The sequence below is a fragment of the Candidatus Clostridium eludens genome (genome assembly GCF_045310515.1).
GTDB classification, from domain to species: Bacteria; Bacillota; Clostridia; order Clostridiales; family Clostridiaceae; genus Clostridium_B; species Clostridium_B eludens.
Map to the genome: position 1 here is coordinate 1 of NZ_JBJHZX010000031.1, position 53,721 is coordinate 53,721.

Here is a 53,721-nt window from a genome sequence, read left to right on the forward strand (position 1 = left end):
TTCAAATCGTCTTACACTTGATATAGCTACAGAAACCATTGAAAGATTAATGAAGCAGCATAAGAATTTATTGCATCAAGATGCATTCATCCATTCCGATCAAGGAGCTCATTATACTAGTCCAAGATTTCAAAAACTTCTCAAAAAATATGAAATTGGTCAATCTATGTCTAGGCGTGGAAACTGCTGGGATAACGCACCGCAGGAATCTTTCTTTGGTCATATGAAAGATGAAGTAGATTCTAAAAATTGTGCAACCTTTGAAGCACTAGAGCTTCTAATTGATAATTATATTGATTATTACAATAATTATAGATATCAGTGGGGATTAAAAAAACTGGCTCCTGTTCAATACAGAAACCAGCTTATAATTGCCTAGCTTTTTTCAAAATGTCCTTGACATAGGGTCCATTTCAAAATCCGGCTAGGCTTTTTAGTTTTGATATTAGTGCTAGGCTGTATTTTTTGTATGAATTGCTGTTTTACCTCTATATAGGAGAATCTCTCTAATAGGAAATGAATATTTCTTAAAGTCCAGGTGAATATATAAATATGAAAATATTTATATGAGGAGTATACTATGACAAGAAAAATTATAGAAATAGTTTTTAGAAGTGTTTCTACTTATATTATTCTATTAATTTTAGGAAGAATAATTGGGAGGAAATTGATATCAAGGATAACATTTTATGATTTTATAGTTGGGGTTGCACTTGGGTCTATTGCAGTAAGAATAGCATTAGGTTCACAAGAATCGCCATTTTTAGCTACAATTTCAGTAATTGTTATTACTATATTAGTTGTTATTACAGATTATTTAAGTATTAAAAGTTTTAAATTTAGAACGTTAGTAGATGGAAAACCTGTGATATTAATAAGTAATGGAAAAGTATTAGATTATAATTTGAAAAAAATGAAAATTGCAATAAATGAGCTGATGATGCAGTTAAGAGAAAAAGACATATTTAATATAGAAGATGTAGAATTTGCAGTCATAGAAAATGATGGCGAATTAACTGTACTTCCCAAAACAAATAAGCAACCAATAACAACTGGTGATTTAAATATTTCAATAAACTATACTGGTTTGACGAGTGACATAATTATCGATGGCAAAATAATGTATGATAATTTAAAATCAACTAATCATGACGAGCAATGGGTTATAGAGCAGCTCAAGGCTCATAATATTTGTCATGTGAAGGAAGTTTTTTATGCTGGTGTAAATGCTGCAGGAATTTTATATGTTTCAACAAAAACAAAGAAATAAATTAAAGAAGAATTTAGATTATCTGGTTAAATAAAAGGTTGTTATATAAAATATTTATACTCAATTATTTCGGAATATTTTTATTTTATACATTCATAATTATACAAGCAAAAAATAATGAAAGTCTAGTAGGATCCGCTAGAGTGTTTTTTTATTTTTTGTAGAATACTAGAATGAATATAGAAATAAATATGCGAACTGAAAAGAGGTGGCTTATGTGGTTAAATGAAGTTTAGACAGCAAAAAGCCCTGGCACCTCCAAGGCTTTTATAGATTAAGGTAAGACATAATCGAGTAGATTTAATCTTGATTTAAAGCAGAGGTTAGAGAACTTATAAAAGATATTGCCAGGGTCAAATTTTGTAACATTAAAAATGTGTATTTTACCATAAAAGCTATGATATAATTACTATAAATAAAGTAAAAATAGTAATTTTTTATAAATCAAGATTGGGGAAATTTAATTATAATTTCATTGATATTAGCAAATTTCCTCACACATATATGCAGATATATACAGGAAAAAGGAGGGGTTTTATGGTAAGTAGTACATCAATTATGTTTTTGGTTGTATCTCTAATTATTTCAGTTGGGGCACCTGTAGGATTGCTAGCTTATTTTTATAAAAAGTACAAAATATCGATAAAAAGTGTATTGGTGGGCGTATTAATATTTGTGATATTTTCTCAAATTTTAGAAAAATTATTACATTACTTTGTATTAACAAAGAACCTTCAGACGGCTGTATTATTAAAAAATCCATGGTTATTTATGATTTATGGAGGACTTGCAGCAGGAATATTTGAAGAAGTAGGTAGATATGTTGGCTTTAAGTTTTTACTTAAAGGCCAAAGAGACTGGAAAGATGGAATTGCTTATGGTATAGGTCATGGGGGAATAGAGGCTATATTAATAGGTGGAGTGGGAAGTATACAGAATATAGTATATTCAAATTTAATAAACTCTGGTACATTTGAAAAAGTTCTTAGTGTCAAAGTTCCTGCTAGCATGTTAGCAACAATAAAAAATAGCTTAGTGAACACTCCATTTTATATGTTTGGGTTTATTGGTATAGAAAGAATATTGGTATTACCATTACAAATAGCTCTATCGCTGGTTGTATTATATGGAATTAAAAAAGACAAAAAAATATATCTTTTATATGCAATAATAATTCATGCAATAATTGATTTTCCAGCTGCTTTATATCAAGCAGGGAAGGTCAAAAGTATATTTTTAGTAGAGGGCGGAGTTCTAGTAATTGCTATTATATCTTTAATTTTCATTATTAAATCAAAGGGTCTGTTTAACAGAATTTCTTCTGAAAAGGCGTGTTAAGTGCCGTGTATAAATTTATATGTATTTCATATTATTCACAAATAGTTAATTAATATGTCATTAAGTTGTAACAAATACCATATATAATTAAAGATGTCCTAAGGAAATACCTTAGCGAAAATGAAAATAATGTATTTACATAGATCCCCTTGAGAAGTAATAGTAATTATAGGTCTTGTGTCTGTGGTTGCAGGGCACTCTAAATTTAAATGCAACCGCCAGAAGTTGATTAAATTAGACTCCTTAAAAAGTAAAAGTGTTAAAAATAAGTACCCCTCATTTAGGGTGCTTATTTTGTTTTTATGAAATTTACTATTAGACATGTACAAATTATTATAGTTGCACCTAATGCGTATAAAGTAATTAATATTACTTCTGAAATCAAAAATCGAGGAGGGAATGAGAAAATATTGTAGAAAATAGTTGGAATCGGTTATATAATGTATATACATATCGTTTAATTTATGTATAGGAGTGTGATGATATGCCGAAAAGAACAAATGATAACGTACGAAATAGAGTAAGCCAAGATTTCTTTTCTAATTTTTATAAAAAAGTTTTTGGTGTATATAAACCTATTGCAATGCGTCAAGCTTTAAAGATAGCGTGTATTTATTCTTTAATCGGCAGTCTATGGATACTGCTGTCTGATAAATTAGTTGAGTTTCTAATTAAGGAACCATCAATAATTTTTATAGTAAGTATTGTAAAAGGTTGGGTTTATGTATTTGTTAGTTTTGTACTACTATTTCTACTTGTACTTACTTCAATGAAGAAAATTAGTGATTCAAAAGATAAAATAAATGATGAGTTGAAAGATAGAATTATGGAGCGTACAAATCAGTTATATGATATGAATACCATATTGATGAGAGAGATTCACGAGAAAGAACGGATTCAAAATGAATTGAATAGGGAAAGGATTTTGATGGAAGCTATATTTAATAGTGTTCCCGGGATGATTTATCTATATGATGATCAAAATAAGTTGGTAAAGTGGAACAAGAAACATAATGAGATAACAGGCTTTTCCTCAGAAGAGCTTGCTGTCATGGGCCTATTGGATTGGTATCGAGGAGATAAAAAAAGCCAAAGATCAGTTTTGGAAGGAATAAAAATGACCATGAAGAATGGATATGGAGAGGCTGAAGCTGATTTACAAAGAAAAGATGGCAGTAAAATACCGATGTATTTCACTGCCAGTCCTGTAAAAATTGAGGATAAATTATATTTCGCTGGTATAGGAATTGACATCACGGAGCGAAAGCGGTTGTATGAAAGGTTACAAAAATATCAGATTCTTGCTGAAAAAGCTAATGATGCCATATTGTTTATAGATAAGCAAGGAAATATTATTGAAGTCAACGATGCTGCAACAAGAATTTATGGTTATACATATAAAGAATTTTTATCAATGAATATTTTTCAGTTGAGACATTGTGATAAATCACACCATATAATTAAACAAATGGAAATAGCAAACAAAGAAGGCATTATATTTGAAACTGTTCATTATCTAAAAAACGGTACTCCTATTAATGTTGAAGTAAGTTCCCAAGGAACTTTTTCAGGGGATAAAAGTATTCTTCTTAACATTGTGAGAGATATCACTGAACGTAAAAAAGCTGAGAAAAAAATCATTTATTTAAGTTATCATGACCAGCTAACGGGATTATATAATAGAAGATTTTTTCTAGAGGAACTAAAGCGACTAGATATGCAGGAAAATTTTCCTTTGACTATTGTTATGGGAGATGTGAACGGATTAAAGCTTATCAATGATTCCTTCGGTCATGCTATGGGAGATGAGTTCCTTAAGAAAGTATCAGAAGTGATGATAAGAGGATGCCGAACTAATGATATTATTGCTAGATTTGGGGGTGACGAATTTGTCATTCTATTACCGAAAACAGATGAATATGAAACAGAACAAATTATTAAACGTATAAAGGACATAGCTTTAAAAGAAAAGATAGACTCTATTGATATAGATATTTCTTTTGGATATGGAACTAAGAATAATGAGGAAGAAAAAACTGAAGAAATTTTGAAAAAAGCTGATGATAATATGTATAAGAGAAAAATCTTTGAAGGTCTGAGTATGAGAGAAAGAACTATAAGTACTATCATTAGTACACTGTATGAAAAAAATGAGAGAGAAGAACAGCACTCTCATAGGGTTTCATCATTATGCAAAAGTATGGGTGAAGTTCTTCATTTATCTGAGGGTGAGATTAGGGAACTTAAAACTGTTGGGTTGTTTCATGACATAGGCAAAATAGCTATAGAAAAAAATATACTTAATAAGCAGGGAAAACTAACGGAAGATGAGTGGGAGGAAATAAAACGCCATCCAGAGATAGGATATAGGATACTTGGTACTGTAAATGATATGTCACAAATAGCGCAGTATGTGTTAGCTCATCATGAGAAATGGAATGGAAGTGGATATCCTAAAGGTTTAAAGGGAGAAAAAATACCCCTTCAATCAAGAATAATTGCAATAGCCGATGCTTATGATGCTATGGTTAGTGATAGAAGTTATCGTAATGCTCTATCAGAGGAAGCTGCTATAGAAGAATTAAAAGCAAATTCAGGTATTCAATTTGCTCCCGCACTTATAAGGATATTTATTGAAAAAGTATTAAATAGACCATTCGATTAAAGGGAGCACATGTTGAGTGTGTGGTAAGAATAGATAGGGAATCTATAATGAAAATTACAAAAATTTTGAAATACCACGTAAAAACACTGTAAAATTCAAATTTGAATAATACAGTGTTTAAATAAATCATTTGCTTTTTTGATTATGACGTAATCTTTTTATAAGGCAATATATTTTAGACGCTGGGGTCCAAGTCCTTAATGAATTTAAATTCATAATTTTTATCTGAGAATACCTTTAACAATTGATGAAGGGGTGACTCTTCAGAATAAGTATAAGTAGGATACCCTGATTTGTCCTTTGCAATTTTAATATATTCAAATTCAATATTAGGATGATAGAAAAAACTAGCCAAAGTTTTTTTTGGTAATATATAAATTCTATTAATCATATTATTTATATATTTTGCACCATCTACATAATCAAGTGGAGTAGGAATGAAACTTACTGTTTTGTTTTGAATTTTTACTTTGCTTATTACTTTTTCATTCTGATAATTATATGCTTCATACATATAATTAAAATATTCACCTATGATTGTTTTTTGTAACTTTGTTGCATCATAATGAGGACTTTCAAAAAAGTGTATGGGTATGTCTAGTTTTTTAGCACAATTTATTGCTAAATTAACTCTTTTACGAACAGATTTTTCACTAGCATTAATTTTGCTATTGAACTCAATTCCATCCACACTTTCCTCTTTTCCTTGTTGGTGTGTGTATCCATGTAAACCCACCATCCCGTTTCTATCTATAAGGTAATCAAGCGTAAATATAAAATCTGTATTATACATACTGATCAGAGTAGAGGGATCATTATCAATACCGTTTGCAGGATTCATATATCTAGGAATCCAAGCAACATGAAAAGGGACATTGTCATGATATAAATAATCTGCTATAATTCGAAGTTTTTCCAATGACTCTGACGTTGCATATCTTTGACCAGCGGTAATATCCTCTAGTCTAATTAAAGCTGGCTTGCCATGTTTTTTCTCAGTCCTTTGTGATGAAATACCTAAATTATCAAATAAGGACAGTGTTTTTGTTTCAATGTTCCAATCTGTTTTCAAATTAAATAACTTAGTGAAGTCAAAAAGAGATAGGTAAAGGATATTTTCTGATGTAATAGCTTTTTTCCGTAAATTATACTCTTTATTATCTTTATAATAGGAGTTTTTTAATAGGTTAATTCGTACAGATTTATTATTCATTCTAACAACAGCATTATCTTTTGTTAACTCTGCATTACCATTTAACAAATAACATATTTCAGAAACTGGAATATATAATCTATTATTATCATTATATATAGGAAGTTGAAGGCTTAGAGGCTTCATTTTAAAATTCAATCTTATATTTTCTTTTTTCATATTTAGGCCTTTAAAAGAGCTGAATTTTTTATTAGATTGCTTTAAAATGTCGCTTATGTTATTTTGTTTCGACAGCTCTTTATTTCTTAAGATACATGCACCCAAAATGGTAATAATAATACTTGCTAACAATATCAATTTGAATTCAAGAGTACCTTTAAATTTATCCTTTGTTTTTTTTATGAACATTATTTATTCATCTCCTGATTGATTAGTAAAATATAAATGTAATATATTTATATTTTACATTTATAAAGATATAATACTCTTTATATTTATACAAATGAAATTTATCAATTGAAGACTTAACTTTGATTATTAATCTATCTTTTAAATATGTTCCTACAATCACCATAGCTGTTAAGCATAATGATGTAGTGATAGGAATGTAACAGCAGCTCTTTCACCCTTTGTCACTTTATTATCTTTACTACATATTTATATACTACTAAATAGTGATTTCACAAGTGATTTTACAAAGGAGTGAAAATATGAATTTTCATGGATTAACAGGTAAAATTATAACCCCTTCTGATAGGGAATATGATATTTTAAGACTTGAATACAACCTAGATATAAACAAATTTCCATTGGCTATCGTTTATTGTTATGATCCTACAGATGTATCGAATGCTATAAAATGGTGTAGAAGCAATCATGTAGGAATCCGCATTCGTACTGGAGGTCATAATTACGAGGGTTATTCAACAGATACAGCTGTTTTAATAATAGATACAACTTGTATGAACAAAATTTATATTGATACTAAGCAGAATACTGTAAAAATTCAGGCCGGTGCAAGGTTAGAAAGTATATACTCAGAACTTGCCAAGCAGGGCTATGGTTTTGTTGGTGGAACATGTCCTTCAGTTGGAATTTCTGGCTTGGTATTAGGTGGAGGAATTGGTTTGTCATGTAGAAATTTCGGTTTAGTAACAGACAATCTTTTGGAAATACAAATGGTAAATGAAAAAGGCATTCTAATAACAGCGAATAGATGTACTAATTCTGAACTATTCTGGGCTTGTAGAGGAGCTGGTGGTGGGAATTTTGGAGTAGTGATCAGCTATATATTTAAAGTTCGTAAAGTAGATAAAATTACTCTTATACAACTTAGGTGGGATGCAGTTTCGAGAGAGAAGTTTTTTGACTTATGGCAATATTGGCTAAGAACCGCGGATAGAAGGATTAGCTGTTTCGCCGGTTTTAATAAAGAAGGTATATATCTGAATGGATTTTTCTATGGAAGGGAATGGGAGGCTAAAGAGATCTTGAAAAGATTTTTATTGCTTCCTGATTTATTGAAAAGTTCTTCAATAAAATATGTTTCTTTTATTGATGCCGTACAAGCTATTGGTTCTTTTTATGGACCACCGAATAGGTTCAAAGCTACTGGAAGATTTGTATATGAAACTTTATCTGAAAGGAACATCAAAGAATTGGTTGAGTACGTGGATAACAGTCCAGGAAAAGACAACTGTTATATTAGATTATATTCTTTGGGTGGTGCAATAAAAGAATTACCTAGTAATTATTCAGCGTATTATTATAGAAGTGCAAAGTATATTGTCGGTATGACAGCCGATTGGGAAAAAGATGATGATGCAAAGATCTATAAAAACTGGGTTTCGGAGGTTCTTCAGTATGTTAAACCCCTAACAAATGGATCTTATGTAAACTTTCCTTATGCTGAGCTTGAATACTATGGATGTGAATACTATGGTAAAAATTATCACCATCTTAAAAAAGTAAAAACAATCTATGATCCAGATAATATATTTAAATTCCAGCAGTCAATAAAACCTGATGTACTTTGCAGATAACGTCAGTTCGACGAAACTTTATATGGAAAATCTTTTAGAATGTTAGTTTAATCAGATAATTTTAAATATGAAAAATCCCATCAAAAATGTTTTATTATAATAAGTGGAAGATAAAACAAAAGGATGGGGTTTTCATGTAAAACTTGTATATGTTAGTAAATTCCTTTTATGGAGCCCATGTTAAATTCATTAAAAAATTCTCTTTACAATCAATAAATAAAGAGTTATTATTAATTAATAGATAATATCCATATTTAAGGAGGGTGAAACTATGAGAGGAATTGCAGGGCTATTAGGTTGGATTGGTGCATGGGGATATGTTATAGCATTACTTAATTATTTTATGAAATATATAAATAAGAAATATATAAATAAATTATCAAAGGAAAAAGAGCAGTATAAAAAAGTATATAGATTTATAATGAGATACGTAGTTAAATATCATAAGGTTGCAGGAGTAGTTGCTTCAGCGGCTGTGATACTACACCTGTATTTTATGTATACTTTTATTGGAATATCAATACCAGGACTTGTAGCAGGTGCAACAATGTTGATGGTGCTTGTTTTGGGGGCATACGGTATTTTTATAAATAAAAACTTTAGGGGATCATGGGTTAAGGTACATAGGGTCTTAGCTTTTACTTTAATAGTATTGATAGGTTTTCATGTTATTTTTTCAAGAGTTTTATTAATTCGTTTATAGATAAGATTATGTTTAAAGTAGAGAGTTCTTAATAGAACTCTTTTTTATTTTCAAAATAAATGGGTGGTATCATGGGGTGGAGCTTTAGAAAATGTTATCTCATCAACAAAACTATTTTTTAACTATTAAGGTGCCTCAACTCTTTAGAATATCGTTGATTTGGCAGCTCCATTCCCACATATTTCTTTTCTACCATGCAAGAAATAATATAAGAAAAGACAAATGAATTCTACTGCTGCCATCATTATGTACAATCCACGATAGCCTATTAATGGGACAAAATAACCTAAAATGAATGGTCCAATGCCTATGCCTAAATCTTGAAAGATAAAATTAGTAGAAGTTGCTAATCCTATACGATTCTTTGGTGAAACTTTTACTGCAATTGCTTGAACACTGGAGGAAGTGGTACCATATCCAAGACCAAATAAAGCTCCAACTAATAAAAGCGAGAAACCTTTATGAGTTTGACTAAGAATAAACAAGGCTGCAGCGAACAATAATATAGCTGGATACATAACAAAATTTTCACTTTTTTTATCGAACCATCTGCCAGTAAAGGGTCTCGAAACCAAAACGAATACTGAATAAACAACAAAAAAAAGACTGCTGGTATCAACTAAATTAATTTCCTTAGCATAGGAAGTAATGAAAATAAGAATACTGGAGTAACCAAGAGCAATTATAGCAGCAATGATTGAAATTGGAATAGCTTTAATTTCAAAGAAATTGTGCAAGGAAAGACTTATCCTTTTTTCTAATTGTTCTTTTTTAAATCCTAATTTTGGAACCTTTACAAAGAATACAGCAATAAAACTAAAGGCCAGGAGAATAATACAAACAATGAAATTCATGTAAAAGCTTGCGTGTCCAGTTATAAACATTCCTAAAAAAGGTCCAATTGACGCAGCAATAGTAAGACTTAATGTATAATATCCGGTACCTTCCCCTCGACGTTCATTTGGAATAACTTTTGCCACAATTGTTCCTGTGGCTGTTGAAGCAATTCCCATTGCAGCACCATTTAAGAAACGATTAATTAAAAGAAAGCCCATACTATTTACTAAAATATATAAGCATGTAGTAATTAAAAAGAAAGTAAATCCTATATATAACATTCGTTTCCATCCCACTTGGTCGATATATCTTCCAGAAAAGATACGTGAGATGAGTATTCCTATAACAAATATGCTGGAGGCCAAACCAGCTTGACTAGGTGAAGCATGAAATTTTTCCGTTGCAAATATGGTGATAGTTACCATCAATAAATAATATGTAAAATAAAGAAAAAAGTTCGCAGTGGAAATAATCAAGAAATTCTTTGTCCACAATTCAGGCTTGTTCATTTTTATTTCTCCTTTTCATTTGTAATATTCTCCTGTATTTTGGCTAGTACTTCGAATACAATGATTTGGTCATCTTCAGGAATACCTTTCATAACACTGTATTCTAATTCTGTTATTTTTTTACGGCATACGTGATAAAGTTCTTCTCCTAATTCTGTTAACTGAATGATTTTTTCACGGCGATCTTTACTTGATACTGCTTTCACGATTAGTTTCTCTTCCAAATAGTGGACTCTTCTCGTAATGCTAGGCTTTTCTATATTATAGTATTTAGCAATGTCTACAAGAGAGGACGGTCCGTTGATTTTTAAATAAAAAATAACTTGCCATAGAGAGTGAGTAAGTTCATATTTACTTAGTAACTCGTTCAGCTTACTTACAAATGGTCGATATAATGGGAAAAAACGTTGAAATAATCCTTGCATTTTCTCTCCCCCTAAAAATATAATTACCTTTATTAACTGTTGCCCAAGGTAATTATACTCTTTTTTTATTTGATGTCAAGCAACTGAATAAAACAGTCATTACTAAAGCAGCCTTCCATATGTTTGTTGCCTTCCTATATAGTAAAGAGACGTATTTCTTATTCTATTATTTTGTGTGAGTAACACATGATGTACCAACGACTTGACCACGTGAATTTAATACATTAGATAAATTTGGTATTAAATGCCTAGTATAAGCTTTCTTATTACAATATATAATAAAATTATTAGTACATTCAGTATAACTTCCATATTGTTGTTTTGCACTAAAGTGACAGTTAATGTGAGTTAAATATTTGGCAAAGGGAGGCCAATTAATGTAGCAGTATTATTAAATGGCTTTGATGATATTTACATATTTTACTAAAATTGAAAGGATATTATACAAAGTGAGGTACAATATATTGAAGAGAAGAAGGTTTATAGAGAGAATTCTTTTTGTAGTGGTAATTGTTTTTATATTTAATATAAGTGAATATCCTGTAAAATCAATTTCAAAAGTTAATTCAAATAAAAGTATTTCTATATTAGTAGACATTAGTGAAGAGAGACTTTATTTGATAGATACAGAGAAAAATATAATTTTAAAAAAATATACTATAGCTAGTGGTAAGGTGGAAACACCTTCTCCAGTAGGTACATGGAAAGTTACTAGTATGGGGAAGTGGAGCGGAAGTTTTGGCACAAGGTGGATTGGATTAAATGTACCTTGGGGAATATTCGGAATTCATGGAACAAATAGACCCGGCTCCATTGGGGATGAAGCTTCTCATGGATGCATTAGAATGCGAAATAAAGATGTGGAAGAGTTATATGAATATGTGAACCTAGGAATGATAGTGTGCATATATGCTGGACCATATGGTCCTTTTGAGAAAGGATTACTAACTCTAAAACCTGGAGATAGAGGGGCAGATGTTTTAGAGGTGCAAAGAAAAATGAAAGAAAAAGGTTATTATCCGGGAAATTTAGATGGCATATATGGGGAGGGGATGAAGCAGTATGTAATAAAGTTTAGAAAAGATAATAAACTTACAATTAGCCATAATATAGACTCGGAGTTTTATGAAAAACTAGGAATAAAATTAGTAGATTAAAAATATCATGTCATCCTAGTAATAAGTATAATCCCTGTAATTGGTGATATGTAGCCCATAACTATTAATAATAAAAAACCTAGTGGGAAAAATAAAATGGAACCTATATAATAGACACTTTAAAAAAGACTATTTATATAGGTTCTTTTCTTGTACAATAAAGCAGAAAGGTTGTGAAAAATATGAGTAAAAACCTCTTTTCTGATGAGGAAATTGAAGTTTTATTAAAGAATAAATATGTTAAATCTATAAGTAACCGTGGGATTACATATACAGATGAATTTAAAACGTTGTTTATCACTGAGTATAGCATGGGAAAACTACCTGCTCTAATTTTCCAAGATGCTGGATTTGATATAAGTGTTATTGCACTATAGTGAATACGAAGTTGTGCATGGCCAAAGTGTGTATATACGGTTAGGGTTACTACGCCTGTATGCCTGTTGTGGCTATCTATACAGGCAGTGATTGTACCATGCCATTTAAGGCTGATAAGTACAATTCGTCCAACATGTGATTCTATAGCTTCAGGACTGACGTTTGATCGTCTAAAGTAGTCACCGTAATCGTCATAGTAATCGAAAGGACAGTAATAATTTTCCACGTGTTATTTCTCCTTGTATTTCTCGCTTCGATATTTATATTATGCTAATATGATATTTTGGGGAATTAATTAATTTAGCTTTTAATAGAATTTTTGATAGTAGCAATTGATAAAGCTGCTCTAAGCTATATTTTTATTTTTGTAAAATATTAAAAGTATACAAACTTGTATGAAAATAACTGCAATGCGTATTTATCAGAACTTTTGCAGTCTATAAAGATGAAGTTTTATACATGGATTTAGTGCTAGTATAGTTACATAGCGGACTTAAAAATACCCATTATATCTACGAAAGTTCCTTTCCTTGGATTTACAACAGAATCGATATCTTTTTCAGCATTTTTGGAAAGTAGCTCTAAATCATTTTCATTAACTCCAATGGAACTGAGATGAGTTGGAAGACCAATATCTTCGGATAGATTCTGAATACTATGCTTAATTTTATTAATAGCCTCTTGTTTATTATTTGCTTTTGCACCTATAGCTTCACTGATTTTAAGAATTCTTTCTTCTGGTATTGACACAGCATTAAACTCTAACACGTGAGGTAGTAGAATTGCATTACAAGCTCCATGAACTTGCCTATAAAATGCACCTATTTGATGAGACATGCAATGAACATATCCTAGACCTGCATTGTTAAGAACCATTCCGCCCATAACATTAGCAAACATCATTCTTTCTCTAGCCTCCAAATCATTACCATTTTCATATGCTCTCTTTAGATATTTAAATACTAGCTTTACAGCATTAATTGCCAAGGCATCTGTAACAGATGAGGCCTCAGTGGAAACGAAACCCTCCATTGAATGGGTCAAAACATCAATACCAGAACTAGCTGTTATTTCTGGAGGCATGGTTGGCATAAACCTAAGATCATTTACAGATATTACAGGCATCATTTTGGGATCTACGATGGTCATCTTTACTTTCCTACTTTCATCTGCTATAATCGCAACATTTGATACTTCAGCTCCTGAGCCAGAAGTAGTATTTATTGTTATGACTGGTAAACTAGGTTTTGTCATTTTATTATATCCCTCATAATCTGCAATAGAGCCGCCATTGGCGGCTGCAATGGCTATACCTTTTGCACAATCGTGGTTGGTTCCACCTCCGATGGATATGATAAAATGATAATCCCTTTTTAATATGTTCAATCCCTTTTTAAAGTATGTGAGAGCATCTTCTACAAATGAAATTGTACAATCTGGATGTAATATACCGTCAAATATATCATAAGAAATAAACAAGTCTTTTAATATTTTTTCAACTATTTCAACATAGCCAAGATTTATTATATTTTTATCTGTAACAATTAGGGCCTTGCTTAATTTATATGGCATTAGCTCTAGTGGTAAATCTTTAAGCGCACCTACGCCAATAAGATTTATCGTAGGTGAACGAAAGTCATGGGTATTTTGCAATATAATCCCTCCGAATCACAAACATATATTAGTTTTATTATTTCTGTTCAGTAAATTGATTATGTATAAAATATGGATTATATGAATAAAAACAAACTGGATGTAATAAGATCATGCTAATCTGGTAACTATTTAATTTCTATTAATTTATTGGATATTTATTTTTAAGTATAGTAAAATCTCTTATATTTAGTAATAGTTTAGGATTGTCGGTTATTATGCCATCCACACCCAAATTAATTAGCTTATGCATAGAAGTTTGACTATTGACTGTCCAAATGTATATTTTTTTATTAGAATTATGAATGTTTTCAATTAAAGTTTTTGTTACTAAATTTTCTTCTATACTATAAAAATTTACGTTCATTGAATACAAATTCATACAAGGATTGGTTACTATATAGCCTATAATAATATTAGGATCTAATTCTCTTATATTAGTTAAAATATTACAGTTTGAAGACTGGATGATACAGTGATTAGTAAAATTATTTTTTTTAATAATATGAATAACTTTTTTCGTTAAATCAGTAGTGTTACCGTAAGGCTTAATATGTATAATTAAATTAAGCCTTCCTCTACTATATTTTACCACTTGCTCTAGAGTGGGAATTTTTTCAACCATATAGCCAGGAAGATTTAATGCTCCTATGTTTAATTCCTTAATTTCATTATAACTTAATTGGCTAACTTTTTTATTTAATCCTGTTAGCCTTTTTAAGGTTTTATCATGCATTAATACTACTACTCCATCTTTTGTTTCTTGAACATCAATTTCAGCATAATTTACTTTATACTCCACAGAATCCTTAATTCCACCCATAGAATTTTCAGGCTGATCTATAAAGCACTTCGCTCTATGGGAAATAACCTCTAATTTTTTTGAATTCAAGATATTATTTATTTTGTTTAAATGATTCTCAAATGTAACTATGCTGGATTTTGATGATGTACACAAAATCATAGATAAAATAAGTGAAATTAACAGGCAGCTTTTATGAGTGGCTTTATTCATTTTGATTTTTCACCTCTAGTTGTTTGGGTATAGTATTATACCATTAATTTAGAATAGGAAAGAATTTAAAATTAATAGTCATTTATGTGTATAAGAAAAAAACGTATATCTTTATCTCCCCATCCTAAATCCCATGGAACGTGATATCTGTCCGTTGTATGAGAGTTAACTAGAGGATATTTGTGGCTATCAAATCCTGTTACCATTCCAAAATGATCTATATTTCCTCTTCCATTTTCATAAGCTATTAAATCTCCAAGCTGCAAACTATTAACTATTCCATTTGACATACCGGGTTGGGAAGTTGTTAATTCATTAAAGGTTCCAATTTTTATAATAGTTCCTCTACCACTATATAATAAATAATTTTTTAGACCATCTGCATTTGCCCACGCTGTAGTACCAGGGTGCCATACGTCATTGATACGCATTGAGCCGCCTTCTTTGTCTCCTAGTATCTGAGAGGCAAAGTTAGTACAATCTCCCCCTACACCATTGTAGTCATCATATTTTTTATTATATTTAAAATTGTTACCACTTCCCCAAGCTGCTCCACAATATTTATCTGCATATGCTATGGCCTTTTCTCTATTGTAGATTTTTTTATTAGGATTAGTTGTATACATAAAATTTTTTATACATAATAAGGTGTTTTTTAATAAATTAATATTACTATTTAAGTTAAAAGTATAGGATTGCAATGAATCTTCAAAACAATCGGTATACCAGTCACTCAGTATAAGCCATTTATTATTTTTCTTAATTAAACTTGCAGTATGGCGTATGCCTACCCCAAATGAATTTAATGGAGTAACCGGGGGTGTTCTGTATGCGTAATCAAATCTATAGCTTTCCTCAAGAATTAACTTTAATGCATTGCCAGAAGATACAACTTTTTTGATTCTTACAGTAGATGTGATCTTTTTGAATTCCATATCCCTTTGAGCAGACCAGTCTTTTAAATATTTAATCCTTTTTATTTCATGATCTAATGCATATCTGCCACTTGGCTTAGAAGTATCATAGTAATTACTTAATGTTGAATAATCACCAGTTGTAAGAGCAAGGCAGCGAAAATTATATATTTTTTCAATTTCTACAGCTAGTTCATCTTTATTTATGTGGCTTATAGATTGAAAAGCTGAACTTTTATGAATCGGTAAAAGTAAAAATATAATCATAAAAATTCCTATTTTTACTGACATATATTTTAATTTTAGCAATATATCCCTCCTAAAATATAGAATAATGATGTATTATTCAGTATCCCTAAAAACTTCTATAGAATATATGATTAGAGGTTTAGTACAAAATTATGTTAAGAATATATTGCCAGTCATTATATTAAGTTTTTTGCTAACAATAATTTATGTATGTTTATATAAAAGTTTAATTATTTAGAAGGTGTATAAATTGAAGATTAAAAGATATTATTTTATAGTTTGTTTAATATTTTTAAGCATTTTTTTGATAACCGATTGTATAGGTTTTCAATACAATGATAGGCTAAATGTTAGAGCGGCATCGAATACGGCTCATGATGAAAAGGTAATATATTTAACTTTTGACGATGGGCCTAGTGTAATCACAGATGAAGTTCTTGATATATTAAAAACAAATAATGTAAAGGCAACATTTTTTTTAATAGGAAATCAGATTGAAGAAAATAAATCAACTGTAAAGAGAATATATGACGAAGGGCATAGTATAGGACTTCATACCTGCAGTCATAAAATTAGGAAAATATATTCTAATCAGAATGCTTTTATAAAAGAGATGAATAATACACGAGAGGAGATAAATGGTGTCGTTGGGATAAAGCCAAATATAATAAGATTTCCTCAAGGTAGTAGAAAACATTTAAATAAAAGTATGCTGAAAAAATTGCATGAATATAATTATAAGGTATATGATTGGAATATAGTTATTTCTGATGGGATAAGAGCAAAAACTCCACCGGAAAAGCTTTTTAGGGAAGCTACAGGGGGTAAAGATAAACCCAACCCTATTATATTGCTTATGCACTGTGATTATATGCACAAAAATACATGCATAGCTCTTCCTGGAATAATAAATTATTACAAGCAAAATGGCTACGAATTTAAGATCATTACAGACGATACTCCAGAGCTATATTTCCCTATATCTAGGAAAAGAAATATGGCTGCTTTTAGAGGAATAGTATAATTTAAAAGTATATATTCTCAAATTAAGCCATAGTGAGATTCCTCCTGCGGAAGTTGGATTTGTACGGGAAATATTATTAAGAAAATGATTGAAGCTTATGAACAGGGGTTAAGATAAGATATGACAAAAGCCTGGGGTAGATAAAATTAATCTGGGCTTTATTTTCATTTAAAAGATTGAGAAATTATTTTAAAAATAGTATAATTATTTAATTCTAATTAGATTCTAATATATGTGTAGTAAAATATAAATATTAAAATGATATAGTAATAAAGTTAAAGGTTTTAGATGTTGGAATATTGAGGAGAAAGCAAATGATATTTTATAAAAAATTTAATAATACTCTATTAAGAATGAATATATTCAGCAAAGAAAATAACGTATTTCATAAAAGTTTTAAGATTGGGATATTGCTAAAAGGAATTGATGGTGTGTTAGAAATAATAGGTGGCATACTACTAGTATTTTTGAATCCTAGCAGATTAAACAAATTGGTTGCTTTATTAACACAACATGAATTATTAGAAGATCCTAAAGATTTTGCTGCAAATTTTGCTATAAGATTAGGCTTAAATTTTTCTGTTAGTAGTCAACACTTTGGCATTTTTTATTTAATATCACATGGAATAATAAAACTGTTTTTTGTTACTATGCTTTGGAAAAGAAAAATTTGGGCTTATCCTCTTACTATAGTTTCTCTTTTGTTATTTATTCTTTATCAAATATATCACTATATGATTAGTCATTCAGCATGGCTTATGGTATTGACTATTTTTGATATCATAATGATAATGCTAATATTAATAGAATACAAATTTAGAAGAAATAATACAGCTAGATGAAGATTATTTCTATAATAAAAGATACATAAGTAATAATGTTGTGAATTATAAATCTTTTTCTATATCTTTAATTTGCTTTTTAAGATTGTCAATCTGATCCTTCTTATCTTGAATTGATTTTAAGCTTTCTTGCTGAGCTGCAATGGTCAACATAGTTCCACCAATTGCTGTGATTAAATTTCCTAGTACATTTATTTCACTTGCATCTTTGTTCTTAGATAGTACCACAGCTATAAAAGTGCTAAGTGCTGCAAGTTGATTTGGATCTAATGAATTTAAAGATATCACTTTAGTCACCTCTTCTGTATTATATGTAATTGATAGAGGTTTGGATGATATAAGTTGTATTTTATTTATTTATTTATTTTTTTTTTTTTTTTTTTTTTTGTAAAATGTTGGAATGAATGTAGAAAGTGACGTAGAAAAATGTACATAAACCCGCAATGTAGGGAGATATACGTGCGTTAGAAAATAAGAGTAATAGAAAGCCTGTACCTTTGGGAAAGTAGGCAGGCTTTGTTGAGAAAAGTGTATAAATAACAAATATATAGCTAATTTTAAGGTTTTTTAGTTATATTTTAGAGTATATACTAGTTAGCTTCGGAGTTTTTATTGTATAAAAATTTATACCTGTTTTTAGAGTGAATGAATGGTTTCCAAAGCAACTCCTATCATCTTTGTAAAAGTTGTTTGTCTTTCTTCTGCTGTAGTTAATTCTCCTGTTAATAAATGATCACTTACCGTTAATAATGCTAATGCCTCTACATTATACTTAGCTGCTATAGTATAAAGTGCTGCTGCTTCCATTTCAACTGCTAAGCATCCAAACTTAGCCCACCTCTTCCACTCTTCTGCATTATCATTATAAAAAGTATCTGTGCTAAATATATTTCCTACCTTTGGATCAAAACCTTTTTTTACTGCTATATCATAGGCCTTTTTTAATAATTTGAAGCTAGCTGTTGGAGCATAGTTCATCCCATTAAATCTAGTCCTATTAATGTTAGAATCTGTGGATGCCGCCATACCTATTACTAAGTCTCTAACTTTAACCTCTTCTTTGTAAGAACCACAAGTCCCTACTCTGATTAAATTTTTAACACCATAGCTTTCAATTAATTCATTAGTATATATGGAAATAGATGGTGATCCCATACCTGTTCCTTGGACAGAGACTTTCATTCCTTTGTATGTTCCAGTAAAGCCATACATTCCTCTAATTTCATTGTAACAAATTGTATCTTGTAAAAAGTTTTCAGCTATAAATTTAGCTCTTAGGGGGTCTCCTGGTAGCAGTATACTTTCTGCTACTTGTCCTTCTTTTGCATTAATATGTATACTCATTTTTTCTACCTCCGAAATTTTATTTAGATTATCTTTTTAAATTGTTATATGTATCTAAAAAGTATTTTAAGGTTATAATCCTTTTTTTGATATCGTGTTTCCAATTGTCAAGCTGAATCAATCCTATATCGGTAATACTATATATTTTAACATTACTTCTTTTAATAGTATCCTTTGTAAAAAGTCCCAGAAAAACAATAACAGCTTTGAAAAAATCATGGAAATCTTTTGAGAATATTCTACCATTATTTTTATCAATATTACTGATTATAGGAATTATGCTTACTATTTTAAGCCCTCAGATTATATCAAAGGTAATGGGTTTAGCTATAAGAAATAAGTTAGTTTTCAAAATAAATCTATTTTTTTATATGTTCATTGCCCCATTCGCTCATAAGTTCAAGAATTGGTATTAATGTCATTCCTTCTTCCGTTAAGAAATATTCAACTTTAGGTGGAACTTCATTATATTGTTCTCTATGGATTAGATTGCTGATTTCAAGTTCTTTAAGTTGTGTGCTTAATGTCTTATGAGCAATGGGCTCTAAACTACTCTTTAATTTATTATATCTTATTACCTTAGCTTTATATATTTTCCATAGTATAATCCACTTCCATTTTCCCTCAACTATAGACATTGTATAACGCATTCCACAAGATCCATATTTATCTTCAAAACTATTCATAATATTGCTCCTTTACTTACCTTATAGTTAGTATATAACGAATAAGTGCATACTTACTTTCTTTCTTATTATGATATATAATTCATAGCATAAAATCAATTAAGCATGTAAATGGAGGTAAAATTAATGAAAGTAATAGCAATTAATGGGAGTCCTAGAAAAAATAAAAATACAGCTACTCTTCTTATTAAGGCCCTGGAGGGAGCAGCTTCATGTGGTGTTGAAACAGAGCTTATTCATCTTTATGATCAAAATTATAAAGGTTGTGTAAGTTGTTTTGCCTGTAAGTTGAAAAACGGAAAAAGTTATGGGAAATGTGCCTTAAAGGATGATTTAACACCTATTCTTGAAAAGGTTTCAAATGCCAATGCAATTATTTTTGGCTCTCCAATATACTTACACTCAGTTACAGGAGCTATGAGATCTTTTTTAGAACGACTCATATTTCAATATTTAGTCTATGATACAAATCATTCAAGTCTTTTCAAAAGAAAAATACCCGCTGGATTTATTTATACAATGAATGTAACCAGACATCAGTTTAAAGCTGAATATGAAGATGAACTTAAATCTCTACAATCATGTATAGAAAAAACCTTTGGTTCTTTTGAATCCTTAGTTGTTAATGACACATACCAATTTGATGATTATTCAAAATATGTTGCACCATTATTTGATGAAAAGAAAAAAAGAAAAATTAAAGAAGAACAATTTCCTCTAGACTGCCAAAATGCATTTAATATGGGAGTGGGATTTGTTAAACAAGCTAATGCATGAAAGTAAAAATGGCTTGATAAAATTAAGTCATCATATATTACAATTAATTCTTATAACGTGTGGTAGTCACAACAAATCTTCCAGTATACTTGTGGCTCCTGGGCTAAGTGGGGTTCCAATGTGAGAAACCTCAAATAAAAATTATACCGTATGGGAGTATATCATAAGATAGGCACTGTTAAATCGGTGTCTATTTTGTTTACAAATAGTTAATCATTATGCCATTAAGTTGTAACAAATACTGCATATAATTATAAGTGTTCTAAGGAAACAAGCCTTGATATTAAATAAATAGTTCGTAATCAATACCCAAAATGTAAATTTTAAATGGTGTCTGTGGTTGCAGGGCACTCTAAATTTAAATGCAACTGTCAAAATATAACAAAGCAATAATCAATATTAATTTGTCTCCTTAAAATAATGTGTATATGTAGAAGTAAGTACCCGTCATTTAGGGTGCTTATTTTTATTTCAAAAACCTGTTAAATGGAATATTGTGGATAATGTGGATAAGCTGTGGATAATTTATGAAAATAAAGCATAAAATAATAAATTAATATTAATATTGGCTGGAGAATGGTTATGGGATAAGGCTAATTCCTATCTATGATAAGAATTAGCCTTTTGTGGATATAGATATGTTGGGGGCTATTTTTGGATTTTATCATTTTTATCATGGATAACTAATTTAGGTTTTTCATTTTCTGTCATTTTTCTAGCAATGTTAATGGATTCTTGTTTGGTATTGGTGGTTTTAGAATCATTGATACCTAGCATCTTCCATATTGCAGAATCTGGGTTGCCAATAATATGTGAGTTGCCCATTGTAATCACCTCCCTTTAATACAATATTCAACGTAAAGTAGTAAAATTCCTCTCAGAATTAGTATGACTCCCTGGGAGTTAAGAAAGCAGCAGTATATATTGAGAAGATTAAAGGGATAAAGTATAGTATAGACAAAGTTTTAAGTAAAATCAATTTTAGATATAAGTATTCAGTTCAAAAGAGTGTGGCCGTGAAATATGTGGCGATACTTACTTATGATGATTTTTTTCTTGTATTAAAGTAAATATTGTGATGTAATGTATGAAATAAAATTTTTAAAGAAAGGAAATTTTGAATGACAAGGAAAAAAAGTAAGATAAATAATTTATTTAGACGGCTATTTTCAAGTGTTTTGATATTAATAGTTATTTTTAGTGGATTCATCTATTATAAATATTGGCCAACTGTTAAATACTTATACAACGATGCAACTATAAAAGTAAATAATTGTTCCGAATATACTTTTAAAGATAAATCAGATTATTTGAATAATACAGAATCATTATATTTACAATCAGCACGAATACCCAATGATGTAAAAAATGCTTTTGTTGCTGTTGAAGACAAGGATTTTTATAAACATGGAGGGGTGAGCATAGAAGCAATCTTTAGAGCTATATATTCGTTTTTCGCCAACAATGGGAATATAACACAAGGAGGAAGTACTATCACTCAGCAGCTGGCAAGAAATGTGTTTTTAAATTTTGATAAAAACTACCAAAGAAAATTAGAAGAGATGTTCATTGCTGCTAAACTAGAACAAAAATTTACAAAAGACCAAATATTAGAATTTTATGTTAATATTATTAATTTCAGTAATGGTGCTTATGGTATTAATTCTGCTGCTAAAAAATTTTTTAATAAGGACTGTAGGCAATTGAACCTCTCACAATTGTGTTTATTAGCTGCCATACCTAATAATCCTGAATATTATGATCCAATAAATCATTTAAATAATACCTTACAGCGAAGAGATCTAATATTGGAAAAGATGAAAGAAAATAAGTACATAACAGATGAACAATATCAGAATGCACTTAATTATAAAATAGTCTTAAATTTCGGTAATAAGTAACATAATGAACTGGGTGCTATAAATAAAGGGGGGTATAATAGTGTTTTTAAAATAGGCGAAGAAGTTTTGAAGCCTATCAATAAAATACTCAATATATTAACATTTCACATAGGAAAAACATAGGTATAACGTTGGAATAACATGGGTGTTGCATTAAATTGCCATAAAGGATAACTACAATTTAAGTAAAGCAGCTGCAATAAACATTTAAAAATTTAGGAGGTAATAAAAATGCTAAAACTGAAATATAAAATAATTTCAGCTGCAATAATTGCAGCACCATTGTTAATAAATACAGGGATTGGCACAACAGTTCATGCGAGTCCTGCTAATAACAAACCAGCAGTAGTTTGTAAATCTAAACAGAAAGTGCCTGCTAAACCAGCACCAAAAGTAGTGAATAAACATAAAACTAAGGCAGCGCATGCTAAACCAGCGGCAAATAAACCTGCACCAAAAGTTGTAAATGCTAGAAGATAGCGAAGATCTAAGTTTTGGAATTATCATTGAAAAGCATGATCAAGATATAGACCGTGAAAAAGATAGTAAAAAGCTCTGGCTGATTCCAGAGCTTTTTTGAGATTTATGTCAAAAACATAATGAGTAAGATATTAAAGTATTAATATGGAGATTGATACTTTAATATTATAACCAATTAATTGCATTTTTATATTTATTTTAAGGGAAAAAATAAAATCTCCAACTTGGTTTTAAGCTGGAGGTTTTGTTTCACATAAAAAGCTGACCAAAGGCCAGCTAAAAAACTTGGAAAGGATTAATGTTACTTTAATAGTATGACCAAAATTTTCGGATTACATACATAGTTCATAACATGAAGTTCACATTACCATGTCATATAAAAGTCATGATTCTAAAGTATCATTCTTGTATAAAAAATTTAATTAAGAGAAGTATTTAAATAATAATGATATATAATTCAAATTTTGGGAGGACTTTTTATGTGGATAATTATTGCTACTACAGTATATGTTTGTATTATGTCGGTAATTTTGGCACTTTGTAAAGCTGCATCTATAGCAGATGAACAAGATGAAGGAATATACAGCGAGGATACAAAAGAAGTTGATGAAAACCAAAATGTTCGAAACTTATGAACAGGGGTTAAAATAACAATGTAAATGTAATAGAAAAGTTTTTAAAGAGAAGAAGTGTTAAATAGTTATGATATGGTACAATTAGGATGAGGTGTTTGAAATCTAGCAGCTGTTTTTTCACAGGATTTTTATATTTGAACTTATATACTATATTATAGTTATCTAGTATAAGTATATTTTTATCCGATGGCTACCATTGCTAACACCCCCATCGCACTCTGTGAAAGCGATTCACACAAAATTAAAAATTTTGGTTCTCTGCTTTTCTGTCAAAGTGGGGGATAAGAGGTGCTGCGCGCCTGGATAAGTTCTTCTCCTAAAGGATAATGTATTCTAAGTGCTAAAGACACTAAGAATACTGTTAATAAGGTTCAGCTGGAGAGAGTCATCCTTATAAGTAAACTCCATCTGAACCTAAGAATCACTTGATATACAAACAAAGATTTTAAAATACTTATTATAAGCACAAGAAAGTTAAGGGGGAAAGACTATGGCTGTAAGAGAAATATTATTATTAGGTAATGAAAGGTTATATGAAGTATGCAGAGAGATTTCAAAACATGAAATTGACAAAGCAAATCAAATAGTTGAAGATCTGCATGATACGATAATGTGTTTTAAAGAAAAATATGGTTTTGGAAGAGCCATAGCAGCACCACAGATAAATGAGATGTATAGGGTAATTTATATGAATTTTGACAATGATTCTATTGTATTTATAAATCCTAGAATTGAATTTTTTGATGATGAAAAATTTGAAATGTGGGATGATTGCATGAGTTATCCAGGTTTAGAAGTAAAATTAAATAGATATAAAAGGTGTAGAGTATTTTACAGGGATTTGAACTGGAAAGATTGTGTTATAGAGTGCCAGGGAGATTTAGCAGAGTTACTACAGCATGAATATGATCATTTAGATGGTGTATTAGCGGTACAAAGAGCAATTGATAATAAGTCATTTAGAATAAATAAAAATAAGTTAGCTTGTTTTTAATATTCATTAAGGAAGTACAGGCTATTCTTTTATTATTGGCTCATTCAAAAAATAAAGAAACCAACATAACCAGTTATGTTAATGACTTTAATTTTTCAAATAACTCTGTATGCTTTTTCTTTAAATTAATTATCTTAAAATTATTATTAACAAAAGTGTGTAATGTGCTTCCTTTTGCAATTTCCTTTTGGTCATTTTTCCTAATAACTGAATAATTAAATTCCGCTTTAACTGGTGTTAATTCTTTAATCCAGGTCTTTATTATTAATTCATCTTCGTATTTTGCGCTCTGTATGTATTTGCAGTTACTTTCAATTAGAGGAAACATTATACCGTTTTCCTCTATTTTTGAATAACTTATACCAGTATTTTGTATAAACTGTGTTCTAGCTTCTTCAAAGTATATATAATAGTTAGAATGATGCACTATCCCCATTTTATCAGTTTCTACATATCTAACAATTACTTTTGTTTCATTTATATACAAGCTCCATACGTCCTTTCTATTACAGAATTATTACATATAATATTATAACACTTTTCATTATAAAGAAGAATCCACTAAATAGCTTGTTTTAATCATAACTTATAAGTAAGAAGGTAAGTATAAATGCGGATTAATTTATACAAATTTATGCATTATATGCAAGTTGTTGGCCTTTTCTTCTTTTTTGGAGGATTTATTTGTTTTTTGAAGAAATAATATCTAATATATATTGTGTAAGTGTAAATTTTTGCGAAACAAATGTTATGAATATTTTGATAAGGAGTATCCATTATGAAGAAGTACGATACTGTTATATTTGATTTAGATGGAACATTACTTAATACACTTGAAGACCTTATGGATAGTGTCAATTTTGCATTAACACTGCATGGTTTTCCGTGCAGAGAAATGTCAGAAATCAGGAGTTTTGTTGGTAATGGTGTAGCTCGTTTAATGGAACTTTCTATACCTGATGGAATTAATAATCCTAAATATGGAACATGTCTTGAAGATTTTCGCCAGCATTATTCAGAGAATATGCAAAATAAGACTAATATGTATGAAGGAATTATGGAACTTTTAAAGCAATTATCAAAAAAAAATTATAAGATTGCAATAGTATCGAACAAATTTGATGCAGCAGTTAAGAAACTTAATAGAATCTATTTCGGAGAATATATAAAAGTAGCAATTGGAGAATCAGAAAATGTTTCTAAAAAGCCAGCGCCTGATACTGTATTTAAAGCACTTGAAGAACTAGGCTCTATTGCCAGTAAATCAGTATATGTAGGTGATTCAGAAGTAGATGTTAAAACAGCTAAAAATTCTGGAATTGTATGTATTGGTGTAACATGGGGATTTAGAGGCAGAAAAGTTTTAGAGGAGAAAGGTGCAGACTATATTATTGATAAACCAGAAGAATTATTAAAAATAATTTGTTAATAATATAAAAAGATATATTCATAAGTATTATGAGAATAAATATGTAAAGGGGAGATCATTTAATGAATAAATTTACTTTAATTCAAGAAGAATCAGCACTAATAGTTATTGATATTCAAGAACGGCTAGTTCCGGTAATGTCCCATTCCCAGAAAGTGATTGAGAATACTAATATCTTATTATCTGTTGCCAATAAATTAGAGATTCCCATAATTATCACTGAACAATATCCAAAAGGCCTTGGAAAAACGGTTCCAGAAATACACTACAATATTAATGAAGTATCAGTCTATGAAAAAATTACGTTTTCTGGCTGCACTGATGAAGTAATTAATACTTTAAAGCAGTCAGGAAAAAAGAAAATTATTATTACAGGAATGGAAACTCATATATGTGTTTTTCAAACCGTTAGAGATTTAATTGCTCATAATTATCAAGTGTTTGTGGTAAGTGATGCTGTATGTTCTCGTACAAAAGAAAATTACTTAAACGGTTTGTCTCAAATGTCAGCAATGGGGGCTGTGGTGAGTAATACCGAAACGGTGCTGTTCGATCTATTAAAAATGGCAGGAACACAGTTTTTTAGGGAACTGTCGAAGTTAATTAAGTAGAAAACAAAGTTGGCATCTAAGAGGGTTATGAATTACACCTAAATAAAGTTACTATTCTCTATCTATTTTATTTAACTCTCTGTGCAGACGTATAATCATATAGTGTTGCTATTTTTACTACATCACCAGTATGAGGTGCTTCCACATATTTTCCATTTCCTATGTACATACCTACATGATAGGCGGGAGTACCCCAGAAAATTAAATCACCAGGCTGCAAGTCATTTCTGTCTAGTATCTTCGTTCCAAAACTTTGCTGATCCTGTGACACTCTAGGTATGCTAGTTCCAAAATGGCCATATACATATTGTACAAATCCAGAGCAGTCAAATCCAGAAGGTGTAGTGCCTCCCCATACATATGGAACACCAAGAAAAGATAAGGCGTAATCCACAATGCTATTTCCTGTATTCATGATGGAGTTGTCTATATTACCTGAATCTGCATATTTATTCTGAGCTATAATCTTATCCAAATCATTGATAAGTTTTTGTTCATTTTCCTTCTGTATCTTCAGCAGATCTGTTTCATCAGATACCTTTTTTGTAAGCTTGTCTAGTTCTAATTTATCGGAATTTAATTTTTTAATTTTATTTTGTAGAATGGATTTATTTGCCTTTAAAGTTTCTATATTTTTACGATCCCAATCCATTATTTTCTTTACAAGATATGTATTTGAAATCACATCTGTGAGATTCTTTGAATCCAGAATAACATTAAGGTAAGCTCCATCAAACCCGTTTACATATAGTGCCCTAATCCTTTCATTTGACATGGTGCTAAGATTATTTATATTTTTAGATATGTAATCAGTAGATTGTACATTTTCCACGATATCCGAATTAAGTTTTTTTAATTCTTCTTTGTAGCTATCAAGGGCAGCAATATTAGATTCTATCTTGTTGTCCTGAATCTGTATTTGCCTTTCGATATTAGTTTTTAAGTTTGTTATATTTAAAGTATTGTCATCTGTACTTGAAATGTTATTGGTTACATCTGAAGTATTATTTACATTTGAAATATTATAATCTTCAATAGGACTGGCACTGGCATGAAATGTTATAGTGCTTGCTATTCCAAGAATCATAACTGCATACAGTAAATTTTTTCCAATCATTTCTACGCCTCCTTCAGAAATCCATTATAAGTATACCATAATAAATGAAATGAAATTTGTTAATTTTGTAGGAATATTTGGCTTAATCTAGTGTGCTTAAAATACCGTAATATATTTTTCCATATAATTACTGTTTTCTTGTAACATAAATTACATCTCCTAAGAATAGTTTCTCATATATTTTAATGCAGCTTGTTTTTCAATATATAATATTTGCTAAATTTTAAAGTATTTAAAAGGGTTCCATTTTCTTTGTATTGTTGTAAGTTAATTACTTTGGCTCCATATTTCATAAAGGATATATTACTTCAGCAGGGATAAAATATTAATGAACCGAAAATATATACTTATAGGAGGTAATACTTATTATGGGTTTATTTGATAAAATTTCAGGTAATGACAAGGGTAATGATAATAAGAAAAGTGAAGATGCGGGAAGACTTACACTTCATAAGGAAGAGCTTGATATAAATAAAAACAAGGTTAAAAAGGGTGAAGTTGAACTAAGCAAAGAAATTATTGAAGAACAAAAAACGGTTGATGTTCCAGTTAATCATGAAGAAGTTGTTATTGAAAGAAGAACATTAGATAATGAGGTCAGCGATGCACCTATTAGTGATGGAAAAACCATACGTATTCCAGTTAGCGAGGAACAGGTTAACGTGGATAAGCACACAGTGGTAACTGGAGAGGTATCTGCTCATAAACGTGAAGTGGAAGAAACAAGGCGGGTGGATGAAAAGCTAAAAAGGGAAGAAGCTCGTATAAACTCAAATGGTGATGCAAATGTAGTGGATGACAATACAGATAATGGCTTCCGTTAAGGGGGTTATAAAATAAATTAAAAAACACCTCTAAAATTATACATCAGATTTATCCAAGCATGGTAATTAGCTAATACTCCCATGTTATTCAAGGTAGGAGATAAGCACTGTTATGTGACTGGATAAGTTTTTCTTAGGTTCAGATGGAAAAAAGCATTTTCTCATAAGCAAACTCCACCTGAACCTAAGAATCACCTGATTAGGTGTTTTTCAGGAGGATACAGAGTATGTTAAACAAAAATGTAGGCGGTGCAAAGATGCAGCTTCGGAAAGAACAGATGAAAATATCAAAGAACAAAATACAAACTGGTGAGGTATCCATTCATAAAGAAGTTTTAACTGAAGAAAAAAATATTACTGTACCTGTAAAACGGGAGGAACTTGTTATTGAAAAGACTGTTTATGATCCACAATTTCATAATGAATCAGCTCATACTGAAACTATTCGAATACCTATTAGTGAAGAACGTATCGACATACACAAGCAACCGGTAACATTGGAAGATATTTCAGTTAGTAACCATCAATATAAAGAGGTAAAGCATATAACTGAAACACTAAAAAGGGAAATGCCTCACATTAGTACTAAGGGTGATGCAAAAATTGTGGATGTTGATCAGAGGAATGAATAGATGCCAAGTGCATAATAAATATTTGTTATATATGGTACAACCTTTCATCCTTAACCTCATATAATGAAGTACACAAATGAAAATAACAAAGTAAAATAAGGGGATGAGAAAATGAGTACTAGACATTATGTTTTATTGGCTACAGATGGGTTCATCGAATTGCCATTAGATGGCGAATTATGTACAAAAAACAGAAAAGAGGTCTATATTTTTGGATTTATAGGTGGACTTTTACAGGTAGACGGAGTAAAAATAGAAGAAAATGAATATTTAGATTATGAAAATCCAAAGAATTGGGAGATACTTTTGAGTAAAAAAGGTACAGCTACTGTTCCTTCTCCTATGATTTGGGGCGAAGTAGATGACCAAATATATATTACGCTTATTAATATTGGTATGAAATATCGTCCAGACCTTACAGATTTTCATACAGTTCATATGCATGGTGCTCACGTTGCAACACAGTTAGATGGTTTCCCAGAGAGTTCTTTTGGGGTTCCTATGTGGGAAGAAACCACTCCACTTACCCCCCCACCTAAGGCAACCTATTTCTTTCATCCAGAAGATCCTGGAACACTAATGTATCATTGTCATGTAGAAGCCTCTGAACATGTTCAAATGGGAATGTATGGAGCGCTGGTTATTTATCCTTCAATGGAGAGTTTGGCTAGAAATGGAATTACTAAATCTCATAGATCTGGACGTTGGAAATTAAACGGTGAAGTACAACGCCATATTCCTAGAACTGCTACAAATCGAAATTTTGCTTATAATAATATTCACAGCTATTTTGATAAAGAGTATGTGATGCTTTTATCCGATATTGACTCATTATGGCATGAAAGCGTTCGTGAAAATATTCCTTTTAATGCAGTGGATTTTAAACCAGACTTTTGGCTAATTAATGGAAGAACTTTTCCAGATACACTCCTTCCACATCCTTTAAGTGTTGGTAGTGATCAAAATCTTATACAAATTAACTATGAATCCTATGTTCATGTAAAAACCAATGAGAAGTTCTTGCTTCGAATGATCAATATGGGTTATCAAGTGGTTCCGTGGCACATTCATGGTTGGCACTTTATGGTGGTAGGTAAAGATGCCCATATAAATCCATTCCTAAAACTTAGTGAAAATAGTGAACATCTTCACCATCAACTGACACAGATGGGTTTTACTGAAACCATTGGATCTGGAGAGACCTATGATTTAATTATTACTGCGGATGATAAGAGAGGATTATACAGAAAGTATATTGTTAAGGGTCAGGCTGGATTCCCTTCTCTTTGTAAGCAGCTTAGAGAAATACAAAGCATAGATCCTTCTGCGATATTTGATATTCCAGAAGAACCGGTACACTGCGATAATCCACAATTAATAAACTATATAGAAATTTGTAAACAGCCTCCTGGCGATCCAAATGATCAGTTCTTTCCACAATTTTATCCAATGCATAATCATGACGACTACAAGGTTACCAATAATGGAGTATATCCAGGTGGCCAATTAACATTTATTCAAACAGATGCACCAGATAAACAAATGTAGAAAGAAATTTAGAATTGTGTAGAGCACTTAGGTGAAAATCTAGGTGTTTTTTATTAAAAAAAATAAAAGAATTTATTTTATATTGATAAAGTTTTTTAAAAAAGATACGATTATATATATGTATATGCATGTGTGTATACATTAAGTATATAAATAGAAATTATATGCTGCTATCATTGCAATGCAATTTGGCAGCAGCTCTCAAAATCTCATTTTTTTATTACACATATTGTGAACTATTATAGAAGTAAGTACCTAAAATAATAAATGGGTACTTATTTCTATATGTACAAAGTATTTAAAATATAACTGTTAAGTCAGTGTCTAATTTTTATATTGTTCACAAAATGTTGTTATGTATGGTAGCAGGTTATAACAAATACTACATATAATGATTATTATCCTAATAAATAATAATTTAGGTATAAAATCGAGGTGAACCAAAATGTCAATAATTTTGTCTATAGTCCTTGTACCTATAATATTTATTTATATAGTAATATTTGTGCTTTGTAGGATTGCTAGTAAGGAAGAAGATTCAGAATAAAGAATTATAAACAAAAAGAGTTTTAGATAATCTAAGACTCTTTTTAATACTTAAAAATAACTACCAAGAGGTACAATATGATGGCAATAATAAGTATAATAATATATGTATATGCTGCAGTATATCACAGGATTGATGGGTTGGAGGAAAAAATGAATAGGAGGTAATTTTATGTTAAAAGGCATAGATATAAACTCTGAAAAGTGGGTTAATGATTGGGACAAGGTAAAAAATGCGGGAATTGAAGTTATTATAAATAAAGCTACAGAAGGAACTTATTATGAAGATAAGTATCTGTCTTACAGGGTAAGTAAATGTAAAGAATTGGGTATAAATATAGGCGTTTACCACTTCGCTGGAAACCAGGATATACCTAGCGAAGTTAATGCGTTTATATCATATACTAAGGATTATAGCTTAGATACTATTTTTTGGTTAGATATAGAACAACCACCTAGTTCTTATTCATGGAGCTGGGCTGGAAATGACCCAGCTAATTTTGTGAATACTTTTACTAATCTGTTTGAGCAGAAAACGGGTAAGGAAATAGGGGGTTATACTAATAAATATTTTTATGAAACTTTTTTAAATGGTAAGATTAGTTCTGTCCTCAAACTTTGGATTGCTGCATATGGGGTAAATAATAATCCATATCCTCAATATTCATGGCAATATTCAGAAACTGGTTCAGTTGATGGAATTGATGGCAATGTAGATATGAATTGGTTTGCAGAAAATATATTAGTTACTGCAGATTCAGGAGGGGATAGTAAGAAAAAAGTGGAGAATATAATTTGCATTAATAATAGCGTTGATGAAAGGGCCGGAAAATATTTAGCCGATTATTTACAGTGTCCCATTATAGACAATAGTTTAGTTAAGTTTGATTACAGTGTTGTTGAAAATGTATACTGTGTTGGCGGTGGTGAATTTACTGCTTATGCAAAAAAAATAATCAAAGGTGGAGACAGGTATGGAACTTGTCAAGCTGTATTAGATTTTATTAAAAATGCAGGGAAATAAAGTTGGTGTAATTGTAGGCATATTTGGAGCAGCACCTTATTTAAAGAAAAAGAATATTAATGTAAAATCTATAGGCGGAACGGCAAATAGATGCATTATTTTATGATTTTTATTTTTATCACATTGATCACTATATTGCATATTAATTATTATAATGTCACATTATGTAGCTTATTTTTGATAAATAGTAATTTTTTTATTGATTTTGATGATGTGTTGTGATATGTTGTAAACAAAGCTTATCAAATCTATTAAAAATAGGAGGATTGGTATTTATGAGAGAAGTTATAGAAACAACGATATTTACAATAGCTGTATTAACAATTTGGCACCTTATGTTATGGTATGGGGTATATAAACAAAAGGGAAATTAGATAAACTCTAATTTTTACAATACTGAAAAATACTTTAATGTATTATAGTATTAGGATATATAGATAAAAAATAGAATCAAATGGAATAAGAATATTTAATGCAATATTCCAATTAGATGAAAGGCTAACTCCTAAAATAGAAATCGAAATGAGTGGAGGAGAACATATAGACATATCAGCTAAAGTGGTCAAATAAAACTAACACACCAAAAAGCCCTGGTTAATTCCAGAGCTTTTTATTATTATATAGGAATATATTAAATTAAGCTTCTCATAATGTTTAGAAAATATTATGAGAATGTGGATAACTGGAATTTTAAAAGCCTTGACATCTAACATAAAATACTATATAATAATTATTATTAAAGGATAAATATGAAAAACTACATAATATTAATATATGGGGAGGAATTTATAATGAAAAAATTTGTTTGTTCAGTTTGTGGATATATTCATGAGGGAGATACACCACCAGAAAAGTGTCCTGTGTGTGGTGCACCTGCAGATAAATTTGTAGAAAAGAAAGAAGGAGGAGCAATCAGCTGGGCGGATGAACATGTAATGGGTGTTGCTAAAGGTATAGATCCAAAAGTAGTGGAAGAATTAAGAGCTAATTTTACAGGAGAATGTTCAGAAGTTGGAATGTATTTAGCTATGAGCCGCCAGGCAGATAGGGAAGGATATCCTGAAGTTGCAGAGGCATATAAGAGAATAGCTTTTGAAGAAGCAGAACATGCAGCTAAGTTTGCTGAATTATTAGGGGAAGTGGTAATGGCAGATACAAAGAAAAATTTACAGGCAAGAGTAGATGCAGAAGAAGGTGCCTGTAAGGGTAAAAAAGATCTGGCAACTCTTGCTAAAAAATTAAACTATGATGCAATTCATGATACAGTACATGAAATGTGTAAGGATGAGGCAAGACACGGAAGTGCATTTCAGGGACTGTTAAATAGATATTTCCAATAGAAGCCAATATGTTAATTTATTCTATATATAAGGGGTGATACTCGTGAAATATAATACAGGTGATAAACCAGGTAAAGGTAGTTATAAATGTACTACATGTGGTGAAATAATAGTTCTTGAAAAAGATACAGATTTTTTGCCGCCTTGCCCTAGATGTCGTCATATGGAATTTGAAAAAATTTAAATTATGATTGGACTATAAAAAATAAATAAGGAAATTAATTTTGAAAATATACAAAAAATTACTTATGTATTTATTTAAACCAACCGACTATATAATTAAACATATTAAAATTTTAATTGAACTAGAGGAATTGCTGATTGTAGAGGATTCCTCTAGTTCTTGCTTTAACAGCATTTTATTAATCTTAGAGAAGGAGATGAATGTTTTATGAAAAAAGCTAGATTGATATTAAAAAAATTGGAGAGACAAAGAGAGTTATTGGAACGGGAAATGAAGCAAAGTGAAAATTTATCTAACCCTAAAATAATTATTGAAAGTCAAAAATTAGATTTAATTTTGAATGAATATATGAGAGAAATCAATGAAAATCAATATAAAAATATGGATAACAGAGAAAATATATATGAACTTTAAAAGCAATAATGCTCCCCCTAAGGTTAGATGGATTATGAAGTGATTCTAAGATTAAGGGGAGTATCTTTATAAGTAAGGCATATTCCGGTTGTTATAGTTGGTTATGCAGGATAAGATTTTTATCGTAATGATAAGACTATTTCTTCACTTGTTCGAAGCTTACCTATCCTAGGGAAGATGTGTTTACAAACATAATCATGCTCTTCTTTGGTTAAAGCTGTCATTGCATCTTCTACAAAAATTTGATTATAACCATGCTGAAAAGCTTCTCTTGCCGTAGTATCTACGCCAATTCCAGTAGAAATGCCGCATAGTACAATAGTATCAATTCCGCGACGTCGTAACTGCAAGTCCAGATCAGTACCATAGAATGCACCCCATTGTCTTTTGGTAATAGTGTGAGCGTTTTTACTATTTGTTATTTCAGGCACATAACTATCCCAGCCTTTTGAAAATTGTGTCGGATTGGTTTTTAAATCTACACTTGGTTTTAACATATCTTTTCCATCTATGGAGGAAACTCTTACAAGAACTACAAAGCCTCCCTTCTCAGTAAATGCATTAATTAATCTGCTTGCATTCTGAATAACTTCTACACCAGTATGGGGTGAAAGATCCCTATTCACAATTCCATTTTGCAAGTCTATAATTACCAGAGCTGTTTTTTCTGATTTTAAATTTCCCATTTTCTTATCTCCTTTTATATCTTGTGTACAAGGTATTGTAAGCCCCTTGCCATGGTCATTATACATAATAATATAGCTTATAATTTTATCTTATATTGTAATGATTATTAATTTAAGCTAAGCTTTTTATATACTTTAAAATATACCCACACCGCATTTAGTAGCAGCAATGCGCTTGTAATAAAAAAAATATATCTTATACCTAGATAAGCTGCAATCTGCCCACCCAAAATAGAACCGCCAAATATCCCTAGATATTGGGCGGAGATATTAAAACCAAAAACTCTACCAGTAAGAGAATCTGGCGTAATTCTCTTAACTAAAACATTAACAGAAGGATTAAGCCCCCCCATCGCTAATCCTAGTAGAAAACGAAGACCCATTAACTGCCAAGGATCTTTTACAAAGGCCTGTGGTATAAAAATTATTCCTGCCACTATCAGTGCAACTAATATTACTTTTTGTGCTCCGATTTTATCAGAAAGTTTTCCAAGTCTGGGAGCCGCAATTATATTGGCTAATCCTGATGCTGAGAATGCCATCCCAGCTAGCAGAGCAACGTGAGTGGTATTACGAGATAACTGAGTAATATATACTGTTATGATTGGTTCTACGGAATATAGCGCTAGAGTTAATATAAAAGAGGTTACAAACATTATAATAGTTAAACTTTTGTTTGGAATGATACTCCATATCTCCTTAACACTACTCACCTTTTTATCTTCGTGAGTAAAGGATTCTCTTACAAATAAAGCAGTTGTAATGAATGTAATCAGCATAAGTATACCTGTCATAAAAAATACATTTTGTAAACCAAAGTTTTCTTCAATATAGCCGCCAATCATTGGTCCAAGTAATGCTCCGGCAATACTTGATGTTGATAGTGTACCTAAAGCCCATCCTGCGTGTTCCTTATCCGTCTGAGTTGCAATCAGTGTGGTGCAAGCTGTACTGTAGCCTGTGATAATACCCTGCAATACTCTTAATACTATTAGTTCATATACATTTTGTGCGAAACCCATACTGAATATAACTACTGCCATACCAAGACTTGCTCGCAAAAGCATTGGTTTTCGTCCAAATTTATCAGCAGCGTGTCCCCAAATTGGTGAGAAAACAGCTGAAATTATAAAAGTAATACCAAAAGCAATTCCTGAAAGTTGCTCAATTAAGGCTGTATTAGAGATGCCGAGATGTTTTATATAGAGGGGCAATACTGGGGCAATTTGACTCATTCCTACGCTGGTTACGAACATTCCGAACCAACAAACTATTAAATTTCTTTTCCATATTTTCATAATAGACCTCTTCTCTTTGTCATAACTCAATATAAATAACGCTACTATCTAAAAGACATAACGAAAATGCCAATTGATAAACAACTAAACGGCAATAAAATGTATGCTGCATTATATGTTGCTTTTCAATATTATTATAAATTATAAAGCATAATATGTAAACTATAATTTATAGTTTGATAAATATATTTTTTTATGTTAAACTATTTCTATAAAGTAAAATTATACGAAGGAGTTATAGAATGATGCGAAAACGAAATTTAACCAAAGAAAAAATTATTCAAGTTGCTTTTTCATTGGCTGATGAAATTGGACTTAATCAAGTTACTTTCCCCAAAATTGCAGAAAAGTTGGACATAAAATACCCATCTTTATATAATCATTTTACTAATATGGATAATCTTAAAATAGAAATGACCATATACCTTTTAAATAAATTGAATTTGCAATTAATGCAAAGGTTAATTGGTAAAAGTGGTGGAGATGCTATTAGGGAGTATGCCTACGCTTATCGAGACTTTGCCTTTGAAAACAAGGCTGCCTATGGGCTTATTATGAACATTCCAAGTACAGAAGATAAAGAAGTACATCGTTTAGCCAAAGAAACTACCAGTATTATTCGTCAAATTTTACATTTTTATATTAAAGATGAAACACGTTTGGTTCATAAAAGCCGAGGATTAAGGAGTTTGTTACATGGTTTTATCTCTTTAAATTTCCTTGGATATTTCCAAAATCCAGTAAGTTCAGAAGATAGTTTTCAAGTGATGATAGATGATTTTATTTTATCATTTTCAAGAAATTTGTTTTAAATCTTGTGTTAATTAATAAACTTTTTAGCCTTTTGTCTGTTACCGCAAATGAATTGTACTAATTTATGATTTTTAAATAAATTGAATATTTCCCGTCTATAATGTCAAGTTCATAACTTGGCCATTTTTTGTTTATCCATGATATACATAGTTAACATAAATTTTACCACAACGTTAATAAATTAAATACTGCTTTAGTAAAACAAATTTATGTTATATGTTATAATAGATAAAGTAACTTTTTGAAAAAAATTACGGACAAAAGTGGCTAGCTATGTTAAAAATGCAGGCAAAATTAATAAGAAAATTTGTTAGGTGAGGAGGATGACAATTGAATAATAAAACAATTTTTATAACCATAAAAGAATATGCATTAAGTATTTTAGTAGCTATTGGATTTGCATTTGTATTTCATAGTTATGTTTTTGCAAGAGCAGATGTGACAGGACCATCTATGCAGCCCACATTTAATGATAGGGATGTAATATTTGTAGAGAAAGTCAGTACTGAAATTGGACATATAAATAGAAGTGAGATTGTTATTTTTAATTCTAAAAATCAAAATAATGATACCTATATAAAGAGAGTTATAGGCATAGCTGGGGATAAGATTGACATAAAGGATGGAAAAGTTTATTTAAATGGACAAGCAATTACGGAGAGTTATCTGCCCCAAGGCACTATTACTGAACCTAATTCTTTTAATACAGAATATGTTATACCTAAAGGATATATTTTTGTACTGGGAGATAATAGAGGAAATAGTACTGATAGCAGAATACTTGGTTTGATAAATATAAAAGATGTAAAAGGGCATGTGATTTTTAGAGCTTATCCTTTTAAAAATATTAGTATATTTTAGTGGGTACTTTTAGTATTTATATCCTTCATATTTGTACAAATATGAAGGATATAAAATAATTTTAGCACAATTGGAGAAACTGTATGATTCTTATGGTAATTTGTTTAAATAAAAGTTGATACTATTTTGTAAACTATTAATTTTTCATCAGTTCTCTAATAATAACATACTACAGGAGTACCTATATGTATATTGTCGAATACTGCCTGAGCTAAGCTGTATGGTGAATTTACACAACCGTGGGAACCATTTGTTTTATATATATCTCCTCCGAACACATTTCTCCAGCTTGCATCATGGATTCCAATTCCTCCATTAAAGGGCATCCAGAAACTAACAGGAGAATTGTAATCCTGGCCTTTTAAAGTAGTGTTTCTTTGTTTATCTTCTAATCTGTAAATCCCTTCAGGTGTTGCAGTATTTAGGCTTACGTTACCTGTAACAACATCTCCATCCACTATCAATGAACCATTTTTATAAAACCACAAATGCTGCTGTGTCATATCTATTTCTACATATGTATTTCCAATATCATTGCCAGTATGAGAAACAGCAGTTTGGTTGTATGAGGGCTCTTTCACTATAGTTTGTCCTTTTTTTATTGATTCACTTAAATCTTGTACCTCTTTATCAATATTAATTTGCCATCCATAGTCACCACCGCTAATACTTATAGTGTTTCCTGATGATGTATTAAAGCTTCTTGTTTTACCAGAAGTATTATAAGTATTAGCAAGTGACACTATGTATTCCTTTACTTTTCTCTTATCAAGTGAAACATTAAAATTACTATCAACTGTAACCCACTTATTTATTGCTGAGCCATCTAAAATTTCTTTGTCATTTCCAAAAGTATAGGTGATCTTTGAAGATACATATTTATTGAGCATATCCCTAGCCTTTATAACTTTTTCAGATTTTGCAGTATACTTGGGAGTTACATAACAATTAGAAGACTCTAAATCTATTGTTGAGTCCATTCTAGATATTGCATCTGTCACATGTTTAAGCAAAATATTCTTATCTACTTTATTACCTTTAATTTGATCCACAACAACAAAGGCATTACCTACATATTTGAAACTGGGTTCTTTAGGTTGAATTATATTGCTGTCAGTAAAACAAGATAAATTATCTATTTGTTTTGCTAATCGTTCTTTGTCATATGAAATTTCAGCTGTCATATTAGAATTTTTTGTATTAAAAATTGATGAAATCCATTTCAAAGGGTTTTGTTCATATTTAAACTTCTTAAATTGTTCGTCGGATTTATATTTTAAATTAATATCACCTGACTTAATTTGTTCTTTCTTGTCACCTCGTTCTTTTATATTCAAAGCATATGTATTCAATTCAGATGCCATTTGTGATTTAATTTCTTCCACTGTTTTACCTGATACATCTGTACCATTAATTTTAGAACCCAAATATAAATGGTTCATGAAGTATATTGAAGTCAATAAATATATACCAAGTAAAGCACAAAGAGAAATTGTTATTCTTGTCACAATTTTATTCCGTCTATTTACAAGTTCCATACTATCCTCCTTTCTATAAGCTAATCTTTTATAGTTGTCTTCTACATGATTTTTCTTGAATCCTGTCATATCATGTGTTTTTTTACTAGTAAAAAACTGCTATAGATTTATTATTTAACTTCCTATTATAGATATAGATTACAAACTATGATTATATTATAGATCTCACTTTACTAATTTTCTATAATAATAACAAATTTGTTATTTGTTTATGAATAATTTTTATACAATTTTCAAGTTTTTAGGGGTATTTTCTCCATATAACTTCACAAAATGATAAAACTTATTGTGTCTGATTTTTTGAATGCAGCTTCCAATGAACTAACTGTATATGGGGGACAATAAATTTATAGAAAAATTACAACATTTTCATATGCTATAGTATAAAGCCTTAGTTAAAAACATCATATAGATGATATATTTATAAATGGAGGCGTGAAAAAGGTGAAAGATATAGTTTGTGTTAACAATAGTGTTGATGAAAGGGCTGGAAAATATTTAGCCGATTATTTACAGTGTCCCATTATAGACAATAGTTTAATTAAATTTGATTATAGTGTTGTTGAAAATATATATTGTGTTGGCGGTGGTGAATTTACTGCTCGTGCAAAAAAAATAATCAAAGGCCAAAACAGGTATGCAACTTGTCAAGCTGTATTAGATTTTATTAAAAATGGCGGCAAGTAAAACAAGAGTTAATTAATGATAATATTTTAGGGGTTGTGTTTACAACCCCTAAGAATAACTACGTAATAAATATATATTAATTTTTCAGTTAAAAATCAACCTTTTTCCCACTATACATATACTGTAAGAGCTTTTTCATCTCTTCTTCAGATATTTCTCTAGGATTAGAGCCGGTGCAAGCATCCAGTATAGCATTGTGAGCTATAAAATCTAGGTTTTCATTAAAATCACTTTCACTTATACCATAATCCTTTATTGTAAGAGGAATGTCCATCTTTTTATTCATATCACGAATCAGTTCAGTTAATGAATCTATTAATTTATCTTCATTAGTTCCTGGCAGGTGGATACTTTTAGCTATTTCGGCATATTTTTTCGAACAAGCCTTTTTATTAAAATCTATGACATAAGGCAGGTATATAGCATTGGCACACCCATGAGGTATGTGAAATACTGCACCAGTTTTATGCGCTATACTATGAGTTATTCCAAGGAGTGCATTGGAAAATGCCATCCCGGCCAGACATTGTGCTATATGCATGTGTCCCCTGGCTTCCGTATCCTCTTCATAGGATTTCAATAAATATTTGTGAATCATGGTTATAGCGTGTATAGCAAGTGGGTCTGAAAAATCTGAATGCAAACTTGCAACGTATGCTTCTATTGCATGAGTAAGTGCATCCATTCCAGTGTGTGCTGTGAGCTTTTTTGGCATTGTTTGTGCAAGAGCCGGGTCTATTATAGCTACATCAGGAGTAAGGTTAAAATCAGCAAGAGGATATTTAATCTTAGATTTATAATCTGTTATTACAGAAAATGCTGTTACTTCAGTTGCCGTTCCGCTTGTAGAAGGTATAGCAACAAATTGTGCCTTTTGTCTTAATTTAGGAAGTCCAAAAGGAATTACTGCCTTTTCAAATGTAAAATCAGGGTATTCATAAAATATCCACATTGCTTTAGCGGCATCTATAGGTGATCCTCCCCCTATAGATACTATCCAATCTGGTTTAAAGTCTCTCATTATTTTAGCACCATTCATAACAGTATCAACAGATGGATCCGGCTCCACGCCTTCTATCAATTTAACTTCAATACCTGCTTCTTTTAAATATGCTTCAACTTTAGCTAAGAATCCAAACCTTTTCATAGATCCTCCACCTACAACAACTACTGCTCTGCTTCCGTCTAAATTTTTTAAGTTTTCTAAGGAATTTTCACCAAAGTAAATATCCCTAGGTAAAGTAAATCTCCCCATTTTTTCTCCTCCTTATTATTCAATTACATAACTTTACAAATCTTTAATTTTTCTAATAATATAAAGAAATTACCCAAAACAATTTTAATAAATAAAATGGTATCGTTGTCAATTTAATATATTAGCAAATACTGTGCCAGTACATTTTTTACTATGAAAAGATTGAATATAGGTGGGTATTTTATAGAATACAAATAGTTATTTAAAAAATGTTGTAAAAAACAACATTTTTTAAAGATAACACTGTTGTTTTTTGCAACAGTGTTGCTTTTAAATACACTTTAACAAAAACTAATTGTGCAATAAGTTATTCATGTAAATAATCAAAAGACTAAGTATGCTCATCATGCTTAGTCTTTTGTATTATAAAGTGGTAGGGTAAAGTAAAATAATAATATCTTTTTATACCCAAGTATAATGTATAATATGGTATAAAATATAATAGCAAATACTATGCCAATATGTTTTTTATTATGAAGAGATTGAATATAGGTAGGTATTTTATCCGAACGCTACCATTGCTAACACCCCCAGCTTCTTCAAAGTGGGGGATAAGCATTGCTACGCGCCTGGATAAGTTCTTCTAAGGTTCAGGTGGAGAAAAGCATTTCTCATGAGCAAACTCCACCTGAACCTAAGAATCACTTGATAAAATGCAAATAGTTATTTTAAAAATGTTGCAAAAAACAACATTTTTAAAGATAATAATGTTGTTTTTTGCAACAGTGTTGCTTTTATACACACTTTAGTCAAAATTAATTTGATATTTTTTTATTTTTGTGTACAATGTACTTCTATTTATTCCTAAAATTTTAGAAGCTTTTGATATATTACCATTACAAGTATTTATACAATTTATTATTGCTTTCCTTTCTAATTCTTCTAATGAGCACATATCGTATTGGAAATTTGTAGTATAAGAACTACTTTGTGTGTTTTCTGAAAAATTATTTTGGAAATCAAAAGATGTATGTCCATTCATATTTACAATGTTTTCAATGCAATTTTCTAATTCTCTAACGTTTCCAGGCCAATTATAATTTAAGAGCTTTTGATATATATGAGTATCTATTGTGGGAACAGGTTTTTTGAGTTTAAAGGCTTTCACCTCCAAAAAATAATCTATTAGTATTTTAATATCTATATCTCTTTCTCTTAGTGGTGGTACATATATAGGTATTACATTTAATCTATAATATAAGTCTTCACGAAAAATTCCTCTTTTTACTTCTTTCCTTAAGTTTTTGTTGGTAGCTGTGATGATTCTCACATCGATTTTGATATATTTGCTTCCACCTATTCTGGTGACACAGTTTTCCTGAAGAACTCTTAAAAGATTTACTTGCATATCTAAGGGCATTTCCCCAATTTCATCTAAAAATAAAGTACCACCATTTGCAAGTTCAAATTTTCCTGCACGTCCTCCATGTTTTGCTCCTGTAAATGCTCCGTCTTCATATCCAAACAATTCACTTTCTATTAAGTTCTTTGGAATAGCACCACAATTTATTGCTATAAAGCTTTTATTTTTTCTATTGCTGTTATTGTGGATTGATTGCGCAATAAGTTCTTTCCCTGTACCGCTTTCTCCTTGAATTAGTACGGTAGAAGGGCTGTTAGATATATTTCTCAACTGTTCTTTTAAATTTATCATTTTTTCACTTTTGGCAATTATATCATCAAAGGTATAAGTAGCAGATCCACTTATGTATTTGGTAACTAAGTTATATACATTCTGAATATCTTTGAATGTAACTACCATTCCAGTTATAGTATCACTCTTATCTTTTATAGGGTATACGTTTAAGTTAAACCTTTTCTTTTCATCCAAATATAAAATTTCTTTATCTTCATATACATTTCCTGATTTAAGTTCGTCAAGTATATACTGCCAGTTATATAAAACCTTATGTACATTTTTATCTATAATATATTTTTTGTTTATAGCAAGCATGTTGCATGCGCTGTTATTTATAGCCCTAACTATTCCATTGTTATCTACAGCTAAAATTCCAAAATCCATGGAATTCATAATTTTATTTAAATATTGGTAGGCTTTGAATAATTCGCTTTGAGACTTGTTTAATTTTAAGTCATTTTCAATAGACTTTACTGCTGATACAACAAGACCTAACGTATGAGGGTGGGCTAGCTGCCGTTTCCCAGTTAAGTTAAGACATCCAATTATATTTCCTTGTTCATTGTGGATGACAGATGCAGAGCAGGTATAAATCTGAAAAATATTTATAAAATGTTCCTCGCCTGAAATTTGAACTGATAAATTTTCAAAAAGAGCGGTTCCCATTGCATTTGTACCTGCACTTTTTTCACTCATATCAGCACCTTCTACTATTCCAGCCTTTGCTTGTTCTATTACTATATCTTTGTCACCTATAATAGTTAATACAATTCCGTTTTTGTCTGTAAGATATAATGAAAAACCTGATCCATTTAAAAAATCATAAAGTATTTCCATAAATGGTCTTGTTATTTTCATAATATCGGTGTTTTCTTTTATTAAGTTTCCCAATTCTCTGCTACTAAGTGTTCGTTTGGGCTTGGGTATACCCTTTTCTATATGATATTTAATGCACCTATTAAGAGATCTACTTACTATTTCATTGTGAGTAGATGATTTGAACATTTTAAATTACCCCCTTTGTACATAAATAACTTTCTCATAGCGTATTGTTTATAGTTGTATTTATTTTGATATCATATATAATTTTATCATAATTTAATCATATATATATATGAAAAAAGAACCTGCTGAGGTTCTATATAAATAATATAATTAATACAACCATAGGAATAGCCGCACACAAAACTAATAATATAGGTGATATGTCATCTTCTGGTATGGAATTATAATCTTCAGAACTATTATTAAGTTTATCTAACTCTTCAGCTGGCTGTATTAGAGAATAATTTTCTTCTGTCGATTTTTGTTCTAGAGAGTCTAGGTTTACCATAAATATACCCCCTTATAATAACTTCATATTTAAATAAGAAGTTCCTTTTTATTAATTTTGGTATTTAAGCATACGTTTACAATAATGCCTATATTTTATTAAGAACTTAAAGTGGGTTACTAATTTCCTTATATAATATTATATGAAATTATTCGTATTTTGTGAATATTCTTTAAATTACTCGTAAAATTAACATATCATATGTCTGCAGCTTCAGTGTTATATGAATATCTAGGTATTTGTTAATAAAGACTTAATAAATATTACATTAAATGTTAATAAATGGATGATAATATATTATTCGAAGGGGGTAATATTATGAATAAAAATTTAAAGATGAAATTAATATGGGTAATATCTATGGCAACTATAAGTGGTTTTGTTCTAGCAGGATGTGGTACTTCAAAAAGTACAAACTCTAACAACAGCAAAAATGCAGTTCAAAGTACTTCTCAAAAAAGTGAAAATATAAGTTCTAGCGAAAGCCAAAACAAGAATTCCAATGAAAGTGAAAACAAGGATGCTACTAAAAGCATTTCTGGAAAAAGCAAAAACTTAAGCTCTATACAAGCAAAGGCTAATTATTCTTTTTCTAATTTTGGAATTAGACTAAACAAATTGGTATCAGACAAAATTATAACAACCTCGCAAAAATCGGTAATATTAGATTTATTTAATAAGAAAGAAATAACATCAAGTAATTTTGAATTGCAGCTGAATAATTTAGTAGCAAAGAAAACTATAACAAATTCCCAAAAGTCAACGATATTACATACATTCAAATCAGAACAGGTTCAGCATACAACAGTAAGTAAGAAAAAAATATAAATAAAAATGAAGTTTGAAGAGTTCTGTTAACAGGACTCTTTCTGCATTTACAAAATAAACGAATAAAGTAGGTGGTGACAATGTAGATATATCAAGGAAGAGAAGTACAAATATGATTTTTATAAATATTTGAGGTAAGTATTATATATTTATATAATAAAATAAATATATAGTTATGCGATTATTACATAAAGGAGGATATGGGAATGTCAGTAAAAGCTATGTTGGTTGAAAGGAAAATTGAAATAAAAGCGTATGATATTGATGTAATAGGTATTGTAAGCAATATAGTTTATGTCAGGTGGTTTGAGGATTTACGTCATTCTTTTTTGGATAAGTATTATCCTTATGAAGAAATGATTCAATCCCAAAAATCTCCTATTCTTATGAAAACAGAAATTGAATACAAGGCTCCTCTTACAATATATGATAGACCATTAGGTAAATGTTGGGTGATAAGTATGGGAAGAAGCAAATGGGAAATGGGTTTTGAGATATATTCAGGGGAAACTATGAATTGTTTTGGAAAGCAATTAGGTTGTTTCTTTGATTTAGGGAAGAAGAGACTTACTCGAATACCTCAGAGTATAGTTCTTCAATATAATAAAGAAGTGTCAGGATAAAAGGCCATCTATTAAATTAATGGTAGATAGGCAGATAATAACATAGACAACTCTCTATATGTAGTATATACTATACATATAGAGAGTTGTCTATATGTGTAGCAATAATATAATTATAGATCAATGGAGGTGGGTAAAATGGAATACAATTATATTGAATATGTGCCTATATTTAAAGCACTTGCCGATGAAACCAGATTGAAAATAATTGATATGCTTTCTTGTGGTGAAATGTGTGCTTGCGATATCCTAGAGTTTTTTAATATCACACAGCCAACACTTTCGTATCATATGAAGATTTTAACTGATTGTGATATTGTTAATGCAAGAAGGGATGGCGCGTGGATGAAATATTCCCTAGATTTGTCCAAATTTGAGACACTGGAGAAGTTTATCAAGAATATCAGTAAAGATACTGACAATTGTATATGTAAAAATCTCGGAAAATGTTCAAATACTTCTGAGTGAAAATGCGTTTTATAGGAAATTGGAAGTTTGGGAGGTCAGAAAGTTGGATAAGATTAATCGTTCTGATTCTAAAAAAAAGTTTGAGAAAAATTCTAAAATAAAAATAGTAAGAATAAAACCTAAAAATGCTAGTGGATATACTTCTTCTGAGTGTGAGGCGGCTGAAAATTCCTGTTATTGTGGAAGTGAGCATAAGGAATTATGTAAATCCACTACTAAATATGATAAAAAGTACAAGTGGATAATTGGAGAAATAAGTACTTCACAAGGCTGTGTGCCATGTATTTCTACTAAACTAGGATTTACTGATATATGGGGTACATGGAAAGTACGCTTTGGAGTAAACAGAATGAATTATAAAATCAATCCTGGACTTTATGCGGTAGGAACACCTGATAATACCTCTCCTGTTTTGGTTACAGCAAACTATAAACTGACATTTGATATCTTGAGGAAAGAATTGGAGGAATTCAATGCATGGATAATGGTGCTTGATACAAACGGAGTGAACGTATGGTGTGCAGCAGGGAAAGGGGCCTTTGGAACTAAGGAACTTGTGAATAGAATTTCAAAGGTAAGGCTTTCTCAAATTGTATCGCACAAAACATTAATTCTCCCTCAACTTGGAGCCCCTGGGATAAGTGCTCACCAGGTTACAAAGCAGTCTGGTTTTAAAGTGGTATATGGTCCTGTGAGAGCTGAAGATATAAAAGTATTTCTGGAAACAGGAATGAAAGCTACAGAAGAAATGCGTGAAGTTAGGTTTAACATAATTGACAGGGTGGTTCTGACACCAGTTGAATTTGTAAGTTCTTTTAAAATTGCTATGTTGGTTTTTGGAATAATGTTTCTTATAAATTTATTTGCTGTTAATCCTTTTGGGGTAGTTGATTTTTATGCATTTATAGGTGCGCTACTGGTGGGCTGTGTTATAACTCCTGTATTATTGCCGTGGATTCCAGTAAGGGCTTTTGCTGCAAAAGGCTGGATTATGGGATTAATGTGGTCAGTTATTGTGAATATACTTAATGGTTGGCCTGAAGTACCAGAGTATGGTGTATTAAAGACTATTGCATATTTATTGATTTTGCCATCGGTAGCATCATATTATGCTATGAATTTTACTGGGTCTTCTACTTACACATCTTTTTCCGGTGTAATAAAAGAGATGAAGGTAGCAGTTCCTACAATTGTTGTATCAATAGGACTTGGAATTGTATTGCTTCTGGTAAACAGCTTTATTCATATGTAAGGAGGGAACTATGAAGAATAAGTATCTGAGAAATGTCTGTACGCTTGAGTTTGATTCAGATAAATGTGTAGGTTGTGGAAGATGTATTGAGGTCTGTCCACATAAAGTATTTAATTTAAATGAAGGTAAGGTTGAACTTATTAATAAGGATAACTGTATGGAATGTGGGGCATGTACAAGGAACTGTCCCTATAATGCTATTAAGGTAAAGTCAGGTGTTGGATGTGCTTATGCAGTTATAATGGGATGGATTTTGGGTACTGAGCCTACATGTGATTGTTCCGGTGACAATAGCAGCGGATGTTGCTAAATCAAAGATATTACATGGAAAAAGTTTTGTAACTCCTGATACAGGGGATATTCATTTGATACCTCTAAAGTAATTTATATTTTTTTATGGAATATTTTAAGTGCAAAAATAATACTATAAAGTAAAGAGCCTGGACTTAAAGAAGTTACTGAAATATAAGATTCAGAACTTACTGATAAGTAAAGGCTTTTTATATTTTACCAGAACAAAAACTGATGAAATGGATAATATAAATATTTTGTATTGAATAATGGGTTTTAGGTGTTTACTTTTATTTTAGAAGAGTTTGTAAATGGAATATTGTGGATAATGTGGATAAGCTGTGGATAATTTATAAAAATGAAGTATGTATATCTATAACTGTCAGTGGGAAAAATAGAAATGAGGTGATAATATATGAAAAAAATTGGCGTAGAAAAAGGGTTGTCTATTATCGCAGACTATTTAAGCTCGGAAGGATATTCAGTACAAACTTTAACCGGTGATCTTAAGAATAATGTCTCAAAGTGTGAAAATTTAGATGCAATCGTTACGGCAGGCTATGATACGGATATGATGGGTTTTAGTGATACTTCCACAAAAGTTCCAGTTATTGATGCTAGTGGTTTGACACAAGAAGAAGTAAAAAATATGATTCAACGGAAAATCACTTAAAGTCATTTATATATCTATTACTTACTGAAAATAAGCACTAGTGGGAACTAGTGCTTATTTTCTATAATGTCTAAACTAAGTATGTTTATGAAGTGTAAAACACTTTTTAATGTTAATACCAGTCGTCATAGAAAAATAGTAATGGCCAAAGAGGGAATCCACGTCTACGCCTTCTATGCCTGCGTCTTCTACGCCTCCCGTATCTATATCCAGGATCAAAGTCATCATAAAAGTCATCATCATAAGGCTCTGCATCTGTATATTCATCTTGAATTGATCTAGTATAAGGCATTGAGTAATATGGACAATACATAGGAGCTTCAAAGTCATAGAAATTTTCAACTTCGTTATTGATGCTCTTATTAGAATCGCTAATGCTCATGAGTTACCTCCATAAATTTGTTTACAATGCATACTATGAATAAAATAGTAAATTTGTGAATAGGAGTTAAATATGTGCTGGCGGTAGTATGAATATTGAAGAAAAGCTTAATAAAAATGAAAAATAGCAATTAAGTATAAAGATTTTTAGTATTTTTTATATAAAGGGACAAACCTCATCTTAAGTTGACAATCGCCTGATATAGTATGATAAGGTTTGCCTATATTATTGAAATCTATTATTTATAATTTGTACGTGTGGAGGGTTCATCTTTTCCGTAAGGACTATGTTCAATAGCCTTATTCTTTACATTTCTAGCATAATTAGTGGATATCGGATTTTCAGTAATTTTGTGATTTTTGCTAGAAGAATTCTTTTTACTCATATTATCACTCCCTATTTGTTATGAGATAATTTTGATCTCTTCGTGTATTTTTTACCATTTGAGTGAGAACCTATTTTTTTCCCATGTTCAATACCTATCTCAGCACCTAGTTCAGAATACATTTTCCTTTTTTCAGCATTAGATTTAGGCCTATCTTTTATTCTGTTCTTATTATTATCCATACAAGTTCCTCCTGTAAAATTAATAAATTACAAATGTATAGAAATTAAAACCCTTAAAAATTTAATGTTTTATGCTATCCAGTATAAAAACTATTATTACTTTCTTCATAGTATTTACTTAAGTTAAGTATTTTACTCAATTATATGATTACCATGTATTCTTTCTGCTGCAAATATTGACAAAATTTATTTTATATAAATAATTATTCTTTTAATCTTAAAAATCTCATAAATTCGGTATTTAAATTTAATAACTATATGAAAAAATTACAAATTAGAGGCACAAATAGCGGTGTTTCAATATAATATGAATTTAGACTACAATGTAAAATTAAAACATGTTGATAGAATATATATCAACAAACTCTGGACATGCTTTGCTTGAAAGCTACCATTACTAACACTCCCGTCCTTTTCAAAGTAGGATATAAGCACTGCTGCGCTGCTGGATAGGTTTTTCCAAAGTTCATATGGAGAAAGGTATTTTTATGAACAAACTCCACCTGAACCTAAGAATCACTTGATTATGGATGAATTTTCCAAGCTATAATTGAATTTCAGAAGGACTGAAATAGGCCAATGGATGGGATTTTAAGACTTGAAACATGGAATATATCTTTGGATAACTAAGGAGGAAAAATAATATGACTAAGTATAGAAAGAGACCAGTTGAAGTGGAAGCAGTCAAATGGACAGGGAAAAATATAGATCAAATAGACAAGTTTATTAAAAGTGATAGTTATGAATATAGTAATGACAAATTATTTATATATACTTTAGAAGGGAAAATGAAAGCTAGTATAGGTGACTATATTATAAAAGGTGTAGATGGCGAATTTTATCCATGTAAACCGGATATATTTGAGAAAACTTATGATTTTATTGAATCATAGAAGTTATATTATGTATAAATGATTTCTAAGTTTGCTGTGAATTTTCCCAGCAGACTTTATTTTTTTTGTAAATTTAAGCAGGAATATAGAAATTCATGGAGAAATACTATCTTTAAGTTAATAAGTTAAAATGAAATATGAGTTGTTTATTATATTTTTTCAAAGGGGAGAAGCAAATGAAAAATATAAGTAATATGAGTAATTTAATTAATCACAGGCCACTCCAAATAACGACTAATACAATAATATCAATAATTATTGCTATTATTGCTCTGTACATTCTAATAAAAGTAATAAGTGGCGTAATAAAAATAATAGCACTAATAGCTGTTTGTTGGTTTGTATTAATGTCAGTCCAAAGTACAAATGTTGTAAATATTCCTTTGGTAAAACAAGCTTATGTTACAATAGAGAAAATAATCCCTTCAAAAGAATTGTGGATAAAAGCCTCTGGTTATATTAAAGATGTAAGTAAAATACATAAAGTTATGGATGATTTAAATAACTCAAAATAGTAAATGTCATGTAGTAAATGTCTGTAATTAACAACTGTAGTATAAAATATATGGAAATACTCATGGAAATACTATTGTATACTATCGTTGAAATGTGTATTTATTTTAAATGATTAGTAACCATTGGTAAAATGCTTGTATATAATATTTATAGATGGAAATTAATTTAGACTAAGTAAAATATAAGGATATATAGTGATAAACTTTTAGATAAAAAGCCTAGAGTAGATAAACTTGCTCTAGGCTCTATCTTATCCGAATAATCATTTAATACTATTTATGATCTTATCATCAATATGTTATAAAATTTCATAAATGAATTCCAAATATAGAAAACAATTATAAATCTTTTTCTATATCTTTAATTTGTTTTTTAAGATCGTGAATTTGATCCTTTTTATCTTGAAGTGATTTTAATCTTTCTTGTTGGGCTGCAATAGTCAACATAGTTCCGCCAATTGCTACAATAAAATTTCCAAGTACATTTATTTCATCTGTATCTTTGTCTTTAGATAATACTATAGCTATAAAAGTACTAATCACTGCAAGTTGATTTGGATCCAATGAATTTAAAGAAAGCATTTTATTCACCTCTGCTGTATTATATGTAATTGATAAAGATTAGGATAATGTAGTTTAGATTGTTTTTTATTTTTGTAAAAATATTAATTATTGGATACAAATATTTATTGATATGAAATTAAAATTGGTATAATATAATGTTATAATCTAACAAAATTTGAAGTGAACAGAGGTAGAAATTATGGAGAAGGTTGCATTATTAAAGTGTGAGAAGTATGACCTGGAATTAATAGAGAAAAAGTTAAGATATGGTTTTGAGTTGTTGGGCGGTGAAAGTTATTTAAGAAAGCTAATACCTTATAATTCAAAGGTATTATTAAAACCTAACATGCTTAGTATTGAAGGCAAAGGCTCTCCGGTAATTACAAATTATGTTGTTTTTGAAGCATTGATAAGAATAATTAAGGACTACAGCAGTGATATAAGCTTTGGAGATTCTCCAGGCTTTGGCAGTTCCCGGAAGGCAGCAGATAAATCAGGATTGATTGAAGTTGCAGATAGGTATGGAGTTAAATTCGATTCCTTTCAAGATTCAGTTCATGTTATGTTGGAAGATTCAATACTTTGTAAGTCTTGGAATGTGGCTAGAGCACCCTATGAAGCAGATGTAGTAATTACACTGCCGAAAATGAAAACCCATGCCATGGCATACTTTACGGGAGCAATAAAGAATCAATTCGGGTGCATACCTGGAACTCAGAAAGCAGCTTGGCATACTAGAATGCCAGATGCTAATAATTTTTGTAAAATGTTATTAGATTTAAATACGTTAGTAGGAACCAACTTTGCTGTATTAGATGGTATTGTAGCTATGCAGGGTAATGGACCTAAAAATGGTACCCCATATAAAATGAATACCTTAATTATGGGTGATAGTATAACTGCTGTTGATTCTGTAGCTGTGAGGTTAATTGGATATGATAATCCTCTTGAAATACCAGCCTTAAAGGAAGCCTATGATAGTAAATGGGGAAAAGTACTTCCTGAGGATATAGAAGTTGTTGGCGAGAAAATAGAGTCTATGAAAGTAAAGGATTTTGAATTAAGTAGAAAAGGAGGAGATTTCTACTTCTTGAATCCAAAAGCTACTGCTTTTTTAAAAGGAATGATAGCGCCCAATCCAAATCTTATTTTTGATAAATGCATAGGTTGCAGGAGATGTATGGAAGTTTGTCCTGAAAGCCCTAGGGTTATAACTATGATTAATAAAAATGGCAAGACAATTCCTAGTTGGAATATGAGTAATTGTATTAGATGTTTTTGCTGCCAGGAATTATGTCCTGTAGGAGCTATTGAAACTAAACATACTACGCTTGGAAGGCTATTAGGTTTTAATAAGAATTGATGTTTATAAAAAAGAGAGTTACTTGCAGATTTAAGATATTTTGCTTAATAAAGTATTGATGAAAATCCATTATAAGTAAAATGGCATTCCATAAACTAACTCGGGCGTATCCTTATGTGAAATAATAAGTATACTGAAGAATATGTGTATATTATCAATGATATTTTTATGTAAACATATATAATATTGATTTCTTATATGTTTATACGTGGTAAGATATCATTCGTCACTTAGAGACGCAGCAAGTGTAATATAAGAATCATTATGTTTAATATATGGCGGCTGCGTGATAGAACAATTGGTATTAAATTACTGATTGACAGTTTTAAGTGAGCATGATAAAATGTAAATCCAGTGGCAAATCAGCCACAATAAATAGCGGTTAACTTGGTAATAAATTACTAGTTGACAAACTAAAACAAACATGATAAGATGTAAATCCAGTCGCAATGAAGCGGCAGATGATCCTTGAAAATTAAACAGAATAAAGAATATAGGTAAACTTATTTATAAGAATAAACCAGCAATTCTT

At 30.3% G+C, this 53,721-nt stretch carries 56 protein-coding genes and 2 pseudogenes; 36 read left to right on the top strand and 22 right to left on the bottom strand.

The window, feature by feature from the left end:
- The 4 genes from ACJDU8_RS18080 to ACJDU8_RS18095 all read left to right on the top strand — a co-directional run.
- Window positions 1-379 (top strand): IS3 family transposase (locus ACJDU8_RS18080; protein WP_406793565.1); only part of this gene is annotated, 379 nt, incomplete at its 5' end.
- Between the two features lie 201 nt (window positions 380-580).
- Window positions 581-1,270, top strand: a complete 690-nt coding sequence (locus tag ACJDU8_RS18085; RefSeq protein ID WP_406793566.1) for a DUF421 domain-containing protein — start codon at window positions 581-583, stop codon at window positions 1,268-1,270.
- 537 nt (window positions 1,271-1,807) lie between these two features.
- Window positions 1,808-2,608 carry a YhfC family intramembrane metalloprotease gene (locus ACJDU8_RS18090; RefSeq protein WP_406793567.1) on the top strand — a complete coding sequence of 267 codons (801 nt, stop codon included), beginning with the start codon at window positions 1,808-1,810 and terminating at the stop codon, window positions 2,606-2,608.
- A gap of 484 nt (window positions 2,609-3,092) precedes the next feature.
- Entirely contained in the window at window positions 3,093-5,273 is a 2,181-nt protein-coding gene (locus ACJDU8_RS18095) for a PAS domain S-box protein (RefSeq protein WP_406793568.1), read from the top strand.
- Window positions 5,274-5,448: 175 nt separating this feature from the next.
- Here the strand turns inward: ACJDU8_RS18095 and ACJDU8_RS18100 are convergent, their stop codons facing one another.
- Window positions 5,449-6,645 (bottom strand): DUF2334 domain-containing protein, encoded by a 1,197-nt coding sequence (locus tag ACJDU8_RS18100; RefSeq protein ID WP_406793569.1) that lies wholly within the window; start codon window positions 6,643-6,645, stop codon window positions 5,449-5,451.
- A 491-nt stretch (window positions 6,646-7,136) separates the two neighbouring features.
- Between ACJDU8_RS18100 and ACJDU8_RS26000 the strand changes: the two genes are divergently transcribed.
- The gene (locus tag ACJDU8_RS26000; RefSeq protein ID WP_423244620.1) at window positions 7,137-8,468 is read left to right on the top strand and encodes an FAD-binding oxidoreductase; all 1,332 of its coding nucleotides are present in this window, start codon (window positions 7,137-7,139) and stop codon (window positions 8,466-8,468) included.
- Window positions 8,469-8,739: 271 nt separating this feature from the next.
- Window positions 8,740-9,171 (top strand): hypothetical protein, encoded by a 432-nt coding sequence (locus tag ACJDU8_RS18120; RefSeq protein ID WP_406793570.1) that lies wholly within the window; start codon window positions 8,740-8,742, stop codon window positions 9,169-9,171.
- Window positions 9,172-9,314: 143 nt separating this feature from the next.
- On the opposite strand, the gene ACJDU8_RS18125 is transcribed toward ACJDU8_RS18120, so the two are convergent.
- Both ACJDU8_RS18125 and ACJDU8_RS18130 read right to left on the bottom strand, forming a co-directional pair.
- Entirely contained in the window at window positions 9,315-10,517 is a 1,203-nt protein-coding gene (locus ACJDU8_RS18125) for an MFS transporter (RefSeq protein ID WP_406793571.1), read from the bottom strand.
- 2 nt (window positions 10,518-10,519) lie between these two features.
- Window positions 10,520-10,942, bottom strand: coding sequence for a MarR family winged helix-turn-helix transcriptional regulator (locus ACJDU8_RS18130; protein WP_406793572.1), 423 nt, complete (start codon window positions 10,940-10,942; stop codon window positions 10,520-10,522).
- Between the two features lie 464 nt (window positions 10,943-11,406).
- Between ACJDU8_RS18130 and ACJDU8_RS18135 the strand changes: the two genes are divergently transcribed.
- Together ACJDU8_RS18135 and ACJDU8_RS18140 are read left to right on the top strand one after the other, a co-directional pair.
- Complete coding sequence (locus tag ACJDU8_RS18135; protein ID WP_406793573.1) at window positions 11,407-12,099, top strand: L,D-transpeptidase family protein; 693 nt, start codon at window positions 11,407-11,409, stop codon at window positions 12,097-12,099.
- Between the two features lie 182 nt (window positions 12,100-12,281).
- Window positions 12,282-12,473 (top strand): annotated as a pseudogene (locus ACJDU8_RS18140) (HTH domain-containing protein); the annotation flags it as partial.
- A 484-nt stretch (window positions 12,474-12,957) separates the two neighbouring features.
- On the opposite strand, the gene ACJDU8_RS18145 reads toward ACJDU8_RS18140, so the two are convergent.
- The 3 genes from ACJDU8_RS18145 to ACJDU8_RS18155 all read right to left on the bottom strand — a co-directional run bounded on the left by ACJDU8_RS18145 (window position 12,958) and on the right by ACJDU8_RS18155 (window position 16,368).
- A complete protein-coding gene (locus ACJDU8_RS18145) occupies window positions 12,958-14,130 on the bottom strand; it encodes an iron-containing alcohol dehydrogenase (RefSeq protein WP_406793574.1) in 1,173 nt (390 codons plus the stop codon).
- 142 nt (window positions 14,131-14,272) lie between these two features.
- Window positions 14,273-15,145, bottom strand: coding sequence for a glycerophosphodiester phosphodiesterase family protein (locus ACJDU8_RS18150; RefSeq protein WP_406793575.1), 873 nt, complete (start codon window positions 15,143-15,145; stop codon window positions 14,273-14,275).
- A 71-nt stretch (window positions 15,146-15,216) separates the two neighbouring features.
- Complete coding sequence (locus tag ACJDU8_RS18155; RefSeq protein ID WP_406793576.1) at window positions 15,217-16,368, bottom strand: amidase domain-containing protein; 1,152 nt, start codon at window positions 16,366-16,368, stop codon at window positions 15,217-15,219.
- Between the two features lie 190 nt (window positions 16,369-16,558).
- On the opposite strand from ACJDU8_RS18155, the gene ACJDU8_RS18160 reads away from it, so the two are divergent.
- Window positions 16,559-17,332: a polysaccharide deacetylase family protein gene (locus tag ACJDU8_RS18160; protein WP_406793577.1), complete on the top strand. Its 774-nt coding sequence runs from the start codon at window positions 16,559-16,561 to the stop codon at window positions 17,330-17,332.
- A 314-nt stretch (window positions 17,333-17,646) separates the two neighbouring features.
- On the top strand, window positions 17,647-18,174 hold the full coding sequence (locus ACJDU8_RS18165; protein ID WP_406793578.1) for a DUF2127 domain-containing protein: 528 nt from the start codon (window positions 17,647-17,649) through the stop codon (window positions 18,172-18,174).
- Between the two features lie 45 nt (window positions 18,175-18,219).
- On the opposite strand, the gene ACJDU8_RS18170 is transcribed toward ACJDU8_RS18165, so the two are convergent.
- The 3 genes from ACJDU8_RS18170 to ACJDU8_RS18180 all read right to left on the bottom strand — a co-directional run bounded on the left by ACJDU8_RS18170 (window position 18,220) and on the right by ACJDU8_RS18180 (window position 20,204).
- Window positions 18,220-18,462, bottom strand: a complete 243-nt coding sequence (locus tag ACJDU8_RS18170; RefSeq protein ID WP_406793579.1) for a hypothetical protein — start codon at window positions 18,460-18,462, stop codon at window positions 18,220-18,222.
- A gap of 348 nt (window positions 18,463-18,810) precedes the next feature.
- A complete protein-coding gene (gene deoD / locus ACJDU8_RS18175; RefSeq protein ID WP_406793580.1) occupies window positions 18,811-19,518 on the bottom strand; it encodes a purine-nucleoside phosphorylase in 708 nt (235 codons plus the stop codon).
- Window positions 19,519-19,877: 359 nt separating this feature from the next.
- Window positions 19,878-20,204, bottom strand: a complete 327-nt coding sequence (locus ACJDU8_RS18180; RefSeq protein ID WP_406793581.1) for a winged helix-turn-helix transcriptional regulator — start codon at window positions 20,202-20,204, stop codon at window positions 19,878-19,880.
- A gap of 126 nt (window positions 20,205-20,330) precedes the next feature.
- Between ACJDU8_RS18180 and ACJDU8_RS18185 the strand changes: the two genes are divergently transcribed.
- A complete protein-coding gene (locus ACJDU8_RS18185; RefSeq protein WP_406793582.1) occupies window positions 20,331-20,981 on the top strand; it encodes a flavodoxin family protein in 651 nt (216 codons plus the stop codon).
- A gap of 648 nt (window positions 20,982-21,629) precedes the next feature.
- Here the strand turns inward: ACJDU8_RS18185 and ACJDU8_RS18190 are convergent.
- Window positions 21,630-21,806 (bottom strand): DUF2188 domain-containing protein, encoded by a 177-nt coding sequence (locus tag ACJDU8_RS18190; protein ID WP_406793583.1) that lies wholly within the window; start codon window positions 21,804-21,806, stop codon window positions 21,630-21,632.
- Window positions 21,807-22,102: 296 nt separating this feature from the next.
- Between ACJDU8_RS18190 and ACJDU8_RS18195 the strand changes: the two genes are divergently transcribed.
- The 4 genes from ACJDU8_RS18195 to ACJDU8_RS18210 all read left to right on the top strand — a co-directional run bounded on the left by ACJDU8_RS18195 (window position 22,103) and on the right by ACJDU8_RS18210 (window position 24,991).
- Entirely contained in the window at window positions 22,103-22,882 is a 780-nt protein-coding gene (locus ACJDU8_RS18195; RefSeq protein WP_406793584.1) for a transglycosylase domain-containing protein, read from the top strand.
- A gap of 231 nt (window positions 22,883-23,113) precedes the next feature.
- Entirely contained in the window at window positions 23,114-23,362 is a 249-nt protein-coding gene (locus ACJDU8_RS18200; RefSeq protein WP_406793585.1) for a hypothetical protein, read from the top strand.
- Window positions 23,363-23,841: 479 nt separating this feature from the next.
- A complete protein-coding gene (locus tag ACJDU8_RS18205) occupies window positions 23,842-23,997 on the top strand; it encodes a hypothetical protein (RefSeq protein WP_406793586.1) in 156 nt (51 codons plus the stop codon).
- Window positions 23,998-24,487: 490 nt separating this feature from the next.
- Entirely contained in the window at window positions 24,488-24,991 is a 504-nt protein-coding gene (locus tag ACJDU8_RS18210) for a peptide deformylase (RefSeq protein WP_406793587.1), read from the top strand.
- Between the two features lie 73 nt (window positions 24,992-25,064).
- Here the strand turns inward: ACJDU8_RS18210 and ACJDU8_RS18215 are convergent, their stop codons facing one another.
- A complete protein-coding gene (locus ACJDU8_RS18215) occupies window positions 25,065-25,478 on the bottom strand; it encodes an acyl-CoA thioesterase (RefSeq protein ID WP_406793588.1) in 414 nt (137 codons plus the stop codon).
- Window positions 25,479-25,769: 291 nt separating this feature from the next.
- Between ACJDU8_RS18215 and ACJDU8_RS18220 the strand changes: the two genes are divergently transcribed.
- A complete protein-coding gene (locus ACJDU8_RS18220) occupies window positions 25,770-26,420 on the top strand; it encodes an HAD family hydrolase (protein ID WP_406793589.1) in 651 nt (216 codons plus the stop codon).
- A 62-nt stretch (window positions 26,421-26,482) separates the two neighbouring features.
- Window positions 26,483-27,031, top strand: a complete 549-nt coding sequence (locus ACJDU8_RS18225) for a hydrolase (RefSeq protein WP_406793590.1) — start codon at window positions 26,483-26,485, stop codon at window positions 27,029-27,031.
- A 67-nt stretch (window positions 27,032-27,098) separates the two neighbouring features.
- On the opposite strand, the gene ACJDU8_RS18230 is transcribed toward ACJDU8_RS18225, so the two are convergent.
- Entirely contained in the window at window positions 27,099-28,148 is a 1,050-nt protein-coding gene (locus ACJDU8_RS18230) for a C40 family peptidase (RefSeq protein WP_406793591.1), read from the bottom strand.
- Between the two features lie 365 nt (window positions 28,149-28,513).
- On the opposite strand from ACJDU8_RS18230, the gene ACJDU8_RS18235 reads away from it, so the two are divergent.
- The 7 genes and pseudogenes from ACJDU8_RS18235 (at window position 28,514) to ACJDU8_RS18265 (ending at window position 34,660) form a co-directional block, all read left to right on the top strand.
- The gene (locus ACJDU8_RS18235) at window positions 28,514-28,972 is read left to right on the top strand and encodes a YsnF/AvaK domain-containing protein (RefSeq protein ID WP_406793620.1); all 459 of its coding nucleotides are present in this window, start codon (window positions 28,514-28,516) and stop codon (window positions 28,970-28,972) included.
- Window positions 28,973-29,226: 254 nt separating this feature from the next.
- A pseudogene (locus tag ACJDU8_RS18240) lies at window positions 29,227-29,604 on the top strand (YsnF/AvaK domain-containing protein); the annotation flags it as partial.
- Window positions 29,605-29,715: 111 nt separating this feature from the next.
- Window positions 29,716-31,152: a multicopper oxidase domain-containing protein gene (locus ACJDU8_RS18245; RefSeq protein WP_406793592.1), complete on the top strand. Its 1,437-nt coding sequence runs from the start codon at window positions 29,716-29,718 to the stop codon at window positions 31,150-31,152.
- Between the two features lie 718 nt (window positions 31,153-31,870).
- On the top strand, window positions 31,871-32,722 hold the full coding sequence (locus ACJDU8_RS18250; protein WP_406793593.1) for a GH25 family lysozyme: 852 nt from the start codon (window positions 31,871-31,873) through the stop codon (window positions 32,720-32,722).
- Between the two features lie 791 nt (window positions 32,723-33,513).
- Entirely contained in the window at window positions 33,514-34,062 is a 549-nt protein-coding gene (locus tag ACJDU8_RS18255) for an NADH peroxidase (RefSeq protein WP_406793594.1), read from the top strand.
- 43 nt (window positions 34,063-34,105) lie between these two features.
- Complete coding sequence (locus ACJDU8_RS18260; RefSeq protein WP_406793595.1) at window positions 34,106-34,246, top strand: zinc ribbon-containing protein; 141 nt, start codon at window positions 34,106-34,108, stop codon at window positions 34,244-34,246.
- 207 nt (window positions 34,247-34,453) lie between these two features.
- On the top strand, window positions 34,454-34,660 hold the full coding sequence (locus ACJDU8_RS18265; RefSeq protein WP_406793596.1) for a Spo0E family sporulation regulatory protein-aspartic acid phosphatase: 207 nt from the start codon (window positions 34,454-34,456) through the stop codon (window positions 34,658-34,660).
- A 119-nt stretch (window positions 34,661-34,779) separates the two neighbouring features.
- Here the strand turns inward: ACJDU8_RS18265 and ACJDU8_RS18270 are convergent, their stop codons facing one another.
- Both ACJDU8_RS18270 and ACJDU8_RS18275 read right to left on the bottom strand, forming a co-directional pair.
- Window positions 34,780-35,346 (bottom strand): hydrolase, encoded by a 567-nt coding sequence (locus tag ACJDU8_RS18270; RefSeq protein WP_406793597.1) that lies wholly within the window; start codon window positions 35,344-35,346, stop codon window positions 34,780-34,782.
- 107 nt (window positions 35,347-35,453) lie between these two features.
- The gene (locus tag ACJDU8_RS18275) at window positions 35,454-36,644 is read right to left on the bottom strand and encodes a multidrug efflux MFS transporter (RefSeq protein ID WP_406793598.1); all 1,191 of its coding nucleotides are present in this window, start codon (window positions 36,642-36,644) and stop codon (window positions 35,454-35,456) included.
- A 245-nt stretch (window positions 36,645-36,889) separates the two neighbouring features.
- On the opposite strand from ACJDU8_RS18275, the gene ACJDU8_RS18280 reads away from it, so the two are divergent.
- A complete protein-coding gene (locus ACJDU8_RS18280) occupies window positions 36,890-37,456 on the top strand; it encodes a TetR/AcrR family transcriptional regulator (RefSeq protein WP_406793621.1) in 567 nt (188 codons plus the stop codon).
- Between the two features lie 331 nt (window positions 37,457-37,787).
- Window positions 37,788-38,318 carry a signal peptidase I gene (gene lepB / locus ACJDU8_RS18285; RefSeq protein WP_406793599.1) on the top strand — a complete coding sequence of 177 codons (531 nt, stop codon included), beginning with the start codon at window positions 37,788-37,790 and terminating at the stop codon, window positions 38,316-38,318.
- Between the two features lie 155 nt (window positions 38,319-38,473).
- Here the strand turns inward: lepB and ACJDU8_RS18290 are convergent, their stop codons facing one another.
- Entirely contained in the window at window positions 38,474-39,856 is a 1,383-nt protein-coding gene (locus ACJDU8_RS18290) for a L,D-transpeptidase family protein (protein ID WP_406793600.1), read from the bottom strand.
- Between the two features lie 444 nt (window positions 39,857-40,300).
- Here ACJDU8_RS18290 and ACJDU8_RS18295 point away from each other — a divergent pair, with 444 nt between their 5' ends.
- Window positions 40,301-40,543: a hypothetical protein gene (locus ACJDU8_RS18295; RefSeq protein WP_406793601.1), complete on the top strand. Its 243-nt coding sequence runs from the start codon at window positions 40,301-40,303 to the stop codon at window positions 40,541-40,543.
- Between the two features lie 88 nt (window positions 40,544-40,631).
- Here ACJDU8_RS18295 and ACJDU8_RS18300 read toward each other — a convergent pair whose 3' ends face one another.
- The 3 genes from ACJDU8_RS18300 to ACJDU8_RS18310 all read right to left on the bottom strand — a co-directional run bounded on the left by ACJDU8_RS18300 (window position 40,632) and on the right by ACJDU8_RS18310 (window position 44,770).
- Window positions 40,632-41,798 (bottom strand): iron-containing alcohol dehydrogenase, encoded by a 1,167-nt coding sequence (locus ACJDU8_RS18300; protein WP_406793602.1) that lies wholly within the window; start codon window positions 41,796-41,798, stop codon window positions 40,632-40,634.
- Between the two features lie 745 nt (window positions 41,799-42,543).
- Entirely contained in the window at window positions 42,544-44,442 is a 1,899-nt protein-coding gene (locus ACJDU8_RS18305) for a sigma-54-dependent Fis family transcriptional regulator (RefSeq protein ID WP_406793603.1), read from the bottom strand.
- Window positions 44,443-44,575: 133 nt separating this feature from the next.
- On the bottom strand, window positions 44,576-44,770 hold the full coding sequence (locus tag ACJDU8_RS18310) for a hypothetical protein (RefSeq protein WP_406793604.1): 195 nt from the start codon (window positions 44,768-44,770) through the stop codon (window positions 44,576-44,578).
- Window positions 44,771-45,088: 318 nt separating this feature from the next.
- Between ACJDU8_RS18310 and ACJDU8_RS18315 the strand changes: the two genes are divergently transcribed.
- The 6 genes from ACJDU8_RS18315 (at window position 45,089) to ACJDU8_RS18340 (ending at window position 48,905) form a co-directional block, all read left to right on the top strand.
- On the top strand, window positions 45,089-45,598 hold the full coding sequence (locus tag ACJDU8_RS18315) for a hypothetical protein (RefSeq protein WP_406793605.1): 510 nt from the start codon (window positions 45,089-45,091) through the stop codon (window positions 45,596-45,598).
- 206 nt (window positions 45,599-45,804) lie between these two features.
- On the top strand, window positions 45,805-46,221 hold the full coding sequence (locus ACJDU8_RS18320) for an acyl-CoA thioesterase (RefSeq protein WP_406793606.1): 417 nt from the start codon (window positions 45,805-45,807) through the stop codon (window positions 46,219-46,221).
- Between the two features lie 138 nt (window positions 46,222-46,359).
- Entirely contained in the window at window positions 46,360-46,689 is a 330-nt protein-coding gene (locus tag ACJDU8_RS18325; RefSeq protein ID WP_406793607.1) for an ArsR/SmtB family transcription factor, read from the top strand.
- Between the two features lie 43 nt (window positions 46,690-46,732).
- Complete coding sequence (gene hgcA, locus ACJDU8_RS18330; protein WP_406793608.1) at window positions 46,733-47,941, top strand: mercury methylation corrinoid protein HgcA; 1,209 nt, start codon at window positions 46,733-46,735, stop codon at window positions 47,939-47,941.
- Between the two features lie 10 nt (window positions 47,942-47,951).
- Window positions 47,952-48,251: a mercury methylation ferredoxin HgcB gene (hgcB, locus tag ACJDU8_RS18335; protein WP_406793609.1), complete on the top strand. Its 300-nt coding sequence runs from the start codon at window positions 47,952-47,954 to the stop codon at window positions 48,249-48,251.
- 396 nt (window positions 48,252-48,647) lie between these two features.
- On the top strand, window positions 48,648-48,905 hold the full coding sequence (locus ACJDU8_RS18340; RefSeq protein ID WP_406793610.1) for a YkuS family protein: 258 nt from the start codon (window positions 48,648-48,650) through the stop codon (window positions 48,903-48,905).
- A 112-nt stretch (window positions 48,906-49,017) separates the two neighbouring features.
- Here ACJDU8_RS18340 and ACJDU8_RS18345 read toward each other — a convergent pair whose 3' ends face one another.
- The 3 genes from ACJDU8_RS18345 to ACJDU8_RS18355 all read right to left on the bottom strand — a co-directional run bounded on the left by ACJDU8_RS18345 (window position 49,018) and on the right by ACJDU8_RS18355 (window position 49,854).
- The gene (locus ACJDU8_RS18345; RefSeq protein WP_406793611.1) at window positions 49,018-49,287 is read right to left on the bottom strand and encodes a hypothetical protein; all 270 of its coding nucleotides are present in this window, start codon (window positions 49,285-49,287) and stop codon (window positions 49,018-49,020) included.
- A gap of 238 nt (window positions 49,288-49,525) precedes the next feature.
- Entirely contained in the window at window positions 49,526-49,672 is a 147-nt protein-coding gene (locus tag ACJDU8_RS18350) for a hypothetical protein (protein ID WP_406793612.1), read from the bottom strand.
- Window positions 49,673-49,683: 11 nt separating this feature from the next.
- Window positions 49,684-49,854, bottom strand: a complete 171-nt coding sequence (locus ACJDU8_RS18355) for a hypothetical protein (RefSeq protein WP_406793613.1) — start codon at window positions 49,852-49,854, stop codon at window positions 49,684-49,686.
- A 644-nt stretch (window positions 49,855-50,498) separates the two neighbouring features.
- On the opposite strand from ACJDU8_RS18355, the gene ACJDU8_RS18360 reads away from it, so the two are divergent.
- Together ACJDU8_RS18360 and ACJDU8_RS18365 are read left to right on the top strand one after the other, a co-directional pair.
- Window positions 50,499-50,747, top strand: coding sequence for a hypothetical protein (locus tag ACJDU8_RS18360; protein ID WP_406793614.1), 249 nt, complete (start codon window positions 50,499-50,501; stop codon window positions 50,745-50,747).
- 176 nt (window positions 50,748-50,923) lie between these two features.
- On the top strand, window positions 50,924-51,262 hold the full coding sequence (locus ACJDU8_RS18365) for a hypothetical protein (protein WP_406793615.1): 339 nt from the start codon (window positions 50,924-50,926) through the stop codon (window positions 51,260-51,262).
- A gap of 339 nt (window positions 51,263-51,601) precedes the next feature.
- Here ACJDU8_RS18365 and ACJDU8_RS18370 read toward each other — a convergent pair whose 3' ends face one another.
- Complete coding sequence (locus tag ACJDU8_RS18370; protein ID WP_406793616.1) at window positions 51,602-51,844, bottom strand: hypothetical protein; 243 nt, start codon at window positions 51,842-51,844, stop codon at window positions 51,602-51,604.
- A 181-nt stretch (window positions 51,845-52,025) separates the two neighbouring features.
- Here ACJDU8_RS18370 and ACJDU8_RS18375 point away from each other — a divergent pair, with 181 nt between their 5' ends.
- On the top strand, window positions 52,026-53,189 hold the full coding sequence (locus ACJDU8_RS18375; protein ID WP_406793617.1) for a DUF362 domain-containing protein: 1,164 nt from the start codon (window positions 52,026-52,028) through the stop codon (window positions 53,187-53,189).
- Window positions 53,190-53,721 lie beyond the last annotated feature (532 nt).

Excerpts from the sequence above, each read along its gene's own strand:
- ACJDU8_RS18085 (WP_406793566.1), top strand. The coding sequence starts at position 581 with ATGACAAGAAAAATTATAGAAATAGTTTTTAGAAGTGTTTCTACTTAT.
- ACJDU8_RS18090 (WP_406793567.1), top strand. The coding sequence starts at position 1,808 with ATGGTAAGTAGTACATCAATTATGTTTTTGGTTGTATCTCTAATTATT.
- ACJDU8_RS18095 (WP_406793568.1), top strand. The coding sequence starts at position 3,093 with ATGCCGAAAAGAACAAATGATAACGTACGAAATAGAGTAAGCCAAGAT.
- ACJDU8_RS18100 (WP_406793569.1), bottom strand. The coding sequence starts at position 6,645 with ATGAAAAAAGAAAATATAAGATTGAATTTTAAAATGAAGCCTCTAAGC.
- ACJDU8_RS26000 (WP_423244620.1), top strand. The coding sequence starts at position 7,137 with ATGAATTTTCATGGATTAACAGGTAAAATTATAACCCCTTCTGATAGG.
- ACJDU8_RS18120 (WP_406793570.1), top strand. The coding sequence starts at position 8,740 with ATGAGAGGAATTGCAGGGCTATTAGGTTGGATTGGTGCATGGGGATAT.
- ACJDU8_RS18125 (WP_406793571.1), bottom strand. The coding sequence starts at position 10,517 with ATGAACAAGCCTGAATTGTGGACAAAGAATTTCTTGATTATTTCCACT.
- ACJDU8_RS18130 (WP_406793572.1), bottom strand. The coding sequence starts at position 10,942 with ATGCAAGGATTATTTCAACGTTTTTTCCCATTATATCGACCATTTGTA.
- ACJDU8_RS18150 (WP_406793575.1), bottom strand. The coding sequence starts at position 15,145 with ATGAATAAAGCCACTCATAAAAGCTGCCTGTTAATTTCACTTATTTTA.
- ACJDU8_RS18165 (WP_406793578.1), top strand. The coding sequence starts at position 17,647 with ATGATATTTTATAAAAAATTTAATAATACTCTATTAAGAATGAATATA.
- deoD (WP_406793580.1), bottom strand. The coding sequence starts at position 19,518 with ATGAGTATACATATTAATGCAAAAGAAGGACAAGTAGCAGAAAGTATA.
- ACJDU8_RS18180 (WP_406793581.1), bottom strand. The coding sequence starts at position 20,204 with ATGAATAGTTTTGAAGATAAATATGGATCTTGTGGAATGCGTTATACA.
- ACJDU8_RS18185 (WP_406793582.1), top strand. The coding sequence starts at position 20,331 with ATGAAAGTAATAGCAATTAATGGGAGTCCTAGAAAAAATAAAAATACA.
- ACJDU8_RS18190 (WP_406793583.1), bottom strand. The coding sequence starts at position 21,806 with ATGGGCAACTCACATATTATTGGCAACCCAGATTCTGCAATATGGAAG.
- ACJDU8_RS18195 (WP_406793584.1), top strand. The coding sequence starts at position 22,103 with ATGACAAGGAAAAAAAGTAAGATAAATAATTTATTTAGACGGCTATTT.
- ACJDU8_RS18200 (WP_406793585.1), top strand. The coding sequence starts at position 23,114 with ATGCTAAAACTGAAATATAAAATAATTTCAGCTGCAATAATTGCAGCA.
- ACJDU8_RS18205 (WP_406793586.1), top strand. The coding sequence starts at position 23,842 with ATGTGGATAATTATTGCTACTACAGTATATGTTTGTATTATGTCGGTA.
- ACJDU8_RS18210 (WP_406793587.1), top strand. The coding sequence starts at position 24,488 with ATGGCTGTAAGAGAAATATTATTATTAGGTAATGAAAGGTTATATGAA.
- ACJDU8_RS18220 (WP_406793589.1), top strand. The coding sequence starts at position 25,770 with ATGAAGAAGTACGATACTGTTATATTTGATTTAGATGGAACATTACTT.
- ACJDU8_RS18225 (WP_406793590.1), top strand. The coding sequence starts at position 26,483 with ATGAATAAATTTACTTTAATTCAAGAAGAATCAGCACTAATAGTTATT.
- ACJDU8_RS18230 (WP_406793591.1), bottom strand. The coding sequence starts at position 28,148 with ATGATTGGAAAAAATTTACTGTATGCAGTTATGATTCTTGGAATAGCA.
- ACJDU8_RS18245 (WP_406793592.1), top strand. The coding sequence starts at position 29,716 with ATGAGTACTAGACATTATGTTTTATTGGCTACAGATGGGTTCATCGAA.
- ACJDU8_RS18250 (WP_406793593.1), top strand. The coding sequence starts at position 31,871 with ATGTTAAAAGGCATAGATATAAACTCTGAAAAGTGGGTTAATGATTGG.
- ACJDU8_RS18255 (WP_406793594.1), top strand. The coding sequence starts at position 33,514 with ATGAAAAAATTTGTTTGTTCAGTTTGTGGATATATTCATGAGGGAGAT.
- ACJDU8_RS18265 (WP_406793596.1), top strand. The coding sequence starts at position 34,454 with ATGAAAAAAGCTAGATTGATATTAAAAAAATTGGAGAGACAAAGAGAG.
- ACJDU8_RS18270 (WP_406793597.1), bottom strand. The coding sequence starts at position 35,346 with ATGGGAAATTTAAAATCAGAAAAAACAGCTCTGGTAATTATAGACTTG.
- ACJDU8_RS18275 (WP_406793598.1), bottom strand. The coding sequence starts at position 36,644 with ATGAAAATATGGAAAAGAAATTTAATAGTTTGTTGGTTCGGAATGTTC.
- ACJDU8_RS18280 (WP_406793621.1), top strand. The coding sequence starts at position 36,890 with ATGCGAAAACGAAATTTAACCAAAGAAAAAATTATTCAAGTTGCTTTT.
- ACJDU8_RS18290 (WP_406793600.1), bottom strand. The coding sequence starts at position 39,856 with ATGGAACTTGTAAATAGACGGAATAAAATTGTGACAAGAATAACAATT.
- ACJDU8_RS18300 (WP_406793602.1), bottom strand. The coding sequence starts at position 41,798 with ATGGGGAGATTTACTTTACCTAGGGATATTTACTTTGGTGAAAATTCC.
- ACJDU8_RS18305 (WP_406793603.1), bottom strand. The coding sequence starts at position 44,442 with ATGTTCAAATCATCTACTCACAATGAAATAGTAAGTAGATCTCTTAAT.
- ACJDU8_RS18310 (WP_406793604.1), bottom strand. The coding sequence starts at position 44,770 with ATGGTAAACCTAGACTCTCTAGAACAAAAATCGACAGAAGAAAATTAT.
- ACJDU8_RS18315 (WP_406793605.1), top strand. The coding sequence starts at position 45,089 with ATGAATAAAAATTTAAAGATGAAATTAATATGGGTAATATCTATGGCA.
- ACJDU8_RS18320 (WP_406793606.1), top strand. The coding sequence starts at position 45,805 with ATGTCAGTAAAAGCTATGTTGGTTGAAAGGAAAATTGAAATAAAAGCG.
- ACJDU8_RS18325 (WP_406793607.1), top strand. The coding sequence starts at position 46,360 with ATGGAATACAATTATATTGAATATGTGCCTATATTTAAAGCACTTGCC.
- hgcB (WP_406793609.1), top strand. The coding sequence starts at position 47,952 with ATGAAGAATAAGTATCTGAGAAATGTCTGTACGCTTGAGTTTGATTCA.
- ACJDU8_RS18340 (WP_406793610.1), top strand. The coding sequence starts at position 48,648 with ATGAAAAAAATTGGCGTAGAAAAAGGGTTGTCTATTATCGCAGACTAT.
- ACJDU8_RS18345 (WP_406793611.1), bottom strand. The coding sequence starts at position 49,287 with ATGAGCATTAGCGATTCTAATAAGAGCATCAATAACGAAGTTGAAAAT.
- ACJDU8_RS18350 (WP_406793612.1), bottom strand. The coding sequence starts at position 49,672 with ATGAGTAAAAAGAATTCTTCTAGCAAAAATCACAAAATTACTGAAAAT.
- ACJDU8_RS18355 (WP_406793613.1), bottom strand. The coding sequence starts at position 49,854 with ATGGATAATAATAAGAACAGAATAAAAGATAGGCCTAAATCTAATGCT.
- ACJDU8_RS18360 (WP_406793614.1), top strand. The coding sequence starts at position 50,499 with ATGACTAAGTATAGAAAGAGACCAGTTGAAGTGGAAGCAGTCAAATGG.
- ACJDU8_RS18365 (WP_406793615.1), top strand. The coding sequence starts at position 50,924 with ATGAAAAATATAAGTAATATGAGTAATTTAATTAATCACAGGCCACTC.
- ACJDU8_RS18370 (WP_406793616.1), bottom strand. The coding sequence starts at position 51,844 with ATGCTTTCTTTAAATTCATTGGATCCAAATCAACTTGCAGTGATTAGT.
- ACJDU8_RS18375 (WP_406793617.1), top strand. The coding sequence starts at position 52,026 with ATGGAGAAGGTTGCATTATTAAAGTGTGAGAAGTATGACCTGGAATTA.